The sequence below is a fragment of the Streptomyces spinosisporus genome, assembly GCF_022698145.1.
GTDB classification, from domain to species: Bacteria; Actinomycetota; Actinomycetes; order Streptomycetales; family Streptomycetaceae; genus Streptomyces; species Streptomyces spinosisporus.
This window is the reverse complement of record NZ_JALDAX010000011.1, coordinates 1-57,377: the sequence shown is the minus strand read 5'-3', so window position 1 is coordinate 57,377 and position 57,377 is coordinate 1. Positions and strand designations below refer to the sequence as shown.

The window sequence follows — 57,377 nt, the reverse complement described above, 5'->3', positions numbered from 1 at the left end:
GGTCAGGTGGTACCGGCCCGTGCGACGGGCTGCTCCTCCGTGACCTCGTCGGCGGTGTAGGACAGGAAGTCGTCGACCATGCGGTGGAACAGCGTGGCCAGCTGCCGAAGCTCCTCCGGTGTCCATGCGGACAGCGCGAGTTGCATGCCGCGGGCACCCACGTCCCGGACGCGTGCGATGGCCTGCTGACCGGCCTCGGTCAGCTGGATGCGCTGGGCCCGGCGGTCGTCGGGGTCGGGGACGCGGGTGACATAGCCGGACCTCTGCAGCTGCTGCACGGTGCGGGTGACATGGGAGGCCTCCACACCCAACCGGTTGGCCAGCTCCCCCGGGCGCAGCGGATCCGAATCGGCCACCTGGCGCAGCAGCGCCACGGCCGCGCGGTCCAGCGGCACGCCGGCCAGCGCCATCCGCCGTTCGTGCTGCCGTGCGCGCGTGCTGAGATACGTGATGCGGGTGAGCGCCCGCTCGATCTCGATGACCTCGTCCGAGGCAGGGGGGTCGGGGAGTTCGGGGAGCGGTGGTGTGGGCATACGGCCCAGTTTACCATATCGTTGCGTAACTCAAGTAAATGACCGCGCCCCTACGGTCCCGGTCACCTGGGTCGAGCGGTGGGGGTTCCGGTCGTCACGGGTGCCAGCCACAGGCCGACGACCGCGTCCGCCAGGCCGGTCGCGGCGTCGTCCCAGTTGGAGCGCGCCGTGGCCCGGTTCTCGGCGATCGCCCGCTCGCGTTCGGCGGGCATGTGCACGATCAGGTGGCGGGCCATCTCGCCGCGTTCCGCGCGGACTTCGGCCGGCAGATCGGGCAGGCACCGGTTGAGTCCGTCGACGCACTGCTGCAGGGACGGCGAGGCGAAGGACTCCTCGACCATGATCTGGTGGAGCGCCGGGTCGGTCATCAACTGCGCGCAGAACCGCGCGAACCAGGTGGGACCGCCCAGGGTGCCGAGGTGCTCGGGCAGCGGGCGAACCAGGCAGTCCACCCAGTCCCGTACGTCGGAGGAGTCACCGATCCGGGCCAGCAGGCGGCTCCGGATCTCCTCGGTGTGCCCTGCGTGACGGCGGACGATCGCCCGGACCAGGTCGGCCTTGGTGCCGAAGTGATAGCCGACGACAGTGTTGTTGCCCTGGCCGGCGGCCTCGGCGACCTGGCGGTTGGACACCGCGTTCACCCCGCGCTCGGCGAACAGCCGCTCGGCCGCGGTCAGGATCAGCTCCCGGGTCGCCCCGGCCCGCTCCGTCCGTCCCGTCCTGCCGGCCATGCTCACCACCACACCGGGACTTCGTTCAGCCCTGCGACGGTCAGCCCCTCGAACCGTCGCGGGTCCGCCGAGGGTACGGCGGGTGCCAGCGACGGAAGCCTACGCAACCGCACGTCGGGGGCGGTCTTCAGCTCCGCGCGGGGGCATGCCCACCGCGCCCGAACGGCTCGGCAGGCACGGACCTGCACAGCTCGCGGTGACCCTCACGCGCCGGCCGGACGAGCCGCCCATGCGTCGCCGACGAGACGCGGCACTCACCCGCAAGGACCCGCCCCACCCGGTCCGCGGACGGGGTGGTCGAACGGCCGTCCGCCCGCGTCTGACCCGTACCTTCCCCGAGGATGGGCACTCACGCGGCGCGGCACACCGGCCTCTCCCGCCCGACGTTCCTGTCGATCATCGCTCACCATGGATTCCGGACGGGAATCCTGGAACGAGAAGAACGGACACCATGACCATCCGCGTGCTGCTCGCCGACGACCAGGCCCTCGTGCGGGCCGCCCTGCGGATTCTGCTCGACTCCTGCGACGACATGGAGCTGGTCGCCGAGGCCACCTGTGGCGGCGAGGCCGTCGCCCTCGCGCGCGTGCACCGCCCCGACGTCGTGATGATGGACATCCGGGTGCCCGGTACCGACGGCGTGGCCGCCACCTCCGAGATCTGCGCCGACCCCGGCGCGCCGGGCACGCGCGTACTGATCCTCACCACGCGCGAGATCGACGCGCGCGTGGCCGAGGCGCTGCGGGCGGGGGCGAGCGGCTTCCTGGACAAGGACGTGACGGCGGACGTGCTGCTCGACGGCATCCGGACGGTCGCCTCGGGGGACTCCCTGCTCTCCCCGCTCGCCACGCGCGCGCTGATCAGCCGCTTCCTGGCCGTCCCCGCACCTGACACACCGCTGATCACGTCCGGGGACCTCGCGGCGTTCACGGACCGCGACCGCGAGGTGGTCACCTGGGTCGCGGAGGGCCGCTCCAACGCGGAGATCGCCGAGCGACTCGACGTCAGCGCCGTCTCGGTGCGTACACAGGTCCGCCGTGTGATGACGGAGCTGGGCGTCCGTGACCGCGCCCAACTCGTCGTCCTCGCCCATCAGTCGGGCCTGGTGCGGACCCAGGCACCCGCGAACTGCTGACGGCCGACTGCGACTGCACAGTCGTGACGGTCCACTGCGACTGCACAGTCGTGACGGCCCACTGCGACTGCTCAGTCGTGACGGTCCACTGCGACTGCACAGTCGTGACGGCCCACTGCGACCGCTCAGTCGGCGGACAGCTTGTCCAGCCACTGCTCCAGCAGCGCGGACTCGGCCGCCGTGAACCTCGGGGCCTGCTCGGCCCGCAGCCGGGCGGCGAGCGTCGCGGCGGCCACCGGGACGGCGTTGTCGGGCCCGCTCGGCTCCGCGGTATCGGCCGGACGGGTCAGCGAGTCCAGTACGGCGTCGCGCAGCCGCTCGGAGAACTGCGGGTCCGGATACTGCTCCGGCCGGGTCAGCATCGACAGGGCCGCTCCGACGTTGGCGGACATGATCATCTGCGTCGCGAGCGCCGGCGGAACGGTCAACCGCCCTGCGGCGGCGCAGCGTTCGAGAATCCCGTGCAGCAGCGCGTGTGCCTCCTGGGCCGCCGCGGGCGGGACCGTCAGCTCGGGCGAGTGCATCAGGCGGTAGTGATGGGGGTGCTCCAGCGCGAAGCGCATGTGGTTGTCCCAGCCGCTTCTGAGGTCGGCGACCGGGTCGTCGCTGGGCCTGGCCGCCCGCTTGGACGCGAGGTACTCCTCGAAGCCCCGGTCGACCACGGCGGCCAGCAGGCCCGCCTTGTCGCCGAAGAGCCGGTAGAGCATCGGCGCCCCCACCCCGGCCGCCTCGCACACCGCGCGCGTCGAGACATCCGCGGCCGACGCCTTGGCCAGCAGGTTCGTGGCCGCCTCCAGGATCTTTTCCCTCGCATCCATGGGTCCACGGTACGCCATTCGTAGCGGCGATACGAATCGGGGTGTACCAACGCTACGAACCTGTGTTACCGTCGATACGAAGACGCCGTAGCAACGCTAACAGCGAAGGAAGCAGCCATGACCACGCAGCCCCACACGGACCGGCGCGTCGCGATCGTGACCGGTGGATCACGAGGCATCGGCCGGCAGGTCGCGCAGCGGCTCGCCGCCGACGGATTCGCCGTCGTCATCGGGTACGCCGGCAACAAGGACGCGGCCGACGAGGCCGTCGGCGCCATCGAGAAGGCCGGCGGCACCGCGTTCGCCGTCCGCGCGGACGTCGGCGACGAGACCGAGATCGCGTCCCTCTTCGACCAGGCGGAGGCGGCATACGGCGGTGTGGACGCGGTGGTGCACGCGGCCGGCCGGATGCCCCTGTCCCCCGTCGCGGAGCTCGACCTCGGCGAGCTGGACGCCCTGTACCGCACCAACATCCGCGGCACGTTCGTCGTCGACCAGCAGGCCGCCCGCCGGCTGCGCTCCGGCGGAGCACTCGTCAACTTCTCCAGCTCGGTGGTGGGCCTCGCCTTCCCCGGTTACGGCGCCTACGCCGCGAGCAAGGGGGCCGTCGAGGCCCTGACCCTGATCCTCGCGCGCGAACTGCGCGGCCGCGACGTGACCGTGAACGCCGTCGCGCCCGGCCCCACGGCCACTGCGCTCTTCCTCGACGGCAAGGATGATGAGACCGTCGCCCGCCTGGCCGCACAGCCGCCGCTGGAGCGCCTGGGGACGCCGGACGACATCGCCAACGTCGTGGCCTTCCTGGCCGGCCCCGAGGGCCACTGGGTCAACGGACAGGTCCTGCGGGCCAACGGCGGCATCATCTGACGGCGCGCCGTCCTCGGAACAACTGCGGGACATCGAGAGGAACAGCCATGAACGACAGCAAGGTCATTCTCGTCACCGGCGCCTCCAGCGGTTTCGGCGCCCTCACCGTCCGCGCGCTCGCCGAGCGCGGCCACACGGTCTACGCGGGCATGCGCGCCCTCGACACACGCAACGCCCGCGCCGCCGCCGACCTCGCCGCACACGCCGACGAGCACAAGGTGGACCTGCGCGCCGTCGAGCTGGACGTGACCCGGCAGGACAGCGCGGACGCCGCGGTCGCCCGCGTGGTGGACGAACAGGGACGCCTCGACGTCCTGGTGCACAACGCCGGGCACATGGTGCTGGGTCCGGCCGAGGCCTTCACCCCCGAGCAGCTGGCGGACGTCTACGACACCAATGTCCTCGGCACCCAGCGCGTCAACCGGGCGGCCCTGCCCCAGCTGCGCCGCCAGGGACAGGGGCACCTCGTGTGGATCGGCTCCTCCAGCACACGCGGCGGCACCCCGCCCTTCCTCGCCCCGTACTTCGCGGCGAAGGCCGCCATGGACGCCCTCGCGGTGAGCTATGCCGCCGAGCTCATACGGTTCGGGATCGACACCTCGATCGTCGTGCCGGGCGCCTTCACCTCGGGCACGAGCCACTTCGCCCACGCCGGGACCCCGGCCGACACCGACCGTGCCGCGGAGTACGACACGCGGTACAAGACGCTGATGGCCGATGTCAACGAGCGACTGGCGGGCCTCATGCCGCCGGACGCGGACGTCTCCGAGGTGGCGGACGCCGTCGTCAGGACCGTCGAACTGCCGCACGGCAAGCGGCCGTTCCGGGTCCATGTGGACCCGAGCCAGGACGGCAGCGAGGTCGTCTCCGCGGTGGCCGACCGGATCCGGGTGGAGTTCTTCCGCCGGGTGGGGCTCGAGGACCTGCTGATGCCGGCGGCCAGCCTGTAGGCAGCGCCGTTCAGGGGAAACCGGCGGGCGGGGCGAATGGCGGGAGGCGGCGGCGTCGACATCTGACCCCGTGACGCTCCCTCTGATCCGCCCCATGCTCGCCACACCCGGGTCGCTGCCTCCGGCCGCGCAGGACGCCCGCTGGGCCTATGAGACCAAGCAGGACGGGCAGCGCGTGGTGGTCTACGCCGAAGGGGACGGCGGTCTCCTGCTGCGGGCCCGGTCCGGGGAGAACATCACCGCCGCATACCCCGAGCTGCAGTCGCTGGCCGCGATGCTCGGGACGGCGCCCGCCGTGCTGGACGGCGAGGTGCTGGCGCTGGACGAACAGGGCCGCGCCGACTTCCAGTTGCTGCAGTCCCGCATGGGGCTCGCGCACGCTCCGGCCAGGGCGGCGCGCCAGGCCGCGAAGGTGCCCGTCCACCTGATCCTGTTCGATGTGATGCATCTGACGGGGCAGCGCCTGACCGGACTTCCCTACACCCGGCGGCGCCGGCTGCTGGAGGAGCTCGGCCTCGACGGTCCGTTCTGGTCCACGCCCTCCGCCCTCGTCGGGCACGGCGAGCAGGCCCTGCGGGCCACCCGGGAGCACGGTCTGGAGGGCCTGGTCTGCAAGCGGCTGGACTCGGTGTACGAGCCGGGGGTGCGTTCGCGGGCCTGGGTCAAGATCCGCAACATGCGGAGCGAAGACGTGATCGTGGGCGGCTGGCTGCCCGGCAAGGGGCGGCTGTCGGGACTTCCCGGCGCCGTGCTCGTCGGGCAGCGGAGGGACGGCCGGCTGCGGTACGTGGGCGGAGTGGGCACCGGGTGGAGCGAGGCCGAGCGGATCCGTCTCGCCGAGTTGCTGCGGGCGTCGGAGACGGCCGAGTGCCCCTTCCACCCGGTCCCGGCGGCGCCGGGAGCGCACTGGGTGCTGCCCAGGCTGGTCGGCGAGGTCCGCTACAGCACCCGTACCCGGGCCGGAATGCTGCGACAGCCGTCCTGGCTGCGGCTGCGGCCCGACCTCGCCCCCGAGGACGCCGCGGCCGACCTGCCGGACGACCTGCCGGACGACCTGGGCTGACGTCCCGTCATGAACCGAATATTGGGCTGCGTTTCACCACTGGTACGCCTGTGACCTCTTGGCGCGGAAGGGAAAACTCGGGATCCTGAACTCCCCTTCCCCCCACAGCCGTTGGGCTGGGCCCGGACCCCGAGGAGGACGCAGTGGCGTCACCGAAGTTCAGGACCAACCGCAGACGATTCCTGACCGGCCTGGCCGGTGCGGCCGCGCTCGTCGTCGCCGTTCCCGGCGTCGCCTTCGCCGCGCCGCCGCAGGCGCTGCCCGTCAATGCGGAGGCCGCGGAGCTCACTTACCAGCCGGCCTTCGACTACGACACGGACGGCTGCTACTCCACCCCGGCGATCGGCCCCGACGGCACCATCAACGGCGGCCTGAACCCGACCGGCGCGCTCAACGGGCAGTGCCACGACGCCTCCGACCTCGACAACACCAACAGCTACTCGCGCTACAAGTGCAACAACGGCTGGTGCGCCTACATGTACGGCCTGTACTTCGAGAAGGACCAGGCCATCGCGGGCAGCAGCATCGGCGGGCACCGCAACGACTGGGAGCACGTGGTGATCTGGGTGCAGGACAACCAGGTCAAGTACGTCTCGACGTCCAACCACGGCTCGTTCACCGTGCACGCGACGTCCGAGGTCCGCTACGAGGGCACCCACGCCAAGATCGTCTACCACAAGGACGGCATCAGCACGCACTGCTTCCGGCTGGCGAACTCCAACGACGAGCCGCCGGAGAACGACAAGCACACCTGGCAGTACCCGCCGCTGGTCGGCTGGAACGGCTACCCCGCGGGCCTGCGCGACAAGCTGAGCGCGTACGACTTCGGTAGCGCCAACTTCGGCCTGAAGGACAGCAACTTCGCCTCGCACCTCTCGTCGGCGAAGCCGTCCGGGATCGCGTTCGACCCGAACGCCTGACACCGCGACCGTTCACCGGACGGCTCGTCCCACCGGACGCCTCGTCACACCGCGACCGTTCACCCCACCGCTCGTTCCACCGCTCCCGGAGGCATGCTGGCTCCGGGAGCGGGGAAGGGCGGATCATGAGAGTCGACGTCGACGGAGTCAGGAGCCGCGGGCGGTTGTCACGGCGGAGCCTGCTGGCCGCGACAGCACTTCTCAGCCTGGCGGGTGCGGGGTCCCGGGCCCGGGGTAACGGCTACACCATGCCCGTCCTCACCTTCGCCGACCCCGTCACTCGACGCAGCCTCGGCACCCTCTACACGGCCGCGCTCACGGCCCTGGCCGACACTCACACCGTCCACGCCGACCCGGCGGTCTACGACAGGGCGGGGCTGCTCACGCACCCGCCGGGCACGATCGTGGGCGCCGGTGGCGGCTATCCCGCGCCGCAGCGGTGGACACGGGACGCGGCCGTCAACGCCTGGAGCGCGGCGAGCCTGCTGGCACCGGCGGTCGGCCGCAACACCCTGTTCTCCGTGGTCGACCGCGGCCCGCACGGACCCATCGTGCAGCAGGACGACCAGTGGTGGGACCAGGTCGTATGGATCCTCGCCGCCCGGCACCACTACCGGGTCACGGGCGACCGGGACTTCCTGGCCGAGGCCCACCGCACCGGCGCCAACACCCTTGCCGTACGCCGGGGCAGCGACTTCGACACCGACGCCGGCCTGTTCCGGGGCCCCGGCTTCATGAACGACGGCATCTCCGGCTACCCCAGCCCACCGGCCTCACCGGACGTGCGCTCCTCCTTCATCCTCGACCATCCCGGCACCGAACGGCTGATGTGCCTGTCGACCAACTGCCTCTACGTCGGCGCCCAGTCGGCCCTGGCGGACATGGCCGACAGCCTCGGGGACACGGAGCAGGCGGCATCGCTGCGCGCGGACGCGGCCCGTCTGCGAAAGGCGATCGACCGCCACCTGTGGCGCGAGGAGACGGGCACCTACGCCTACCTCCGCCACGAGGACGGCACGGTCGACACCTCCCAGGAGGGCGCCGGCCTCGCCCTCGCCCTTCTCTGCGAGGTCGCGGACCCCGCACGGGCGGGCCTGATCCTGGACCACACGCACTGGCAGCCGCACGGCGTCGTCGACGTGTGGCCGCACTTCCCGCGCTTCGACGACGCCAGGCCCGGACGGCACAACGTCATGGTGTGGCCCGTCGTCCACGGGCTGTTCGGCAACGCGGCCGCCGCCGCGGGCCGCACCGACCTGTTCGCCCGGTCCGTCGAGCGACTCGCCGGCCTCGTCGCGGGCAGCGGCATGGGCTTCCACGAGGTCTACGACTCCGTCGGCGGCGAGGTCGACGGCGGCTGGCAGGAGGGCGGCAGCGGGCGGATGGAGCACTTCGTCTCGCAGCCCGACCAGGCCTGGTCGGTCACCGCGTATCTGCGCCTGATCCACGAGGGCCTGTTCGGCCTGACGTTCACCGAGGACGCCGTAGAGCTACGGCCGTGTCTGCCCGAGCACTGGGGTCCGGTGGCCTTGCGGGGTCTGCGCTACCGGGACATGACGCTCGACATCGCTCTGAGCGGTGGCGGCAGCCGGGTGCGGTCGTGCACGGTCGACGGGCGTCCGGCGGAGCCCGTCGTGCGCGCCGACGGGACGGGGCACCACACCGTGGACCTGGTCCTCGGGGTCTAGGCCCTCAGGCGTGCCGGGCTTGGTTCCCGCGCCCGATCCCCCGCCGCCGTCCGCTGCCTAGCGTCGACTCCATGGAGACGAGCGACACGAGCGGACAACTCGAAGAAGCCCTGGAACGGGTGCACGCGACGGGACCGGAGCGCCTCGGCCGGCTCTCCAACCACGCCCCCATGGTCGTAGAGGCGCTGGCAGCACGCGGGCAGGCGGGGGCGGTGCATCGTTGGCTGGACCTGTACCGCGGCAAGCTGGAGGACTTCCCCGACCGGGTGGCACCCGTCACGGACGACAACTGGCGCTCGGCGCTGGGCGACGTACGCCGGGCCGCCGACTGGATCGACCACTTCTCCCGCACGCTCGACGAACGGCCCTGGCGGAGCGTGCTCGCCGAGTGGTGGCCGCGGCTGCTGCCCGGCATGTACGGCGGCGCCACGCATCCGGTGATACGGGTCGGCCATGCCGTACGCACACTGGAATCCGGTGAGAACGCCCCCCGCCGCGCCGAACTCGCCCATGCCCTGGGCTACTGGGCGGCGCGTCACCACACCGTCTCCGGCGTCGCCGCGCTGCCCGCCGCACCGACGGCCGCGGCCTCGCTGGACGCCGTACCCGCGATCGAAGAGGGCCACCAGGGGTTCCCGGACCGGCTGGCCGCCGTGCACCGACTTCCGTCGTGGGCGGCGGAGGTGAGCGATCCGGCGGCCGCGCGGGAGCGGCTCACCGAGCTGGTGACGGCGGCGACACACCGGTACGCCACCCATGGGCACGGCGAGCCGACCATGCTCGTCCACGCCGCGACCGCCCCCAACGCCGTGCTGCGCACGCTGGATTCACTGCCGGGCGAGCTGTGGGCGCCGAGTCTGCACGCGGCATGGACGGCGTCCGCGGCGGTCACCGCGATGTACGCGCCGGCCGGGCCCGTCAACTACGCGCCCGCGTCCCGCCCAAGCCCGGAGGACGTCGTGGAGCGGGCGCTCGCGCACGGCGACGAGCACGTCATCAAGTTCGCCGACACGGCCCTGGACATCGGTGACGAACAGGCTCTCGCGGCGGCCGTGCGGGCGATCGAGATGAGCGAGCCGCTGGTCTGACCCCGACACACGAACAGGTCTGCCGGGCCGTGCGGCCCGGCAGACCTGTGCCGTCGTGCTACGTCGTGCTGCGTCGCGCGCTACCGGCGACGTGCCGCCGGATCGTGCGTGACCGTGTCCGAACCCTTGGCCGCGGAGACCGGACCGGAACCACCGGATCCGGCGCCCGCGACGGCCGGTTCCTGCGGCCGGTCGGCGTGTCCCGGCCACCATGCCGCATGACCGATCAGCGCGGTCAGACTGGGCGTGAAGAACATCGCCATGACGAAGGCGGCGACCGCGATGCCGAAGGAGACGGCGAAGCCCATCTCCGTGAGCAGCGAGTTGCCCGCCAGCATCATCGTGGCGAAGGTCGCCGCCAGGATGAAGCCGGCCGCGGCCACGGTCGGGCCCGCGTGCCGCAGGGCCATGCCCGCCGCCTCACGCGGTTCTCGGCCCTCACGGGCCTCCTCCCGCAGCCGGGCGATCATGAGGATGTTGTAGTCCGTCCCGATGGCGACCACGAAGAGATACATGATCACCGGGAGCATGAACATCAGGCCCGAGTGCCCCTGCGCCTCCTGGAAGATCCACACCGTGGCTCCCAGGGTGGCACCGAAGCCGAGACCCACCGAGGCGATCAGATACCAGGGGGCGACCACACTGCGCAGCAGCAGCCCCAGGATCACCATGATCAGTACCGCGGCGACGGGGAAGACGGTGCGGTAGTCGTGGTTGACCGCCGTGTCGATGTCCTTGTAGATCGAGGACATGCCCCCGACGAGGGCGTCGGTGCCGTCCGGGGCGTTCGCGTGCGCGACGTCCCGCACCCGGTCCACGGAGTCGATCGCCTGGTCCGTGGAGGCCTCGTACTTGAGCGTGACGGTGAAGTCCGCGGTGGTGCCCGCCTTGTTGACCTGGGTCATACGGGCACTCGCCACGCCGTCCACCGACCGCAGCGCCGCCGCGTACGAGTCGAAGACCGACTTGTCGAGCGGCTTGCCGTCGGTGCTGGAGAGATAGACGTCGGTGGGGGCGGCCGCGCCCGCCGAGTACGCCGTCTGCATCTCGTCCTGGACGACCATCGACTCCTTGGTCTTGGGCATGGAGCCCGAGGCCAGGTCGAATGTGGCGTTGTAGCCGAAGACGCCCAGCGAGAGCGCGACCAGGACCAGTCCGGAGATCCCGGCGGTCAGGGCGGGGCGCCGCTGCACCCCGCGCCCGAGGGCGGCGAAGCGCGCGTTCTCCGGCTCGCGCTGCCAGGTCTTGGAGGGCCAGAACACCTTGGGCCCGATCAGTGAGACCACGGCCGGGATCAGGGTCAGACCCGCGATCAGGGTGACGGTGACGGCGATGGCCAGCGCGGGACCCATCTGCTTGAGGAAGCCCAGCGTGGACAGCACCAGCGCGAGGAAGGCGATGATCACCGCCCCGGCCGCCGAGGCGATCGCCTCGCCGACCCTGCCGACCGCGTTGATCATGGCCGTCTTGGGTTCGTCGCCGGCGCGCAGGCGTTCCCGGTACCGGAACATCAGGAACAGGAAGTAGTCCGTGCCCACGCCGAACAGCACGACGATCAGGATCGAGGAGATCGAGCTGTTGGCCTGCAGATCGAACAGCTTCGTGGCGTACGCGATCAGTCCGTTGGCGATCGCCGAGACCACGCCGATCAGGATCAGCGGAAGCACTGCCAGGATCGGCGCCCGGAAGATGATCAGCAGCGTCACCAGGATGATCGCGAAGGTGCCGATGCCGATCAGCGCCTCACCGCGCTTGGACGAGTCCTGCTGGTCGAGGGCCTGGGCGGCCGATCCGCCCAGCTTGGCCTCCAGATCGGTGCCCTTGGTCAGGGCTTTGACGTCGTCACGCAGCACCTTGGCCGCGTCGGCCTGTTTGGGCTGGCCGGCGTTCTTGCTGTCCATCTGGACCAGGGTCATGGTGTACCTGCCGTCCTTCGACGGCTGGCCGGGGACGACCTTCTGCACCTGGTCGATGTGCTTGTCGCCCAGTTCCTTGGTGATCCGGGCGACGTCCTTCTTGTCGGCGGCGGTCAGCTTGCCGCCGTCGGTGCGCTGGTAGAGCGCGATCGCGGACGGGGTGAAGGCGCTGGGGAAGGCCTTCTCCTGGAGATCCGCCGCTTTGATGGACTCATAACTCTTGGGTAGGAAACTGCTCTCGTCGCTGTTCGAGGGCAGGCTCGGTGCGGTGGCGACGATCGCCACCGCAGCGATCAGCCAAGCCACGATCGTCCAGACGGGATGTCGGACGACCGTGCTGCCAATACGTCGGAACATGCGGAAGGTCCTCCTGGCCAGGAAGATCACCGCAGCCCGGGGAGCGGACCCTGGCATCGGCGACCCCGACCGGCACACACCGCATGCACCGGTCGAACGGTTGTCTTGGGTCAGAATGGTAGTGACCTTGAAAAGGATCGCTCACGGTGGTCCGGAAAAACGCGTGGCGTCACGCCGGATGGCCGGGCGGGATGTCCATGGCGTCGGCCAGCCGCAGCAACGGGCCGTCGCTGCGCCCGCCCCATTCCACGGGCCTGAGGACGAAGCCGACGTGATCTCCGCCGTCGACGCGGTCCTCGACCACGCCCACGAACCAGGCCGCGGCGTCCTCCAGGACGACCGAGCCGCCGTACCCCTGTCTCCACCGCACCTCTGCCGGTACGAACTTGTCGGTGCGGTCACCGGTCCGTCCGCCGAAGTGGGCCGCCAGCCCGTGCTGCTCACGCGTCAGCAGATGGACCGCCAGACATTCGGCGGCGCGGGCTGCTCCATAGGTGTGGTTGGCCTTGGATATCCACACCACGTACCGCACGGGGTCGATGGAGCACTGGGAGGAGAAGCCGACCAGACACCCCGAGCGCTCGGTGTCCGTGGCGGCCGTGACCACACACATGTCGGGGTTGAGCCGACTCATGAAAACGTCGATGTCGTCCGCCATGTCCCCCCCAGTCGGATCTCGCTGACCTATGAGGGTAGGCCCTTGCCTCCGACGGCGTTCAGTTCGGTGAGGATGTCCTGCGGCAGTTCCAGAGCTGCGCCGCGGATGTTCTCGCGCAGGTGCTGCGCCGAGGACGTGCCGGGGATGAGGAGCATGTTGGGCGAGCGCTGCAGGAGCCAGGCCAGTGCCACCGACATGGGGGTGGAGTCCAGGCGTGCGGCGACCTTGGTCAGGGCGTCCGACTGCAGCGGTGACATACCGCCCAGCGGCCAGTACGGCACATACGCGATGCCCTGGCGTGCGGTGCTGTCGACGAGCGCGTCGTCCTGGCGGTTGGCGAGGTTGTAGAAGTTCTGCACGCACACCACGGGCGCGATCGACTGGGCCTCGGCGAGCTGCTCCGCGTCGACCGTGCTCAGGCCGAGGTGGCGGATCAGCCCCTGGTCGCGCAGTTCGGCCAGGGCGCCGAACTGTTCGGCGATGGAGCCGGGTTCGGGCGAGTCGAGGCCGCCGACGCGCAGGTTCACCACGTCGAGGGCTTCCAGGCCGAGGCGCTGCAGGTTGTCGTGGACCTGTTGCACCAGTTCGGCCGGGGTGCGGGCGTGCGGCCAGCCGCCCTGCTCGTCGCGGCGGGCGCCGACCTTGGTGACGATGTGCAGGCCGTCCGGGTACGGGTGGAGGGCCTCGCGGATGATCTCGTTGGTGATGTACGGGCCGTAGAAGTCGGCCGTGTCGATGTGCCGGATACCGAGGTCGACCGCCGTGCGCAGAACGGCGATCGCGGCGTCGCGGTCCTTCGGCGGGCCGAAGACGCCCGGACCCGCCAACTGCATGGCGCCGTAGCCGAACCGGGTGAGGGTGAGGTCGCCCGCGCGGTAGGTGCCGCCGGGGAGCTGGTTGCCAGTCATGATTCCCTTCCGCTCACCGGCTTCTCCGGGAGCTGTTTCGACCGTAGGAATCCGCGGCGGACATAGCCTGTGCCCCGGTCATCCTGGGGGTGACAGGGCCAGGCAGAGTGCCGGTGGGGCTCGTAGGATCGAGGGCATGAGCAGGCCGAATGCGCTCGGAGAGTACCTTCGGGCCCGTCGTGAGCTGACCGATCCGACCGACGCGGGGCTCCCCGTCGTCGGCGTACGCCGCACCCCCGGGCTGCGCCGTGAAGAGGTCGCCACGCTGGCCGGGATCAGCGCGGACTACTACCTCCGGCTGGAACAGGGCCGGGACCGCAATCCGTCCCCTCAGGTGCTGGAGTCGCTGGCACGGGTGTTCCGGCTGGACGCGATCGCCACGGAGCATCTGCTGAGCCTGTCCACCGCCCGCCCAGCGGCGCGCCGGCGGGCACCCCGCGAAGTGGTGCCCCCGGGGATCCTGCAGCTGCTCGACGCGATCAACCTGCCGGCGTTCGTGGAGAGCCGGATGTTCGACGTGCTCGCCGCGAACCGGCTGGCCGGTGCCGTGTCACCCAACCTCCGTCCGGGGGTGAACCGGCTGCGCACGATCTTCCTCGACCCCGCCGAGCAGGCGCTCTACCCGGACTGGGAGAAGACGGCCGGCGGACTCGTCGCGGGGTTCCGGGCCTCCGTGGGCGGTGACGTCGACGATCCGCGGATCGTGCAGCTCGTCGGCGAACTGTCCCTGGGCAGCGACAAGTTCCGGCGCCTGTGGGCCCGGCACGACGTCACGGCACTCGCCGGGGGGTCGCTGGCGCTGTGCCATCCGCAGCTCGGCCGACTCGAACTGGGCCGCGAGAAACTGCCGATCGCCGACTCGGGTGGGCAGATCTTGGCGATCTATCACGCCGAGCCGGGGTCGGAGTCGGCGCGCGCACTGGAATCGCTCCGGTCGTCGGTCCACGCCGCCACGGACAACTCGTCGGCGTCGGGCGCGGGTTAGCGCCGACGGGACGAAGGGGGCAGCCGCCTCGCGGCGCACGGCTTGCGCCCACTGCACGGGACACGGCGCAGCGCGGGCGCCTCGCCTCGGGAGACGCGGCGAGTTTTGCGACGGCCCGGGGGCTCCGGCTCTTCCGGGGGTTCTGGTCATCCGGTGCTACGGCGGTTTCGAGCTCCGACCGCCGCACCGGGGCCCGGCGCAGTTTTTCCGCCGGACAGCCGCGCGGTCACGCCGTCGGGCGGGCGAAGCCGACGCACTGCACCGGAGTTGACGCAGCCGCGACCGCTTCGCGCGACGCCGCCACCTTCGCGGCAGCCCCGGCGGGCCCCGGCCCTCAGGGGCCCCGACCTCCCCGGAGCACCAGCCGTGCCCGCATCGGGTCCGGTGCCGGTCGCGTGAGGGTGGTGTCGTTTCGCTGACACGCCCTCGCGGGGTTACGGCGTTGGCTTTTCGCGGGCCCGGCGGGCTGCGTTGGCCAGGTCCAGGTCTGTGGTTTCCGGGGCGAGGAGTTGGGAGACGAGGCCGCCGATGGCGAGGACGGCGGCGCCGATCAGGAGGACGAAGCGGGCGCCGTAGTGGTCGAGGCCCATCGGGAGGAGGAAGGTGCCGATCGCTGCCCCGACCCTGCTCATCGCGGTGGCGAAGCCGACGCCCGTGGCGCGCAGGGAGGTGGGGAAGACCTCCAATGGGTACACCGCGGTCAGGGCGCTGGAGGCGGCGTTGAGGAAGATGAAGAACAGGAATCCGCAGACGATGACGGGGGTCGAGGACGGCCACACCGCGACCAGTGCGAGACAGCCGGCGGTGATCCAGAACGGCGGGATCAGCAGCCGGCGGCGGCCGATGCGGTCCACGACGAGACAGCCGGCGGTGACACCGGCGACCGCGGTGAAGGAGTAGACGAGAAGCGCCGCCACCGCGTTGTCGCCCATGTTCAGGGCCTCGAAGACCTGCGTCCAGTACGTGCCGATGGCGAAGTACGGCAGCACGAGGGCGGCCCAGAAGACGCTGGCGAACACCGTGCTGCGGAGGTGCTCCTTGCGGAACAGAGCCCGGAATCCGGCCTGTTGGGTCGCCGTGCGCTCGTCGAGTTCGGCGGTGACGTCGATCTCGATGCCGTACTTCTCGATCAGCGCCTCGGCCTCCTCACGGCGCCCCTTGCTCAGCAGCCAGCGGGCCGACTCGGGGATGCCGCCCCGCAGCGACACGCACACCACGGCGAGGACCGCGCTGCTGGCCAGCGACCAGCGCCAGCCGCCGTCGACGTCCTCGAAGACGGCGCCGACGACCGTGGCCAGGGCGTAGCCGACGTACCAGCTGATCTCCAGGCTGGCGAGCAGACGCCCGCGCCCCTGCTTGGGGGCGTACTCCGACAGCAGCGGGGCGCCGATGGCGTACTCCCCGCCGATCGCCACACCCATCACCAGCCGGATGAGGAAGAGCTGCATCCCGTCGGTGACGAAGAACTGCAGCACCGAGCCGACCAGGAAGATCAGCATGTCGGCCAGGAACACCGGGCGCCGTCCGTAGCGGTCGGCGAGGCGGCCGAAGAGCGGGCCACCGACGAAGATGCCGATGAGCGGTGACGCGCCGACCAGGCCCTCCATCAGGGTGGAGAGATGGAGGTCGGCGGTGAGGGCGGTCATCGCCATGCCGATGCCGCCGATGACGTAGCCGTCGATGCCCTCGCCGATCTGGGTGGCGAGCTTCAGCTTGGTGTGCAGGCGGCGGCGTTCGCGCACGTGGTCGGGGGCTTGGGTGGTGCTGGGCGGTATCGCAGGCGTCGTTGCCATGTGCGGTCCTTGTCGTGAGCGGCGGGAGCGGATCGGGGCCGGTGTGAATGCGGCGTGTGGAGGGGGGTGTGGATGGGGCGTGTGGAGGGGGGTGCGGATCGGGGGGAACCGGGAGGGGTGGCGAGGACGGGACGGAACGGGGCGGCGGAGGTGGTCAGTCGGTCCAGTCCAGGGCGATGTACTGCGTCTCCAGGAAGGCCTCGATGCCCTCGCGCCCACCCTCCCTGCCGAGCCCTGACTGCTTGACGCCGCCGAACGGGGCTGCGGGGTCGGACAGCAGGCCCCGGTTGACGCCGACCATGCCGGCCTCCAGGCGTTCGGCGATGCGGAGGGCGCGGCCGACGTCGCGGGAGTAGACGTACGACGCGAGGCCGTGGACCGTGGCGTTGGCGCGGGTCAGCATCTCCTCCTCGTCGGTGAAGGTGCTGATCGGTGCGACGGGGCCGAAGACCTCCTCGTGCAGGATGCGGGCGTCGTCGGGGACGTCCACGAGGACGGTCGCGGGGTGGAAGTGGCCGGGGCCGTCCGGCACCGTGCCCTGCGCGGCGATCACCGCGCCACGGTGCACGGCGTCGTCGACGAGGGTGCGGATCTTGTCGACGGCGGCCCGGTTGATCATGGGCCCGAGGGTGACGCCCTCCTCAAGGCCGGGTCCGGTGCGTACGGCGCTCATGGCGGCGCCGAACTTCTCGGTGAACTCGGCGGCCACGTCGGCGTGGACGTAGAAGCGGTTGGCGGCGATGCAGACTTCGCCGCCGCCGCGCATCTTGGCGTCCATGGCGCCGCGTACGGCCGCGTCGACGTCGGCGTCCGCGCAGACCACGAAGGGGGCGTTGCCGCCGAGTTCCATGGTCACGTTGACGACGTTCGCCGCGGCCTGTTCCAGCAGCCGCTTTCCGGTGGCGGTGGAGCCCGTGAAGGAGAACTTGCGCACGCGCTCGTCGCCGAGCCAGGCGGAGACGACCTCGGGGGCGCGGTCGGTGGGCAGGACGTTGACGAGTCCGGCGGGTACTCCGGCCTCGGCGAGGAGCGCGGCGACCGCGAGTGCGGTGAGCGGGGTCTCGGGGGCGGGCTTGAGCAGGACGGGACAGCCGGCCGCGAGCGCGGGGGCGATCTTGCGGGTGGCCATCGCGGCGGGGAAGTTCCAGGGCGTGACGAAGGCGGTGACGCCGACGGGGTGCCTGCGCACGACATGCCGGAAGCCGCCGCCCGGGGCGTCGCCGAAGGAGGAGCCGATGCGTACGGCCTCCTCGGCGAACCAGCGGAAGAACTCGGCGGCGTAGCCGACCTCGGCCACCGCGTCGCGCAGGGCCTTGCCGTTCTCCAGCACGATGAGGCGGGCCAGGGAGTCCTGGTGGGTTCGCATCGACACGAAGGTGTCGTGCAGGATCTCCGAGCGCCGTCGCGGAGGTGTCGCGCGCCATTCGGCCGCGGCCGACTGCGCCGCCTCGATCGCCGCACGGGCGTCCTGCTCGCCCGCCGAGGAGACCTCGCGGATCAGGTCGCCGGTGGCCGGGTCGTGGAGGGAGTAGGTGCGTCCGTCGGCTGCCGGAAGCCATCGGCCACCGAGGAGTACGTCGCCGTCTCCGAGCGGGGCCTTGGCCAGGAGGTCGATACCGGCGAGGGTCATGAGCTGCTCTTTTCTCCGTTCCGGACGGGATCTCGTCCGATGCGCGGTGAATTTACGAGCGCGTCATGGGGGCGACAAGGTGACTCCGGCGGATCGCAACGCGGGTTGCTGTGAGGGCAACTCACCGATCACACCCGGGAGTACGCCGAGACCGCCACACGCAGCGCTACGGCACCCACGCGAGCCGCACCCACCCGACAGGCGTGCACCACGCTCACGCGAGCTGCGCCGGACCCTCCGCCACGCGCCGCGCTGACGCCAACCCGTGCCGGGGGCTGTCAGGCAAGCACCACACCCACGCCAACCCGCGTCCGGCTGTCCACGCTGCACCCCGCCCACGCCACCCGCGTGCGGCCCTCCAGCAAGCACCACACCCACACCACCCGCGTCCGGCCGCCCGGCAAGCACCACACCCACACCAACCACACCCGCCAGCCACCACGCACCACGTTCACGCCGAACCACACCTGGCCAGCCGCCACGCACCACCCTCACGCCAACCCGCGCTGGGCCGTCCACCATGCACCACGCTCACACCAACTCACACCAGGCCGTCCGGCAAGCATCACGCTCCCGCCAGCCCGCGCCGAGCCGTCCAGCCCGCATCACGCCCACACCAACCCGCGCCGAGCGTCCACCCCGCACCACGCTCACACCAACCCGCGCCGGACCGTCCGGCAAGCATCACGCTCCCGCCAACCCACACCCTCCCGACCGCCAGCCAAGCCCCACACCCACCCCAACCACCCCGCACCCACCGCCCTCAAGCCACCCGACACCCCACCAGCAGACCAGCCCGCACCCCTCACACGCACGCAACCCCCACCCGCTCAGCCCGCCGGCCAGGCACCCCCCGCGCTCATGTCAACCGCGCCCGAACCCCCGAAGTACGCCTCGGCTCCCAGCCCAGCAGCATCGACACGCGGGCTGCCGCTCGGGCCGTGGTGCGGCCCGCCTCGTCGAGGCGGTCGCCGAGTCTGGTCTTGGGGGCGGAGATGTTGATGGCGGCGACGACGCGGCCGCGGAAGTCCCGGATGGGGGCCGACACGCCGACCAGGCCCTCCTCGAACTCCTCGCTGACGCGCGCGTATCCCCGGCGTTTCGCGTCCTGTATGAGGGTCCACAGGTCCTGGACGGGCATCTCGCTGCTCGTGCCGAAGCGGACGTAGAGCTCGTCGGGGGTCGCGTCGGCCAGCAGTACCCGGCCCGCGGACAGCTGCCAGGCGGGCACGCCGCGCCCCTCCCAGCCGTGGACGCGGAAGGAGTGGCCGGAGACCGAGAGCAGGGTGAGCACGTCGCGGTCGCTGAGCACGCACAGGTGGCTGGTCTCCTCCAGTTCCGCCGACAGGGTGTGCATGACCGGTTCGGCGACACGGACCAGCCGGCTCTCGGAGGTGCGGGCCACCATCGAGTACAGCCGCCAGCCGAGCCGGTACTCCAGGGTGTCGGGATCGCGTTCGACGATGCCCTCGGCGGCCAGGGTTTTCAGGGCCCGGGAGACCTGGGTCTTCTCGCGGCCCACCAGCTGTGCGAGGCGTACCACGCCGAGGCCGCCCGCCTGCTGCGCCTCGTCGGAGGCGAGGGCTTCCAGGAGGTCGATGTCACGGCGGAGCCCGTGCCCGCGCGCGGCGGAGGAGGAGTCGCTCACGGCCGTCATCGTATGCCTGCCGACCGGTCGAGGAACGCCCAGGTCAAGCACCGAGTTGTCAGCAGAGCAACCGGCATTTCGATTCCCGTGACCGCCTTGCGGGCGCCTGTCGCCAGACCTAGATTCGCGACATCGGCCCGGAGGAAACTGCGCTGAATGCGAGGTTCGTCCCGGACCTCGGCGTACCCCGCGTACCCCGTGTACCCCGCGTTCCTCCCGCATCCCGCCGTACCCCACACAACCCCCTTCCCAGGTCCAGGAGTTGCGATGCCCCCCTTTGCAGCGACCGCGCTGATCGGCGAGTCCTTCGTCGGTGACGGTGCGAACGCCGCGCACACGAACGTCGTGATCGGCCGCAAGGGCGGCCCGGTCGAGACGGCCTGGGCGACCGCGCTGGCCACACCGAGCGCCGGGCACGTGCCGTTCATGACGGTCGTGCGCCCGTCGGTGCCGGTGAAGCCGCTGACGCTGTTCGTGAACAAGGCCGCCGCCTCGGGCGAACTGCACGAGCGCGCCACCTGGGGGTCCGCCCAGGCCGGGCTGGCGCAGGGCGTCCTGGACGCCGTGGCCGCGGGCCTGATCCCCGCCGACGACGCGGACGACCTGCTGATCATCGCCGCCGTGTGGGTCAACCCGGCCGTCGACGACCTCGACGTGTCCTTCCGCAACCAGCGGGAGGCCGCGCACGGCGCGATCCGGGCCGCCGTGACGGGCACGCCGTCCGTGGCCGACGCCCTGGACGCGGCGAAGGCCGGACCCGCCAACCCCTTCTACGCACCCTCGCCGGAGGCCCTGGTCCGATGAAGATCACCGACATCACGCTGGACCGCCTCCGGCTGGAGCTGGACCCGCCCTTCCGGGCGGCCTGGGACCCGGAGCCGCGCCGGCACTTCGACGCCACGATCGTCCGGGTGCACACCGACGAGGGGATCACCGGCATCGGCTCCGGCGACCTCATGGACGGCTTCGAGACCTACAAGCACCTGTTCGTCGGCGAGGACCCCCTCGACATCACCCGGCACGTCCGCGCGATCGAGACCGCCAACTTCCACGGCGCCCACTACTGGCCCCTGGAGGCGGCCCTGTGGGACGTCATCGGCAAGGTGCACGGCCGACCGGTGGCGGAGCTGTTCGGCAACGCGTCGAAGAAGCTGCCCGCCTACGCCTCCTCCGGCGAGCTCAAGTCCCCCGAGGAGCGCGTCGCGACGGCCCTGAAGGTGCGCGAGGCGGGCTTTCGCGCGCTGAAGATCCGCATCGACCGCGACCGCGTGGACGAGGGGATCGCGGCCGTGCGGGCCGTGCGCGAGGAACTCGGCGACGGCTTCGAGATCATGGTCGACCTCAACCAGTCCTGGCGGATGGCGGGCGACACCGCGCACGCCTCGGACCTGGCCAAGACCCGCAGGACCATCGCCCGGCTCGCCGAACTGGACGTGTTCTGGGTCGAGGAGCCGCTGCCGTACGCCGACCTGAACGGCTTCAAGCGGCTGCGCGCCGAGAACCCCGGCGTGCGCATCGCGGCCGGCGAGATGCACCACTCCCCCACCGAGCTGCTGCGCTATCTGGAGGAGGACGCGCTCGACATCTACCAGATGGACGTCGTGCTCGCGATCGGCATGCAGCGGGCCCGCACCCTGGCCGAGCTGGCTCACCTGAAGCACCGTCAGTTCACCCCGCACAGCTGGACCAACGGCATCGGCGTGCTCGCCAACCTGCATGTCGCGGCGGGCGTCGGCGGCGGCCCCTTCTTCGAGTTCCCCTACGACCCGCCCGGCTGGACCCCCGAACGCCGGGACTTCATGCTCGCCGAGCCGGTGCGGGTGAACGCCGACGGCTGTCTGGAAGTGCCGGACAGGCCGGGCCTCGGCGTCGAGCTGGACGAGGACGCGATCGACCGCTGGAGGATCAAGTGACGTACACCATCGAGGAGTTGCTGCAGCGGTCGCACGAGGAGTGGCAGGCCGCGGCCGACAAACTCACCTTCGACACCCGTCCGTTCGTCGACGGCGCCTTCACCGACGCCACGTCCGGCGACAGCTTCTCCAGCGTCTCGCCGCGCGACGGCAAGGTGCTCGCCGAGGTGCAGGCGGCCTCCGCCGAGGACGTCGACCGGGCCGTACGGTCCGCCCGTGCCGCCTTCGAGGACGGCCGCTGGCGCGACCTCGCGCCCAAGGAACGCAAGCGGATCCTGCTGCGCTGGGCCGAGTTGATCCTCCGGCACGCCGAGGAGCTGGCCCTGCTCGACACCCTGGAGATGGGCAAGCCCATCACGGAGTCGGTGCGGGTGGACGTGGCCAAGACCGCCGAGACCATCGCCTGGTACGCGGAGGCGATCGACAAGTCGTATGACGAGATCGCGCCGACGCCCGGTGACGCGCTCGCGCTGATCACCCGGGAGCCGCTCGGTGTCATCGGCGTCGTCGTGCCCTGGAACTACGCGCTGCTGATCGCCAGTTGGAAGCTCGGCCCGGCGCTCGCCACCGGCAACAGCGTCGTGCTGAAGCCCGCAGAGCAGACCTCACTCGCCGCGCTGCGGCTGGCCGCGCTGGCCACCGAGGCGGGGCTGCCGGACGGCGTCCTGAACGTGGTCCCGGGCCGGGGCGAGGTCGCGGGGCAGGCGCTGGGCCGCCATCCCGAGGTCGACAAGATCGCCTTCACGGGTTCGGCGGAGGTCGCCCGGCTCTTCCAGGTCTACGCGGGCGAGTCCAACGGCAAGCAGGTCGCCGTCGAGGCGGGCGGCAAGTCGCCCCAACTGGTGCTGGCCGACGCCGACATCGAGGCCGCCGCGTCCGCCGTGGCCTGGGGCATCTTCTACAACGCCGGGCAGACCTGCAACGCGGGCTCCCGTGTCGTCGTGCACTCCTCGGTCAAGGACCAACTGCTGGACGCCGTACGGCGGATCACCGCCGACACCTTCCGCGTCGGCGACCCGCTGGACCCGGCCACCGTGATGGGCCCGATCGTCGACGAGACCCAACTCGCCAAGATCCTGGGCTACATCGAGCGCGGCCGGCAGGACGGCGCGACCGTGCTCTTCGGCGGCGAGCGCGTCCTCGCCTCCACCGGCGGCAGCTTCGTCGAACCCACCGTCCTGGACGGCGTGGACAACACCTCCGTCGTCGGCCAGGAGGAGATCTTCGGCCCGGTCCTCGCCGTGGTGTCCTACGACGGCGACGTCGACGAGGGCGTACGGCTCGCGAACCAGAGCGACTTCGGGCTGGTCGCCTCCGTGTGGACGCGGGACGTGACCGTCGCCCACCGCACGGCGAAGCGGCTGCGGGCTGGCACCGTCTGGATCAACACCTTCGACGCCAGCGACGTCATCACGCCGTTCGGCGGCTTCAAGGCGACCGGCGCGGGCCGCGACAAGTCCCTGCACGCGCTGGACGCGTACACCGCGCTGAAGACCACCTGGATCAACCTGGGCTGAACGGCCCTGCCCCCTTAGAGCACCGCCCCGCACTACACCCCCTGCACCACACGCCCTGCACCACCCGCCCGTACCACACCGCCACCTAGCGAGGACTTTGATGAGGATCGGTTTCATCGGCCTGGGCAACATGGGACGTCACATGGCCCGCCACCTGATCCACGCGGGACACCTGGTCACCGTGCACGACACCCGGCCCGAGGCCGGCGTGGAACATCTCGCGCTCGGCGCCCGCTGGGCCGACTCCCCCGCCGAGTGCGCCAGGGACGCGGAGTTCCTGATCACCATGCTGCCCAACCCGCGGATCGTCGAGGACGTCCTGCTGCGCGGCGGGGCGGCCGAGGCGCTGCCGGAGGGCGCCCTGTGGATCGACATGTCGACGTCCACGCCGGCCGCGGCCGACCGGGTGGCGTCCGATGTGCTGGACGCCCGCGCCGTGCGCCGTCTCGACGCCCCGGTCAGCGGCATGGCCCACGGCGCCGACGCGGGGATGCTGCAGATCTTCGTCGGCGGAGCGGACGACGACTTCCGCATCGCGCTGCCCGTCTTCGAGGCGATGGGCGACCCGGACCGGATCCTGCACGTGGGGCCGCTCGGCGCGGGCTACACGGTCAAGCTCATGATCAACCTGCTCTGGTTCACCCATCTCGTCGCCTCCTCGGAGGTCCTGGCGATGGGTGTCAAGGCGGGCGTCGACCTGGGGGTGCTGCGCAGCGCGCTGCTGGCGAGCCCGGCCGCCTCCTCCTTCATCGAGCGCGACCTCATGAGCGTGCTCACCGACGGTGACTACGACGACTCCTTCGCCATGGCCCTCGCCTGCAAGGACCTCGGCCTCGCCGTCGACCTGGGCCGCGACGTCGGTGTCTCCACCGAGCTGTCGGCACTGGTCGAGCAGATCTACCGCCGGTCCAAGGCCCAACACGGCGATCTCGCGGGTGAGATGAGCCCGATCCGCCTCTACGAGGCGCTCGCGGGACGGGAGTTCCGCCTGCCCAACCCGACCGTGGCGTTCGACGACGCGACCGTCACGGTCTGACGCCCGACCTTTCAGGAGCCGCACCCATGAACTCCCTTACTCCTCTGAGCATCGACGGCATCTGCCGCGTCGAGTTCGGACCCGGCCGCATCGACCGGCTCCCCGCACTGATCGCGGCGACCGGGCACACACGGGCGTTCGTCGTCACCGACCGCGGGCTGCGCGCGGCGGGCGTCGCCGAACGCGTCCTGAAAACCCTGGACTCCGCGGGCATCGAGTACGCGGTGTACGACGAGGTGGCGCCCAACCCGTCCACCGGCAACGTCGACGCGGGCGCGGCGCGGGCCCGCGCGTTCGGTCCGGCCGCGGTCGTCGCGCTCGGCGGCGGCTCGGTGCTGGACGCGGCGAAGGGCATCTCGCTGCTCGTCGGCAATCCGGATGCGGTGGCCGCCGACGCCGACCATCTGTGGGACGGCGCGGACGGGTTGCCGTTGGTCGCGATCCCCACCACCTCCGGCACCGGGGCCGAGACCAACGGCTTCGGAGTCATCGAGGACGCCGCAGCCCACCGCAAGGTCTACATCGGGCACCCGTCGGTCCGCCCCCAAGTAGCCCTGCTGGACCCCGAGTTGACGCTCGGTCTGCCTGCCGCTGCCACCGCCGCCACCGGCATCGACGCCCTGGTGCACGGTATCGAGTCGCTCGCCTCGCGCGGCGCGAACCCGTTCTCCGTCGCCTACGCCACGCAGGCCGTGACCCTGGTCAGCCGCGCGCTGCCGGCCGCGTACCGGGACGGCTCGGACCTCGACGCCCGCGCCGAACTGATGATGGGCGCGCATCTGGCCGGCCAGGCCCTCACGCTCTCCGGCCTGGGCCTCGTGCACGGCATCGGCCACGCCCTGACGGCGCACACCGGCACACCGCACGGGGTCGCCCTGGCGGCCGTACTGGAAGAGGTCATGGAGTTCAGCGCGCCCGCGGCCCGGGACGCGTACGAGCAGGCGGGACGGGCCATGCGCCTCGACCCGCCCGCCGACGGCGACTGGGCGCGGGCCACCGTGGCCGCCGTACGGGAGATTTCCGCGGCGTTGGACATCAAGCGTCCGCTGCGCGAGCTGGGCGCCGACCGTCCGATGCTGTCCTCCGTGGCGGCGGGTGCGGTCGCGGACGCGGTGACCAAGAACGCTCCGCGGATTCCAGAGACGGCCGAGGTGCTGGAGATTCTGGAGCGGACGTACTGAGGCGCGCGGGCGTCGACATGCGGCAGCCGGGCGGTGACGAACTCCTCGTCACCGCCCGGCTGTTGGGCCGCCGCCTCGCGGACCCGGCGCCATGACCGGTGGTCGTTGGACAAAATTGCCTGGCGCGACGACCACCGGGCGGCGGAGACTTCTTGCATGGCTGACATGGGGTCGTTCCGGGACGCGGTCACGGCCTGGGCAGCCGGTGGCCCCGGCGAACCCGCGCGCGAGCTGGCGGGGCGCCTTCCCGTCCGGAGGGTCGTGCTGCTCGAAGGGCCCAGCGACGTCGCGGCGGTCGACGCGCTCGCCGAGCGCCGCGGCCGGAATCTGGCGGCCGAGGGAGTCTGCGTGCTGCCCATGGGCGGAGCGATGAGCGTCGGCCGCTTCGCCGCCCTCCTCGGGCCGACCGGCCTCGACCTCCCCCTGACCGGACTGTGCGACGAACGCGAGCGTCCCTACTACGCCCGGGCCCTGGACGGGGCGGGCGCCACACAGCACGGGTTCTTCGTCTGCGCCGCGGATCTGGAGGACGAGCTCATCCGCGCGCTGGGGGTGCCGCGGGTCAAGGAACTCGTCGAGGAGGAGGGCGACTTGCGCGCCCTGCAGACCTTCCTGCGCCAGCCCGCCCAGCAGGGGCGCGCCGCGCAGCAGCAGCTGCGCCGCTTCCTCGGCACGAAGAAGGGCCGCAAGATCCACTACGGCCGCGTCCTGGTGGAGGCGCTCGACGCCGACCGCGTACCCGCTCCGCTGGAGGGCCTGCTCTCCGGCGTCTGAGCCGGACCGGCGTCGATCGGCCGTCTCGGGCACGGCGGACGTACGGCTGTGCACGGCTGCGACCCGTGCGAGCCCCGGCGTGTCCGGAACCCTCCGACGGGAACTCGGGGGTCATGAACACTGAGACAGGAATCCAGGGCTCGTACTGGCTGCAGACCGCGCCACCGCCCGCACCCGCTCCCCCGCCGTCCGGTGACCTCAGCGTCGACGTGGCCGTGGTGGGCGGTGGCATCGCGGGGCTGAGCGCGGCCTGGGAGCTGGCCCGCGAGGGCCGCGAGGTGGCGGTGCTGGAGGCCGACCGCCTCGCCGCCGGGGTGACCGGCCGCACGAGTGCCAAGCTGACGGCTCTGCACACCCTGATCTACGACCGGCTGCGCCGTACGCGCGGTCCGGAGGGGGCGCGGCTGTACGCGCAGTCGCAGGCCGCCGCGATCCGGCACGCCGCCCAGGTCGTGGACGAGCTCTGCATCGAGTGCGACTGGGAGGAGGCTGCGGCGTACACCTACGCCGAGGACCCGGGGCGCGTGGCGGAGCTGCGGGCCGAGGCGGAGGCCGCGCGCGAGGCCGGGCTGCCGGCCGAGTTCGTCACCGAGACCGACCTGCCCTTCCCCGTCGCCGGCGCGGTCCGTGTCGCGGACCAGGCGCAGTTCCATCCGCGCAAGTACCTGCTGGCCCTCGCGGACGATCTGCGCCGTCGCGGCAGCACGGTGTACGAGGGCACCCGAGTCGTCGGCCTCACCGAGGGTGAACCGTGCGTCCTGACGACCGACGCGGGTGTGTCGGTGCGTGCCGGTGAGGTCATCGTCGCCACGCACTACCCGATCTTCGACCGGGCGCTGCTGTTCACCCGGCTCTCCCCCCGCCGCGAGCTGGTCGTGGCCGGGCCCGTCGGGGAGGACGTGGCCCCGCGCGGCATGTACATCACGCCGGAGCAGTCCACCCGGTCCGTGCGCAGTGCGCCGTACCGCGACGGCACCCGCCTGCTCATCGTCACCGGCGAGCACTTCACCCCCGGCACCGCCGACGTCGAGGAACGTTTCGACCGGCTGTCAGCCTGGGCGTCCGACCGCTTCCGCGGGTTCACGCCCACTCACCGCTGGGCCACGCAGGACAACGACTCCACCGATACCGTCCCGCTCGTCGGGCCGCTCCACCCCGGCAGCCGTCACACCTATGTCGCCACCGGGTTCGGCGGCTGGGGACTGAGCGGCGGCATCATGGCGGGCCGTCTGCTCAGCGACCTCGTCAACGACAGCCCGGTCCCGTGGGACGGCCTCTACGATCCCCGCCGTATGGCTTCGGTGGCCCGGGAGGGCACGTCGTTCCTGAAGCATCAGGCGCAGGTGGCCCAGCACTTCGTCGGCGACCGGCTGTCAGCCGTGAAAAGCGACTCGCCGGACGACATCGCCCCCGGTGACGGTGCCGTGGTCCGGGTGGGCGGGCGGCAGTGCGCCGTGCACCGGGACGAGAGCGGCCGGCTCCAGGCGGTCTCGGCCCGCTGCACCCACCTCGGCTGCCTCGTGGCGTTCAACCGTGCCGAACAGGCCTGGGAGTGCCCCTGCCACGGCTCCCGCTTCGCCCCCGACGGCAGCATCCTCCAGGGCCCCGCGGTGCGGCCGCTGGAGCAGCGCGACCTCTGAGCGCTAACCCTCGCTCCGGGCGGGCACGCAGCTCGCCGGCCGGGCGCGCAGCGCGGTCAACCGGCTTCCTGCGCCGTCCCGTTGACGTGAATGATGAGCAGGGCGACGTCGTCCGCGGGATCGGAGGCACGGTCGATCAGTGTGTCGGCCATGGCGTCCGGGTCCGCGGGGTCGGTGCGCGAGACCAGGTCGGCGAGGTCGGCGATGGCCTCACCCAGATCGACTCCGGGGCGTTCGACCAGTCCGTCCGTGTACAGGACGAGCGCGCTGCCGGGCCTGAGGGGGAACTCGACGGCCTTGTAGTCGGCCTCGCGGTCGATGCCGAGGAGCAGTCCGGGCGGGGCGCTGAGCACCTCGGTGCGGCCGTCGGGATCGCGCAGCAGGGCGGGCGGGTGCCCAGCGCTGGCCAGGCACGCGGCATGCCGGGCGAGATCCAGGTCCGCGTACAGGCAGCTGGCGAAGCGGCCGGCGTCCAGGTCGACCAGGAGGCGGTTGGTGCTGCGCAGGACGTCTCCCGGGGACGCCCCGGCGGCGGCGTGCCCGTGCACGGCGGTACGGACCTGGCCCATCAGGGCCGCCGCGTCGATGTCGTGTCCCTGTACGTCGCCGATCGCGGCGGCGACGGTGGTCTCGTTCAGCCGGATGAGGTCGTAGAAGTCGCCGCCCACCTGGAGGCCGTGCCCGGCCGACCGGTAGCGGGCGGTGACGCCCAGCCCGGGGACGGCGGGCAGGTGCCGGGGCAGCAGCGCGGCCTGGAGCTGGTGCGCGACGGCGTACTGGGTGTCGTAGAGGCGGCCCCGTTCGAGTGCCTGGCCGACGAGACCGGCCAGCGCCGTGAGCGCCGCGCGCTCGGGCGGCGGGAAGCGCCGCTCCCGGTCGTAGGCGAGGACGAGCGAGCCGACGGCGCGGCCGGAGGCGATCAGCGGCAGGAAGGCCCAGGACGCCTTGTCGTCCCGTTGCACGGCACCGGGATACGACCGCTGCAGTTCGTAGAAGCTCGAGAAGAAGTGCGGGCTACCGCTGTCCATGACGCGCACGGCGGGGGTGTCGGCCGTCAGGGGCAGATCGTCGAAGTGCTTCACCACCTCGGGCCCGTAGCCGCGGTGGCCGAGGATTCTCAGTCTGCCGTCCCGCGGCGCGCTCACGGCCATCGCCGTCGCGCCGAGCGCAGGCATCAGCTGGTCGGCAGCCTGGTCCACCACGTCCTCGACGCCCACGGCCTCGGTGAACGTGGCGGCCAGATGCATCAGGTGGTACAGGAAACCGGCCCGGCTCGGCCCGCCACCGGCGGCGGGTTCGGTGCTCTCGGCCGGTTCGGACCTCTCGGCCGGTTCGGCGCTCTCGTCGGACCCGGCGATGCCGTCGGACACGGTCATCTCGTCGAATGCGGCGGAGGCGCTCGCGAGGCCCGGGGAGGGCTCGTCGCGCGGATCGTCGCGGGTGATGCGCACGCTCATGCCGGAGGAGTCCGGGTACAGCGCGAAGAGCAGCCCGTGGTCCGGTGGGCGCACCGCCCTGAAGGTGGTGGGCCGCTGACTGACCACTGCCGAGCGGTAGTGGTCCTCGATGTCGGGCACGTCCATCCAGGGCAGCGCCTCCCAGGGCAGGGCGCCCACCAGGGTGGTGGCATCGGTGCCCAGCAGTCGCGCGGCCTCGGGGGTCACGAAGGTGAACCGGCCGGTGTCGTCCAGCGCGCACGCCCCTCCCGGCAGCCGGGCGATGAACGCGGCCGGCTCGCTGCCCTCGGCGGGCACCGCTCTGGCGCGCGACGGGTGCGGCAGCAGACGCGGTTCGCCTCCCGGGCGCGGGCCCGCGCGGTCCGGCGCGTGGTGCAGCAGCCGCCCCAGTCGCCTGCACCCGGCGTCGACGACCGCACGCTCGCCGGCACTGAACTGCGCCGGGTGACTGGCGGGCCACAGGAGCACCAGCCCGCCCACGACGGCGTCCCCGACGGTCAGGGGCGCCGCTGCCAGGGCGAAGGCGTAGGGCAGGACGAGGGAGGTGCGCGGGTAACGGCGTGCCATCTCCTCCATGTCGCCGATCCAGACCGGCCTGCCGGAACGTACGGCGTCCGCCACCGGAACGGGGTCGGCCAGGCCCACCCGGGTCCACGGAACGGCCATCTCACGCGGAGTCCCGGTCAGCGCCACCAGCCACAGAGCGTCACCGCCCTCGGGCAGGACGTAGAGCATGCCCCTGGACGCGCCGCAGTCCCGGACGACGTCCAGGAGCACCGCGTCGACCGGCTCACATGCGTCGTCCGTCGTGACCTCGCTCCGGCTCACCGCTCCTCCTGACAGGACAGTGCTTGACCTGATCGACGGGTTCCCCGGGGTTCCGTCACGAAGCGCGGCAAGAGCCACGCCCCCGTCGTCCGGCTCGTCGGTGCATCGGGCATCGCAGCTCGTTACACGGTCCGGCCCGGCGGGTACCCGGCGAACCGGTCGGCAGGGAGGCACGTGGAGATGTACCGATCCGGAGACACGACCGGACTCGCGCTCGTCGTGATCGACATGATCAACACGTACGACCACGAGGACGCGGAGCTGCTCGTGCCGTCCGCGCGGCGGATCGTGCCCGTCGTGGCGGACCTGATCGGCCGGGCACGCGCTGCGGAGACACCGGTGATCTACGCCAACGACAACTTCGGGGCGTGGCGCTCGCACCACGGCGAACTCGTGGACGCCGCGCTGGCCACCCAGCACGCCGACCTCGTCGAACCGATACGGCCCGACGAGGACTCGCTGTTCGTGGTCAAGGCCCGGCATTCCGTCTTCTACGAGACGCCCCTGACCTACCTCCTGTGGCACCTGGGCGTCGGCCACGTGGTGCTGAGCGGGCAGGTCACCGAGCAGTGCATCCTCTACTCCGCCCTGGACGCGCACATCCGCCACCTGGAGGTCACGGTGCCGCGGGACGCCGTCGCCTCGATCCATCCCCAACTCGGCTCGGCCGCACTGGAGATGATGGAGCGCAACATGGGCGCCCGGATCGTCACGGCCGAGGAAATCGACCTCACCGGCTCGTGAGGTGACCGGACCCCGATTCCGATCACGATGCTTGGCCGCGGCGCTCGTGGGAACCCTGCCCCCTTTGACGGAGGACAGCGATCGCGGAGCAGAACCGACATGGCACGAGCGTCGGACACGGCACGGGCCGTGACCACGACACTGCACGGCGCGGCACAGGCCGTACCGACGAAACTGCACGGCGCGGCACAGGCCGTACGGCGGGCGTGGGAGCAGCCCGGCCGGGAGCGGGATCTCGCGGCGCAGGCACTCAAGGCCGCCTTCGCGGCCTGGCTGTCGTGGGCGGTCGTCGGCTGGTGGCTGCACGCGCCGATGGCGTTCGTGGCGCCCTGGGTGGCGATCCTGCTCGTGGAGTCGACGGTCTACCAGTCCGTGGCCCATGCTCTGCAGCAGCTGGCGGCGATCGCCGCGGGAACGGTCATGGCGACCGTTCTGGTGCTGCTGATGCACAACAGGATCGGTGCCATGGGCCTCGTCCTCCCCGTCGTCGTGCTGCTCAGCTCGTGGTGGCGCCTCGGACGGCAGGGGATCTACACGGCCACCGGCGCCCTGTTCGTGCTCACCGACACGCACTTCGGCTGGGCTGCCTCGGCGGCCCGGATCGGGGAGGCCGCGTTCGGAGCGACGGTGGGCATCGCGGTCAACGCGCTGATCCGGCCGCCCGTCTACCTGCGCAACGCCCGGGCCTCGCTTCAGGAGGCCGCCCGGAAGACGGCGGAGCTCCTGGAGAAGCCGGCCGGTCGGCTGGTCGACGGGCAGTGGGACGAGGACGAGGCTAAGGCGTGGCATCAGCAGGCCCTGCACATCCAGCGCCTGGTGGAGGAGTGCAGGTCGGCCGTCGGCTGGAGCCGGGAGAGCCTGTGGGGCAACGTACGCCGCCGGAACCTCGCACCGTCATCTCCGGCCGGAGACGACGAGGACGCGCTGGTGGTGCTGGAGTACGCGGCCGTGCACACGACGGAACTCACCCGCACTCTGGTCGAGGCGGCCGCCGAGGACCGGCAGTCACACTGGGCGGGGCTGCCCCTGATCCACGGTTACGCCGACTTCCTGGCCCAGGCGGCCCAGGTGATGCGGCTGTCCGGGCAGAGCGGCGAAGGGCGGGACCACGACGAGTCGCTGCGGCAGGCCGCCCGGGAGATGCGCTCGACCGTGGACGGTCTGCACCGGCAGATGCTCGACTCCGTGCCCGGTGAGCCGGAGGAGGCCTCGGCGTACGGTGCCCTCATCCTGCAGGCCCAGCGGCTGGCCTGGCATCTCGATGCGTCGGCGCGCGAGGACTCGGCGCACGGGCCGGCCTGACCGGGCCGCGCGCACACGGCCGCGAGGAGATCCGCACCGTTTTGCACGCGGGTGTGCGGGAACCCGCCAGACACGACACCGAGACCCGGGCGCCGTGCAGGAACGGCGCTCCTCGGCCCCCGCGGGCCGGGGTCTTTCGCAGCAGAGAGAAGTGACAGCGCCGTGAGCACGCTCACCGTGAAGAAGGAAGTCCTGCACGTGTCCGAGACCGGGTGGGCGAAGGCCGCCCGCCAACTGCGCGGGAAGGGCATTCGCACCTGCGTGGCCCCCGTCGAGGAGCGCGGCCCCTCCTCCACGGCGCACACGAGCGCCGACTGGAACATCGTCAGGGGCGAGGACTGACGGGCGAGGGTGTCTGCTGACGGCGCTCGAAGGGGCGGGGATACCGCTCGACGGGGTACCGCTCGACGGGGCGAGGAGACCGCTCGACGGTGCGATAAGACCCCTCGACGGGCCGGGAGCACAGCTCCACGGCGCGACGGGACCGCCCGACGAAGCAGGGGGACCCGCCATGCGGCCTGAGGTCCCCGAGCCGCAGTCCGACAGCGACGACCCGACCGCCGCGCCGCAGAAGGCCGACGCGAGCTGCCCGCCCTGGGCGCTGCGCGACTACGCCGTCCTCGCCGACGGTGAACGCGGCGCGCTGGTGGATCCCCGGGGCAGGATCGTCTGGCTGTGCGCGCCGGCCTGGCAGAGCGACGCGGTGTTCTCCGCACTGATCGGAGGCCGCGGCCACTTCGCGGTGGAGCCCGCGGACCACTGGAACGTCTGGGGCGGCTCCTACGAGGAAGGCACTCTCGTCCGGGTCAGCCGGTGGGTGACACCGGACTGCGTGATCGAGTGCCGCGACGCACTCGCCATGCCCGCCTCGCCGGACCGGGTGCTGCTGATGCGGCGCATGCGGGTGCGCCGAGGTGCGACGCGGCTGCGGACCAGCCTTGATCCCCGCCCCGGCTTCGGCGCGCACCGCATGCGCGACCCCCGCCTGCGGGACGGGGTGTGGAGCGCCGAGGCCGAAGGACTCCATGTGCGGCTCGTGGGGGCGCCCGCGGCTTCCTGGGATCCGGAGTTCGGGCTTCGCGGGGAGTTCCGACTGGGCGAGGGCGAGCAGCGTGATCTCGTGCTGGAGATCGCGACGGCGCGGCAGACCCGTCGGCTCGACGCCGGGGAACTGTGGCAGGCGACCGAGCATGCGTGGCGCGCCGCCGTCCCGGACTGCTCGGCCCTCGCCGCACCCCGGGACGCCCGGCACGCGTATGCCGTGCTGCGCGGCCTGACCAGCTCCGCGGGCGGCATGGTCGCCGCCGCCACGACCTCCCTGCCGGAGCGGGCGAACACCGGGCGCAACTACGACTACCGCTTCGCGTGGCTCCGCGACCAGTGCTACGCCGGGCTGGCGATGGCCGCGCACGGCCCGCACGAACTCCTCGACAGCGCCGTGCGCTTCACCGCCGAGCGGATCCTCGCCGACGGCGACAGGACGCGACCCGTCTACACCGTCTCCGGGGACCCGGTGCCCGAGGAGCGGACCCTGCGGCTGCCCGGCTACCCGGGCGGCAGCGACCGGATCGGCAACCGCGCGGGACGCCAGTTCCAGCTCGACACCTTCGGCGAGGCGCTCCAGCTCTTCGCCGCCGCGGCCGACCACGACCGTCTCACCGGGGACGCGCAGAGTGCTGCGGCGGTCGCCGTGGACGCGGTGGAGCGCAACTGGACCCGGGACGACGCGGGACTGTGGGAGCTGGAGAACCGGTGGTGGACGCATTCGCGGCTGTGCGTGGTCGGCGGGCTGCGCCGGATCGCCGGGGTACTCCCCCGCCGCGACGGGCGGCGCTGCACCGAACTCGCCGACGCCGTCCTCGCCGAGACGCGCCGCCGCTGTCTGCACCCGGACGGCCACTGGCGCCGGACGTCGGACGACGACGGCCCCGAGGCGGCGCTGCTCGTGGCCATGGCGCGCGGCTGCCCCGCCCCGGACGACCCCAGCAGTGCGATCACCCGCGACCGTATCGAGGAACAGCTGTCCCAGGACGGCTATCTCTACCGCTTCGACCAGCCGGACGCACCGCTCGGCGAGGCCGAGGGCGCCTTTCTGCTGTGCGGGTTCGCCATGGCACTCGCGACGCACCGGCTCGGGGACCGCACGGGCGCGTTCCGCTGGTTCGAGAGGACCCGCGCGGCATGCGGCCCGTCCGGACTGTTCGCCGAGGAGTACGACGTACGCCAACGCCAGCTGCGCGGCAACCTGCCCCAGGCCTTCGTCCACGCGCTTCTGCTGGAGTGTGCCGTACGCCTCCAGCGCTCTTGAAGCGGGAGCGTGTTGTACTGAAGGGGTACTTCTTCAACAGCCCCACCCATCACCGGCCTCGACTGGAGTCGGCATGTGGAAGCGCAGGAAGAAGAGCGCCGGACCCAGGGGGCCCCTCGCCCTGGAGCTGTGCGACCTGTGCGGTCGCACGTTCCCCGAGCAGGAGGCGGTACGAGGCCATGTGCCGGACTCCTCCGCCGCGGGGCCCGGTGACGGCTGGTCCGACGGGCTGCGCCGGGTCACCGCGTGCAGCGAGAGCCACCTGGACATCGTCCGGGAGCGCTACCGCCACCGGCCGTACATCCAGGAAGAGCTGTGGGCCGCGAAGATCACCCGCGTCCTGACCAGCGGTCCGCCCTTCCTCGCGCTGGAGCAGCTGGCCTGCCGGACCGGCCTGCACGAACCGGAGATACGCCGCGCGATCGCCTGGCACAACGCCCACAGGCCCCCGGTGCAGGAACCGTAGGGCTGCCGAGACCGTGCGCTTCCTGACCGGGACAGGTTCTCCTCAGCGTGTCGGCCGACAGGTTCTGGGCACTGGGAGACGATGAACGTCCCCGGCAGCCGGAGACGGGGGCAAGGGGCAGGGCCGGACGGAGCCACGGAGCGGATCGGCGATGACGAGTGACGGCGAGCGCCGGGACGCGGCGGCAGGGCTCATCGCGTCGTCCGCGGGTCCGGACGCCGACGTACGGCGGCTGATTCCGCGGACCGACGCCCTGTTGTGCGAACCGCGCCTCGCCGAGGCGGCGCGTCGGCTCGGCGCTCCCGTGGTCAAGGCGGCGGTCCGTGAGGCGCAGCAGCGGGCGCGGGCCGGGCGGCTCGCGCCCCAGGACGTGGCGGACGAAGCGGTCGCGTTGCTGCCGGACACCGCATCCGGGCTGCAGCCCGTGATCAACGCCACCGGCGTCCTTCTGCACACCAATCTCGGCCGGGCCCCGCTCTCGGACGCGGCCCGGCGCGCGGTTGCCGAGGCCGCCGGGCCGACCGACGTGGAACTGGATCTCGCCACGGGCGTACGGGCCCGGCGTGGGCGTACGGCGCTGCACGCGCTGCGGGAGCGGGTGCCGGACGCGCAGGCCGTGCACCTGGTCAACAACGGCGCCGCCGCACTGGTCCTCGCCGCCACCGCCCTCGCGGCCGGCAAGGAGATCGTCGTCAGCCGCGGCGAGATGGTGGAGATCGGGGACGGTTTCCGGCTGCCGGATCTGCTCGTCTCCACGGGCGCCCGGCTGCGTGAGGTCGGCACGACCAACCGCACGACGGCCGAGGACTACGCGGCGGCGGTCGGGCCGGACACGGGGTTCGTGCTGAAGGTGCACCCGTCGAACTTCCGCATCACCGGTTTCACGCGCTCCGCGGACATCACCGAACTCGCCGGACTGGGCGTTCCGGTCGTCGTCGACATCGGCTCCGGGCTGCTCGCCCCGCAGCCGCTGCTGCCCGACGAGCCGGACGCCGCGTCACAGCTGCGGGCCGGGGCCTCGCTGGTCACGGCGAGCGGCGACAAGCTGCTGGGCGGGCCGCAGTGCGGGCTGCTGCTCGGCGAGGAGCGCCTGGTGCGCGCCCTGTCCCGGCATCCGCTCGCCCGCGCCCTGCGCGTGGACAAGCTGACGCTCGCCGCCCTGGAGGCCACCCTGACCGGCCCACCCACCCCGACCGCCGAGGCACTGACCGCCGACCCGGCCGCCCTCCGCGCCCGCGCCGACCGGCTCGCCGCCTCGCTCAGCGCGGACGGTGTCGACGTCCGGGTGGTCGAGAGCGCCGCGACCGTGGGCGGGGGCGGCGCTCCCGGCGTGACTCTGCCGAGTGTCGCACTGTCCCTGCCGGAGAGGTACGCCGCCGCGCTGCGCACCGGGCGCGTCCCGGTCGTCGGCCGGCTGGAGGCGGGGCGCTGTCTGCTGGATCTGCGCGCGGTGCCGCCGCGGGACGACGAACGGCTGCACGGCGCCGTGCGCGCGGTGACGGAGAGCTAGGGGGCAGGTGTCATGCGGGTGCTGGCCACGGCCGGGCACGTCGACCACGGGAAGTCCGCCCTGGTCCGGGCGCTGACCGGCATGGAACCGGACCGCTATGAGGAGGAGCGGCGCAGGGGGCTCACGCTCGACCTGGGTTTCGTGTGGACACGGCTCGGCGCCGACGGCGAGCACCTGGCCTTCGTGGATGTGCCGGGACATGAGAAGTTCGTGGCGACGATGCTGGCCGGGGCCGGTCCCGTGCCGGCGGTGCTCTTCGTCGTGGCCGCCGACCAGGGCTGGCAGCCCCAGTCCGAGGAACACCTGGCGATCCTGGACGCGTTGGGCGTGCGGCACGCCGTCCTCGCGGTGACCCGCAGCGATCTGGCGGACCCCGGGCCCACGACGGCCGACGCGGTCGCACGCATGGCCGCCACCACGCTCGGTACCGTCCCGGCCGTCGCGGTCAGCTCGGTGACCGGCACCGGGCTCGACGAACTGCGCGCCCGGCTGGCCCAGTTGGCGGATGCCCTGCCGGTCCCGCCCGCGGACGCCGACGTACGGCTGTGGCTGGACCGGGCGTTCACGGTGCGCGGCCACGGCACCGTCGTCACCGGCACGCTCGGGGCCGGCACGCTGCGCGTCGGGGACCGGCTGATGACGGGCGACGGCAGGTCGATGCTGAGGGTGCGCGGATTGCAGGCCCTGCACGAGGACCGGTCGGCGGTGAGCGGTGTCGCACGGGTGGCGGTCAACGTGCACGGAAGCGGCGCCGACGAACTGCGGCGCGGGGACGTCCTGTTGACGCCGGACCGCTGGCTGCGCACCGGCAGCGTGGACGTCCGGGTCGTCGGCGAACCCGTAGCCGACCTGCCCCGGAACGTGACCCTGCACCTGGGCACCGCGGCCGTCCCGGTGACCGTGCGGCCGCTGGGCGAGGACACCGCCCGGCTGACGCTCGGCCGGGAACTGCCGCTGCGCGTCGGCGATCGCGCGGTGCTGCGGGAACCGGGCGGCCGGCGGATGCCCTGTGCCGCCTTCGTGCTGGACGTGCGGCCGCCGCGGCTGGCCCGCCGGGGCGCGGGACGCGCGCGAGCGGCGGAGCTCGCGACCATGACCGGTGCTCCGGACGGGGTCGAGGAGGTACGGCGGCACGGGCTGATCCGGCGCACGGACCTGCTCGCGATGGGTGTCCCGGCACCGTCGGCGCCCGTCGCCGGGGACTGGCTCGCCGACCCGGCGCACTGGGCCCGGCTGGGCGAGCGCCTGGTCGAAGAGGTCGAACGGCACGCCGCTGAGCACGACTTGGAGCCCGGACTGCCGACGGAGGCCGCCCGCCGGCTGCTGGACCTGCCCGACCGGGTGCTGGTCGACGCGCTCGCCTCGGCCGCGCCGCGACTCACCGTGCGCCAGGGCCGGTTGTACGCCGACGACGGCCTCGCCACGTCCCTGCCGCCCGCCGTGCGTACGGCCGTGGAAGCCGTGCGCGAGGAGCTGGCGACCGCGCCGTTCCGCGCCCCGGACGCCGGCCGGCTCGCCGAGCTGGGTCTCACCCGCAAGGCGGTGGCCGCGGCGCAGGCGGCGGGCGCACTGCTGCGGATCGCCGACGGGATCGTGCTGCTGCCGGACGCCGCGGCACGGGCCGCCGCCGTACTGGCCCGGCTGCCGCAGCCGTTCACCGCGAGTGAGGCCCGCAAGGCCCTGGACACCACCCGCCGGGTGGCCGTGCCGCTGCTGGAGCACTTGGACGCACAGGGTTTCACCGAGCGCGTGGACGACCTGCGACGGCGCTGCCGGGACGTTTCGGGGAGCGGAGGCGGACGGGAATCGAACCCGCCTGCCCGAGATCCTCGGGCACCTCGGTTTTGAAGACCGGGAGGGCCACCAGGCACCCACACGCCTCCACCGACCGACAGGCTAGTTCCCCAGGAGACCGGTATGACACCGACGACCCGCCAGGCGCCCGTACGGCTCACCCAGTTCGCACACGGCGGCGGCTGCGCCTGCAAGATCCCGCCCGGCGAGCTGGAGGACGTCGTCAGCGGCCTCACGCCCTCGGGTCCTGCCACCGACAGCCCACTGCTGGTCGGTCTCGCCACGGGCGACGACGCGGCCGTGGTGGCGCTGCCCGGGCAGCAGGGCACGGCGGTGGTGTCGACCGCCGACTTCTTCACCCCGGTCGTCGACGACCCCTACGACTGGGGGCGGATCGCCGCCGCCAACGCCCTGTCCGACGTGTACGCGATGGGGGGCCGCCCGATCGTCGCCGTCAACCTCCTGGCCTGGCCCCGCGACCGGCTGCCGTTCGAGCTGGCCCGCGAGGTGCTGCGCGGCGGACTGGACGTCGCCACGGAGGCGGGGTGCCATGTCGGCGGCGGGCACAGTGTGGACGACCCCGAGCCCAAGTACGGCATGGCCGTCACCGGACTCGCCGACCCGGCACGGCTGCTGCGCAACGACACCGGGCGGGCCGGGTTGCCGCTGTCCCTGACCAAGCCGCTCGGCCTCGGCGTGCTCAACAACCGGCACAAGGCGACCGGCGAGCGGTTCGAGCAGGCGATCGCCACGATGACCGCCCTGAACCGGGACGCGAGCGTCGCCGCCCTGGCCGCCGGGGCGACCTGCGCCACCGATGTCACCGGCTTCGGTCTGCTCGGCCATCTGCACAAGCTGGCCCGCGCCTCCGGCGTGAGCGCGGTGATCGACGCGGCCGCCGTGCCCTTGCTGGAGGGTGCGCGGGAGGCGGTCCGTGACGGGTACGTCAGCGGCGGCACCCGGCGCAACCTGGAGTGGGTGGCGCCGTACACCGACTTCGGGACCACGGACGCCGACACCCGGCTGCTGCTGGCCGACGCCCAGACCTCCGGGGGGCTGCTGGTCGCCGGGGAGGTGCCAGGGGCGCCGGTCATCGGTGAACTGGTGCCGCTCGGCGCGCATTCGATCGTGCTCAGGTGATCACGGCTCCGTGCCCGTGTTCTCGTCGATGCCCGCCCGCGCGCGGTACTCCCGCACCAGCCGCACCGACGCCGGGCCCCGTGGCCGGCGTCCGGGGCGGATGTCGACGGCGAACGCCTTGGCCTCCTGGATATGGGTGTTGGGGTCGAGGGACAGATGCAGCAGCTCGTTGGCGGCGTCGCCCGTGCTGTAGCCGTTCGGGCCCCAGTGGTAGGGCAGTCCGACCTGGTGCAGGGTGCGCCCCTGCACGGTCAGCGGGGCCATCCGGTCGGTGACGAGCACCCGTGCCTCCACGACGCCCCGCGCACTGACGATCGTCGCCCAGCCGGTGTGCTCCAGACCGCGCTCGGCGGCCAGCTCGGGCGAGATCTCGCAGAAGAACTCCGGCTGCAGCTCGGCGAGATAGGGCAGCCAGCGGGACATGCCGCCCGCCGTGTGGTGCTCGGTGAGCCGGTAGGTGGTGGCCACGTACGGGAAGACGTCCGAGCCGGGCTCGGTGCCGCTCGGCTGGTAGCGGTTGTCGGGGTGTCGTGCCAGCAACTGCCGTACGGGATTGCGCTGTTGGGGGTAGAGCAGGTTGTCGAACGGCGAGTCCTGCGGCTCGTAGTGGGTCGGCAGCGGCCCGTCGGTGAGTCCGGAGGGCACATACAGCCATGCCTTGCCGTCGGCCTGCATGATGAACGGGTCGGTGCCCGACAGTGCTTCCGCGGCCGTCGCGTCCGGGGGCGGCTCGTAGTCGGGGGCCTTGGTGGGCTTGAAGTCGGGGACGTCGTGGCCGACCCACTTCCCCTCGTCCGCGTCCCACCACACCAGCGCCTTGCGCTCGCTCCACGGTTTGCCGTCGGGGTCGGCGGAGGCGCGGTTGTACAGGATGCGCCGGTTGGCGGGCCACGCCCACGCCCATTCGCCCGCGACCCAGTTCTGCTCCGTGCCGGGCCTGCGGCGGGCGGACTGGTTGACGCCGTCGGCGTACACCCCGCAGTAGATCCAGCACCCGCACGCGGTGGAGCCGTCGGCCTGCAGCTGCTCGTAGGAGGACAGTGGACTGCCGTCTGCGGCACGGCCGTTGATCTCGGCGAGGACGGACTCGGCGTCCGGCTCGGCGAGTTCGCCCTTGAGCGGGTAGTCCCACGTCACGTCGAGCACGGGCGCATCCATGGGGTCGGTGGAACCGGCGAGCTTCTCGCGGATGATCCGTCCGAGGTGGTACGTGAACCACAGATCGCTGCGGGCCTGTCCGGGCGGCTCGACGGCCTTGTGGTGCCACTGGAGCATACGCTGGGTGTTGGTGAAACTGCCGTCCTTCTCGGTGTGCGCGGCAGCCGGCAGGAAGAAGACCTCGGTGCCGATGTCCTCCGTGCGCATCTCGCCCGTCTCGATCTCGGGGCCGTCCTTCCACCAGGTGGCGGTCTCGATCAGGGAGAAGTCGCGTACGACCATCCAGTCCAGGTTGGCCATGCCCAGCCGCATCAGCTTGGCGTTGGCGTTGCCCACGGCCGGGTTCTCACCGAACACGAAGTAGCCCTTGCAGACGCCCTCCAGCTGGGCCATCGCCGTCTCGTAGGCGGAGTGGGAGCCGGTGAGGCGAGGCAGGTAGTCGAAGCAAAAGTCGTTCTCGGCTGTGGCGGCGTCGCCCCAGTAGGCCTTGAGCAGGCTCACGAGGTAGGTGCGCATGTTGCCCCAGTAGCCCTTGCGCGCGGCCTCCCCCTGCACGAACTCGTCCAGGCCCTCGCCCTTGTGGGCGTGCGGCATCGGGATGTAGCCGGGCAGCAGGTTGAACAGGGTGGGGATGTCCGTCGAGCCCTGGATGGAGGCGTGTCCGCGCAGCGCGAGGATGCCGCCGCCCGGCCGGCCCATGTTCCCGAGCAGGCTCTGGAGCACCGAGGCCGCGCGGATGTACTGCACGCCGACCGTGTGCTGGGTCCAGCCGACCGCGTAGGCGAAGGCGGTCGTGCGCTCCCGTCCCGAGTTGTCGGTGACCAGCTCGCACACCTGGCGGAAGAGGTCCTGCGGCACCCCGCAGATCTGCTCCACCGCCTCCGGGGTGTAGCGGGCGTAGTGGCGTTTGAGGACCTGGAAGACACAGCGCGGATGGGTCAGGGTGTCGTCCCGCTCGGGTTCGCCCTCGCCGATGTCGGCGCCGCCGGAGCCGTGGGCCTCGCCGCGCGCGGCCTCGGTCTCCGAACCCCCGCCGGTGGTGCGCTTGTCGTACTCCAGGTCGCGTTCACCGGAGGCCGCCTGGACCTCCATGCCTTCGTACTGCCAACTGGCGTTGTCGTAGCGGCGGTTGTCGGGGTCGAGGCCGGAGAAGACGCCGTCGAGGTCCTCGGTGTCGCGGAAGTCCTCGCGCAGGATCATGGGGGCGTTGGTGTACGCCACCACGTAGTCGCGGAAGTACTTCTCGTTCTGCAGCACGTGGTTGATGATTCCGCCGAGGAAGGCGATGTCACTGCCCGCGCGCAGCGGGACGTGCACGTCGGCGAGCGCGCTGGTGCGGGTGAAGCGCGGGTCGACGTGGATCACCTTCGCGCCCCGGGCCTTGGCCTCCATCACCCACTGGAACCCGACGGGGTGGCACTCGGCCATGTTCGAGCCCTGGATGACGATGCAGTCGGAGTGCTGCAGATCCTGCTGGAAGGTGGTCGCGCCGCCGCGTCCGAACGAGGTTCCCAGACCGGGAACGGTGGAGGAGTGTCAAACGCGCGCCTGGTTCTCGATCTGGATCGCCCCGAGCGCGGTGAACAACTTCTTGATCAGGTAGTTCTCTTCGTTGTCGAGCGTGGCACCGCCCAGGCTGGCGATGCCGAGGGTGCGCCGGGTGCGGGCCTCGTCGACCTCCCACTGCCAGCCCGCGCGCCGGGCCGCGACGACCCGGTCCGCGATCATGTCCATCGCGGTGTCGAGGTCCAGCCGCTCCCACTCGGTGCCGTACGGGCGCCGGTAGAGGACCTCGTGCTCACGGGCGTCGCCCGTCGTCAGCTGCAGGCTCGCCGAGCCCTTGGGGCACAGGCGGCCGCGGGAGATCGGGGAGTCGGGGTCGCCCTCGATCTGGGTGACCTTGCCGTCCTCGACGTAGACGTTCTGGCCGCAGCCGACCGCGCAGTACGGGCAGACCGACTTCACCACGTGGTCCGCGCTCGCGACGCGGGGGGTCAACCGCTCGCTGCGCCCGCTCTTCGCGGCGGCCCCGCGGCCCAGCGGGTCCGTGCCCGTGAGCTGGCGGTAGACCGGCCAGGAGTCGATCCATGTGCGCACGCCCATGGCTCCGGGCCCTCCTTTCGCCTGCCGACGTTCCGCCGGGGCGGAGTACCCCGGGCACCTCTGCCGAAACAGGGCGCGGCTCCCGTGCCCCGACCGGCCCTACGCCTCCTGCCCGCCCTGCCTCGCCCGCAACCGCTCCCGCTGCGGTACGACCGTGTACTTCGGGTCCTCCGCGGAGGCGACCCCGGCGTGGAAGAGGCCGAACCGCAGGGCCGCGGACCCGGTGAGCAGGGCCGCGCCGGCCACTGTCGCGAGCGCCCTCCCCCGCTGACGACCCGAGAGTGCCGCGAGGACGGCGCCGCCTGCCGTGAGGGCTTCCGCGGTGCGCAGCATCACGTGCGGGCGGCCCTTCTCCAGCGGCTCGGCGGCCAGCCCCATCCGCCGTTTCATCAGCTGGAAGGTGCCCAGTTCCAGGGCGGCTCCGAGCACGGCCATACGGCGTGCGGGTCCCGTCTGGGCGGTGGGTGCGGCGGCCAGGGCCAGTCCCGCCGCCGCGGTGGCGCCCGAACCGGCGAAGACGTACGGCATCTGCCGGTGGCCCTCGTGCCAGGAGGGCACCGCCGTGTCCGAGATCAGGACGGCCGTGTATGTCACGACGGCGGGGCCGAGGACGGCGGCGCCCGCGGTGGCGGCCGATCCGACGAGCCGGTAGCGGCCCGCCACGTCGCTCGCCGCGGCGGCCAGGGTCAGCGGGGCGTAGCCCGACAGCAGCCAGGAGCCCACGCTCATGGGCGACGTCGGCTTGAAGACCCGCAGCATGTTCATGAACCGGGCCGGGCGTCCCAGGTCGTGGACGAGCGCGGCCAGCGAGAGCGAGATGGCGCCCGCAGCGCCCAACTTGGCCGCTCGGGCCAGCACGGGCCGCCCGGTCGCCTGTGCGCCGGCGGCCAGCAGCGAGGAGCTGCCCGCGAGACCGCCGAGGTAGAGGTAGCCCGCGATGTCGAGGGCTTTCCAGGTGGGCTTCTTCAGGATGGGCCTGCCGTAGTACGAGGAGAACTCCGCGTCCGGCACCATGGACCGCTCGCCCCGGCCCCCGCGACGCCGCCTGCGGCGCCCCGCGGCCTCTCCGGTGACGGCGTCCCGTCCGGGTCGCTCGCCCTCGACGCCCTTGCGCGTCACGTCGGATCCGCTCATCGCCGTCCCCTGCCCGCGCTCCTGACGAAACTGGTGACGGCAAGCGCGGCGAGCGAGGCGGCGGCCAGCGCCGCGTGCCGCCACATGTCCGGCAGGTCCCGGGTGGTGACGACCGGGTCGGGTGGCAGGCCGTAAACCTCGGGTTCGTCCAGGAGCAGGAAGAACGCGCCGTCGCCGCCGACCCCGTCGGTGGGGTCCTCGCCGTACAGCCGGGCGTCGGCCACCCCGGCGGCCCGCAGCCGGGCCACCCGGTCCTCGGCGCGCTCCCGCAGCTCGTCCAGGGGGCCGAACTGGATGGAGTCGGTGGGGCACGCCTTGGCGCAGGCCGGTTCCTGGCCGACGCCGAGGCGGTCGTAGCACAGGGTGCACTTCCAGACCCGTCCGTCGTCCTTGCGCTGGTCGATCACGCCGTACGGGCAGGCGGGCACGCAGTAGCCGCAGCCGTTGCAGATGTCCTCCTGGACGACGACGGTGCCGAACTCGGTGCGGAACAGCGCACCGGTGGGGCACACGTCCAGACAGGCCGCGTGCGTGCAGTGCTTGCACACGTCCGAGGACATCAGCCAGCGCAGCTCGGTGCGTCCGTCGGGGGCCAGTGGGGAGATCTGCCCCGCGGGGGCAGAACCGGTGCCCAACCGGCCGGCGGCGTCGAACACGTCGACGTCCTCGTGGGACACACCGGGCTCCTGCCCTCCGAGCGGTTTGCGCTGCTCGATGAAGGCGACATGGCGCCAGGTGTCGGCACCGAGCCCCTGTGTGTTGTCGTACGACATGCCGGTCAGCAGCAGACCGTCCTCCGGGACGGCGTTCCACTCCTTGCAGGCCACCTCGCACGCCTTGCAGCCGATGCAGACGGAGGTGTCGGTGAAGAAGCCCATGCGGGGCGGGGAGTCGGGATAGCCGGCGGCGCCCGCCACGTCGTGCTGCGGTCCGTACAGCTGGTTGCCGTGTCCCCCGTCCGGCCGCGCCCGGAGCCCGTCTCCGGAGCCGCTGTCGGTCATGGCCCGACCTCCTCGTTGCGGGTGCCCTGCCCGCCGGGGCGGCAGGCAGCCGCGCGCCGGGCCCGCCCCGGGTGCCCGGGACGGGCCCGGCCGAAACCGGCGCGGGGGCGACTCACTCCGTCCCGCGGTCCAGCAGATCCTTCACGCCCTGAGCGGTCAGGGCCAGCTCCTCCGGGGTGCCCGCGTCGATCACGAGCGCCAGTGTTTCGGACGGCCAGCCGTGGGCGAGCGCGCCGAGCTGGATCAGCCGATGCTCCGTGATCTTCGGGAACGCCTGGTGCATACGGGCCTGCGAGGTGAACACCGGCACCAGTTCGGTGCCGTCCGGCTGCTCGTAGACGGGCAGACTCACCGTCTCAGGGGACTGGTCCGCGGCGGAGCCGGTGGGGACCAGGACCTCGCTGTCGGCCAGGGTGTCCAGTTCTGCGTCATGGGCATCGCCCGCGGCCACCGCACGCAGCGCCATCTGTACGGCGGAGGCGGCACCGTTGGGGTAGTACTCGGTCACGGTTGGTCCCTCCGTAGGGTCGAACACGCCCGGGGACGGCGCACCGTCCCGCTCGGCACTGCTCGGGTACCCGTACTCCTCGCCGCCATGTCCTGCCCCACCCGCCGCAGCGACATCGCGGCCGGGCCCCTGCCGACACCTGCCCGGCGGGGCCGCCCTATCCGCCCGCCACCAGCCCGTCCCCCAGAGCCGTCCGCTCGTACAGCACGAAGTAGCCCTGGCGCCGCGAGACGAGCAGCCCCGCGGTGCGCAGCGCCGTCAGATGGGACGACACCGTGGACGGGGCCAGACCGTGCCGGGCGGCGAGTTCCGTGGTGGCGGCGGGGAGGGTCAAGTCGCTGAGCAGGGCCGCCCGCTGGGCCCCGAGGAGGCGGGCGAGGGCCTCGGAGGGACGCGGCGCGGGGGTGCTGTGCAGACGGCCCATGCCGCGGGCGGGGTAGATGACGGTCGGCTGCCAGGGGCGCGCGAAGCCGCTGATCACATCGGGCCAGGCGAACACGCTGGGCATGAGCAGGATGCCGCGCCCGTCGGGGCGCTGCGCCTCCGCGTGGTCGCCGGTCCTGTGCAGGACGAGCCGCCGGCCGGTCCAGCCGATCGCGGGGTGCAGGCCGCCGAGCAGCGCGTCGAGACCGCCGTCGGCCGCCTGCCGTGAGCGGTGGGCGATGTCGGCCGCCAGGACGGCGCGGTGGCGGGGCCAGTCCGGGGCGAGCAGGGTGTGCCAGGCCAGTTCGGTGAGGTCGGCCAGGCGGCGGACGGTCCTGGCGGGGTCGTCGAGCGCGGCGCGGCCCTGCGGCGATGCGGCGAGTCCCGGTGTGCAGGCGAGCGAGCGGGCCATCTCCTCGCGGGCCAGTTCGGGGTCGGTGGCGCGCATGCGGGCCAGTTCGTCGTCGATGGAGAGGTACGGCTCGTCCGGGGGCGGGCCGAGGAAGTCCGGGGTGTAGCCGCCAGGGTGTGGCACGAACAGCCACAGGTCCGACAGGTCGAGCCCGGTGAGCGTACGGCCGAGACGGCGCAGCCAGGCGCGGTGGTAGCCGTGCCGGGCGGGCCGGCGCAGCATGCGCAGCGCCTCGTGGGTCTGGCACAGCGGCGAGATCGCGAACCGGCAGCGGGTCAGGTCGGCGGCGCCGAGATGCAGGGTCAGCGGCACAGGGACCTCCGTGAACGCGCCCGATCGGATCCGTGCGAGGCGGGCCGTCCCGGAACCGATTCGGCCTGCGTCGAAACAGTAGAGGCCCTGCCAGGCGCCGAGCACGCTGGCCCCCGGCCTTCCCGGCCTCTCCCGCCTTGTTCCCGACACCCCGGAGGATCCCTGGATGGGCAGCGTACGTCCGGCCGCATGGCGCCGTGGCGCCGTCGTCGCGGCGCTGATGCTGGCGGCGTTCACCTTCAACACGGCCGAGAACCTGCCGCTGGGGCTGCTGTCGCTGATGGCGGCCGACCTGCGTGTTCCGCTCGGGGCGGTGGGAGCGCTGGTCACCGGATACGGGCTGACGGTGGCGGTGGTGTCGCTGCCGGCCGCCCGGCTCACCCGGTCCGTGCCGCGCCGGTATCTGCTCGCCGCGCTGCTGGGTCTGCTGGCGGCGGCCAGCTGGATCTCGGCGCTGCAGGGCGTGTCGTACGGGATGCTGCTGACGGCGCGTCTGGTCACCGCGCTGGCGCAGGCGTCGTTCTGGGTGCTGATGGGGCCGGTCGCGGCGGGGCTGTTCCCGCCCGAACGGCGCGGCCGCGTCATGGGATTGCTGTCCCTCGGCGGTTCGCTGGCCACCGTGCTGGGCGTGCCGGCCGGGACCTGGCTGGGCGGTCACGGCGGCTGGCAGGTGCCCTTCGCGGTGCTCGGCGCCCTCGCGCTCGTCTCCCTCGTGGTGATCGGCGCCCTGCTGCCGACCTCGCATCCCGAGGAGAGTCACGCCGCCTACGGTGCCGAACCGGACCGGCGCCGGTTCCTGGTCGTCGTCGCGACCACCGGTCTGTCGGTGACGGGGGTGTTCGCGGGATACACCTACGTCGTCGCCCTGCTCCAGGACGTCGGCGGGTTCGGCGCGGACGCGGTGAGCGGTGTGCTGTTCGCGTTCGGTGCGGCCGCGCTGGCCGGTGTCGCGGTCACGGGTCCGCTGCTCGACCGGTTCCCGCGCGCCACGCTCACCGTGCCGGTGATGACGCAGGCGGCGGCCCTGCTCGGTCTGTACGCGGGCGCGAGCAGCCAGGTGGCGTCGGTCGCGCTGCTGATGCTGCTCGGCGCCTCGGTCGCTCCGGTGTTCATGGCGACGCAGAGTCAGGTGCTGCGGGTGGCGCCCGGTCGTACGGAGTCGGCGCTCGCCGCCAACGGCGCCGCCTTCAACGCGGGCGTGGCGGCCGGGGCGCTCCTCGGCGGATGTCTGCTGCCGGTCGTCGATGTGCGCGGAACGTTCCTGGTGGGCGGGCTGCTCACGCTGGGCGCGCTCACGGTGTTGCTGTGGCCCGAGGGCCGCGTGGCCGGAAAGGCCATCGGTTCTACCCGTGGCGCCTGATCGTCAAACGGACGTGATCCGGGTCCCGAAGATGCCGTATGGCAGGGACACCCCCTCCAGGGGGTCTATCGTGTCCGCATGTCCGTCCCCGAACTGATCCGTATCGTCTCCCGCGACTCGCCCATGGCGCTCGCCCAAGTGGAGCGTGTCCGCGCCGCGTTGGCGGTTCTGCAGCCAGGTGTGCGCACCGAGGTCGTACCGGTGAAGACGACCGGTGACAAGTGGATGGGCGATCTGTCCAAGGTGGAGGGCAAGGGGGCGTTCACGAAGGAGGTGGACGCCGCGCTGCTGGCGGGCGAGGCCGATCTCGCGGTGCACTGCGTCAAGGACGTGCCCGCCGACCGGCCGCTTCCGGCGGGCACGACGTTCGCCGCCTTCCTCAAGCGGGACGACATCCGCGACGCCCTCATCCACCCGGGCGGCCTCACCCTGGACCAGCTTCCGGAGGGCACCCGGATCGGCACCTCGTCGGTGCGGCGCGTCGCGCAGCTCGCGGCCACCCATCCGCATCTGGAGTGCGTGCCGTTCCGCGGGAACGCCAACCGGCGGCTGGCGAAGCTGGCGGCCGGCGAGGCCGACGCGCTGCTGCTCGCGGTGTCGGGGCTCGAACGCATCGGCCGCCAGGACGTGATCACCGAGATCCTCTCCCCCGAGACGATGATGCCGCCCATCGGCGCGGGCATCCTCGCCCTGCAGTGCCGGGAGGGCGACAGCGAGCTCATCGACGCGGTCAGCGGGCTCGGCGACCCGGACACCCATCGGGAGGCGACCGCCGAGCGCATGTTCCTGCATGTGCTGCAGGGGCACTGCAACAGCCCGATCTCCGGGTACGCGCGCGTGGAGCACGGCGGCGAACTGTCCCTGCGGGCCTGTGTGTTCACCCCCGACGGCAAGACCAGGCTCAACGCCCACGAGTGGGCCGGCCGCCTCGACCCCGCCACGCTGGGCACGTCGGTCGCGGTGGCGCTGCTGCGCCAGGGAGCACGCGAGATCATCGACGGCATCCCGCACTGAGGACGCGTCACGCCTGGGGAGCATGTCCCGCACTGAGCCGGATCCGGCTCAGGCGGTGCCCTCTTCCGCCTGGTCCCGCAGGAACTTGCTGACCTGATGGGCCAGGCGGTCCCGCACTCCCCCCGTGGGGGCGACGGGCTCGTCGTGCAGTCCGATGCCGCCCGCCCACAGCCGGCGCTCGGCCCATTCGTCGTCGGCCCGCAGCTGGACCTGGACGTCGATCTGGCTCAGCGAGGCTTCCGGACCGGCCGCGTAGAGCACGGCGGTGGCCCGGCGCAGCGGATAGACGTCGAAGCCCTCGATGAACTGCGAGTTGCGCCAGTCGATGAACGCGGCCTCGCCGTCGGGTCCGAGCCGTACGTCGATCTGGCCGTCCTCGAGGTGGACGGTGGTGTGCCGGCTGCCGCGGTTCTCGACGGTCACCCGGACGCTGAAGTACGTGAGCCCCTCGGCCGCGTCGTCCCGTCCGCGGGGCGGCTCGGACGCCTCCAACCGGTGGACGCGGACACGCAGGCCGTCGTGCTCGTCGTACTCCTGCCAGTCCCCGACCACGTTCGGCTCGTACACAGTCCACCTCTTCGACCTCAGAGAGCTGCTTCCTATCTGTGCGCTCAGTGCACTGTCAAATGAGCAGAATGCGCTGTGGCCAGCGCATTCACCCCCTTTGATCACTGATCAAGCCGTGCGCAGGAAGAACGGTCCGAACAAGCCATACACACCCGCATGCGCGCGTGTGGCACATCACGTTCCGGAGCGCTCGGTCAGCGGGCCAGCCGGCCGAGGAGCGAGGAGGCCGCGGTGATGCCGATCAGGGCGGCCACGAGGAGCACCCCGAAGTCGAGCGCCACGTGCGCGTGCGCGCCGATCAGCAGCCCGCGCAGCGCGTCCACCTCGTAGCTCAAGGGGTTGATCTTGCTGATCGCCTGCAGCCAGCCGGGCATGACGGAGATCGGGTACAGGGCGTTGGAGCCGAAGAACAGCGGCATGGTGATGGCCTGGCCGATGCCCATGAGGCGGTCGCGGCTGATGACGATGCCGGCGATGGTCATCGACAGACAGGAGAAGAACGCGGAACCGAGGACGACGATCCCCGCCACGCCGAGCAGTTTCAGCGGGTTCCAGGTCAGCGCGACGCCGAGCAGGGCGGCGATCACGACGACGACCAGGGCCTGGATCAGTGACTTCAGTCCGGCGGCGAAGGCCTTGCCGGTGATCAGGGCCGAGCGCGGAGTCGGCGTGACCAGCAGCTTGTTGAGGATGCCGGCGTCGCGCTCCCAGATGATCTGGATGCCGTAGAAGATGGCGATGAACATCGCGGACTGGGCGATGATGCCGGGTGCCATGTAGTCGATGTAGGGGATGCCGCCGGTGGGTATCGCGCGAATGCGGGTGAAGGTCTGCCCGAAGATCAGCAGCCACAGGGCGGGCTGGATCGCCCGCGTGTAGACCTCGGTGCGGTCGTGGCGCAGCTTCTGCAGCTCGACGGTGCACATCGCCCCGACGCGGGCGGGCAGCAGCCGCCAGCCCGCGCGGGGCCGGGGCGGCCGCAGCAGCAGATCGATGCCTTCGACGCGCTCAGCCGACACGGTTGGCAGTACGGCGGGTGCTTCGGACATCGCGGAAATCTCCTGACTTGTCGTCGAGACCGCTGCCCGCCACGTCCCGGAAGACGTCCTCCAGCGTGGGCAGCGGGGCCGAGGCCGGGGCACCTTCGGCGCGCCGGCGCTCACCGAGCCCCTGCCTCAGTTCGGTGGGGGTGCCGAGGGCCCGCACACGGCCGCGGTGCATCAGACCGACCCGGTCGCAGTACTGGTCGGCCTCGTCCATGTAGTGGGTGGTCACGAGCACGGTCATGCCGGTGGCCTCGCGGACGGCGTTGATGTGTTCCCACACGCCGGTGCGGGCGATCGGGTCGAGGCCGATGGTCGGCTCGTCGAGGATCAGCAGGCGCGGTGCGCTGACCAGCGCCTGGGCGAGTTCGAGGCGGCGGATCATGCCGCCGGAGTAGGTCTTGGCGAGCCGGTCGGCGGCGTCGGTGAGGTCGACGGCGGCCAGCGCCTGGCCGACGCGCTCGGCCCGCTCGCCGCGGGAGACGTCGAAGACCCGGGCGAACAGTGCGACGTTCTCCCGGCCGGTGAGGCCGGCGTCGGCGGACAGCTGCTGCGGCACATAGCCCAGCAGGCGCCGTACGCCCATACGGTCCTTGGCCGCGTCGCTGCCGAAGACCCGGACCATTCCTGCCGGTACCGGCAGGAGGGTGGTGATGCAGCGGATCGCGGTCGTCTTCCCGGCGCCGTTGGGGCCGAGGAGCCCGAAGACCTCGCCCGGGCGCACGGAGAGGTCGAGTCCGTCGACGGCGTTCGTCTCGCCGAAGGAGTAGGCGAGGCCCGTGCAGGTCACGGCCTCGGGCTGGTCGGGGTCGCTGTCCCGTGTCATGACTGATCGGCCTCCTCGTGCAGGTTGTCGGCCAGCTTGCGCAGGGCCGGGATCGCCGCGCCGAGCGCCTCGCGGTCCTTGTCGTCGAGCCGGGACAGCCCGCCCCGTACGAGCTCGGAACGGCGTCTGCGCCACTCGTCGAGCCGGGCCTCGGCCGCGGGGGTCGGCTTCAGCCGGGCGGCCCGCCGGTCGGCCGGGTCGGTCTCGCGCAGCAGATAGCCCTGCCGCGACAGCTGGTTGACCAGCGTCGAGACGGAGTTCCCGGCCAGATGCAGTTCCTTGGCGGCGTCCGAGATCCCGATGCCGGGCCGGCTCACGACCAGGCGCAGCAGTTCGACCTCGGCACCGCGCAGTTGCGGGGTGATCTCGGGGCGCAGTCGGCGTCGGAGCAGCCGGTGGACGCCGACGAGGGCGTCGATCAGCTCGTCCGGGAAGGGTTCGGGTTCCACACCCGGAGGTTACCTCTGTAGCAGAGGTAACTAACCCAAGAGACGGTCAAGCACCCGACGAGCGCCATCCCGAGGTCCGTTCTAGTTTGAAAGGACCGTCCAGCACCGCCTCTGGGAGGTGCGCACCATGCTGGTCACCAGCGGCAGAACCAACCCCCACCCGCACGACGACGCCCCCGACACCGCCGACGCCTTCTCGCGCCTGGCGCGGCTGCCCGACGGTCCGCAGCGCAGAAAGCTCAGGGACGAGCTGGTCGAGGCCTGGCTGCCCATGGCCGAGCGGATCGCCGTCCGGTTCAAGGGACGGGGAGAATCCCTGGAGGACCTCTACCAGGTGGCGGCCCTCGGTCTGGTCAAGGCCGTCGACCACTACGACCCGTCCCGCGGCCACGCCTTCGAGGCGTACGCCGTGCCGACCGTCACCGGCGAGATCAAACGGCACTTCCGCGACCACATGTGGACGCTGCACGTTCCGCGCCGGGTCCAGGACCTGCGCAACAGGGTGCGGCAGTCCGTCAAGGAACTGTCCCAGACCACTCCGGGACGTGGACCCACGGTCGGCGAGATCGCCCGGCACGCGCAGCTGAGCGAGAGCGAGGTGCGCACGGGGATGGAGGCCCTCGAGTGCTTCTCCGCGCTGTCGCTCGACGCCGAGATGCCCGGCTCCGACGGCTACTCCCTCACCGACGCGATCGGCGGCTCCGACCCGGCCTACGACATCGTCGTCGACCGGGTCGCGGTGGGGCCCTGCATCCGGGCCCTGCCCGAACGCGAGCGCACCATCCTCTACCTCCGCTTCTTCCGGGGCATGACCCAGAGCCGGATCGCGCAGCACCTCGGCATCTCCCAGATGCATGTCTCCCGGCTGCTCAGCGGCTGTTTCGCCCAGCTGCGTGAGGAGCTGCTGGCGGAGAACCGCTGAGCGGCCGGGCCGCCCGGTCCCGGCCGGGGCGCCCGTTTCGGCCCCATGCGAGGGGTACTCGACAGGCGCCCGCAGCGGTTCCGGTCGGACACTGGGTACGAGACCGGTGGCCGCCGGAGGACGAGACCAGGACGCGACTGTCATGAACCACGATTTCTCACGCCCTCGCGAAAAGACCCATGTCGTCTCCTCGCACTCCGTGTCCGGGGCACCCTGCTGGGTGAGCCTGACCAGCCGTGACGTCGACGCCACCGAGCGGTTCTACGAGGCCGTCCTCGGCTGGGAATGGCGCCCCGCCAAGCTGGGCGACCGCTTCCGGATGGCGCTGGTGAACGGAACGCCCGTGGCCGGGATCGCGGGGGTCGCCTCCATGTGGCAGGTGGCGGTGGCGTGGACGCCGTACTTCGCCGTGGCCAGTGCGGACCACGCGGTGGCCCGGGCACAGGAGCGGGGCGGGACGGCCGCGGTCGGCCCGATCTCCTTCCCGCCCGGACGGGCGGCGCTGCTGGCCGACCGGGACGGCGCCACCTTCGGCATCTGGGAGGGGCTGCTCGTCGCCGACTGGGAGAAGTGGCGGCTGGCGGCCCCGACCTTCATCAGGCTGCACACCCGCGACGCCTTCGACGCGGCGATCTTCTACGGCGAGGTGCTGGACTGGGCGTCCGGACGGCCCGGCTCCTGCGAGGTCCGCTACGAGGGGGGCGAGGTCGTCCTGCGCAGTCAGGGCACCGTCGTGGCACGCATCGAGTCCGGGGCCCTGGGTGCGGCCCCGGACCCCACCATCCGGCCCCACTGGCAGATCCACTTCGTGGTCGAGGACGTCGCGGCCTGCGTGCGGGCGGCCGAACGGCACGGCGGCAGCGTGCTGACGAAGGGCAGCGACGAGGCCGTCCTGCGCGATGCCGACGGCGCCCAGTTCACGGTGACCTCGCACCGCGCGCCCTAGCGTTCCGAGCGGCCCTTACGGCCTCGTGCGCCGCGTGTGCCCCGGGACGTCGGCGTGGAGGGGCGGGACAGGAGCACCAGGCTGCGCCGTTCGACCAGGACCGAGGTGTTCGCCTTGTGCTCGGACTCGTCCGGAGGGCCCTGGGGTTCGGCGGTGTCGATCAGGGTCGTCCAGCGTTCGCCGTAGGTGACGTCCGGCAGGCGGAACTCCATCGGCTCCCAGTAGCTGTTGAGCAGCAGCAGGAACGAGTCGTCCACCACGGGCCGGCCCTCAGGGTCGGGCTCGGCGATCGCGTCGCCGTTGAGGAAGACGGCGACGGAGTGCGCGTCCGGGCGCTGCCAGTCCTCGTCCGTCATCTCCCGTCCGTCCGGCGCCAGCCACATCAGGTCGGGCAGCGGCCGGCCGGCGCGCGTCGCGGTCTCGCCGGCGAAGAACCGGCGGCGGCGCAGCACGGGGTGCGCGGCCCGCAGCCCGATCACGTGCCGCACGAAGTCCGCGAGTTCACGCTGCTCCCCGGTCAGGTGCCAGTCGATCCAGGACACTTCGTTGTCCTGGCAGTAGGCGTTGTTGTTGCCGCCCTGGCTGCGGCCCAGTTCGTCACCGTGGCTCAGCATCGGAATGCCCTGCGACAGCAGCAGCGTGGCAAGGAAATTGCGCTGCTGGCGGGCCCTCAGCTCCAGCACGGCAGGGTCGTCCGTGTCGCCCTCGGCGCCGCAGTTCCAGGAACGGTTGGCGCTCTCGCCGTCCCGGTTGCCCTCGCCGTTGGCCTCGTTGTGCTTGTCGTTGTACGACACCAGGTCGCGCAGCGTGAACCCGTCGTGCGCGGTGACGAAGTTGACGCTGGCGCGGGGGCGGCGCCGGCTGTGCTGGTAGAGGTCGGCGGACCCGGTCAGCCGGGAGGCGAACTCACCCAGCGTGTGCTGCTCGGCACGCCAGAAGTCCCGTACCGCATCACGGTACTTGCCGTTCCACTCCGACCACAGCTGCGGGAAGTTGCCCACCTGGTAGCCGCCTTCCCCCACGTCCCACGGCTCCGCGATCAGCTTGACCCTGCTGATCACCGGGTCCTGCTGGATCAGGTCGAAGAACGCCGACAGCCGGTCCACCTCGTGGAACTGCCGTGCCAGCGTGGCCGCGAGGTCGAAGCGGAAGCCGTCGACGTGCATCTCGGTGACCCAGTACCGCAGCGAGTCCATGATCAGCTGCAGGACGTAGGGGTGCCGCATCAGCAGGCTGTTGCCGGTGCCGGTGGTGTCGTAGTAGTGCCCCCAGTCGCCGTCCACCAGGCGGTAGTAGGAGGCGTTGTCGATACCGCGGAAGGAGAGCGTCGGGCCCTTCTCGTTGCCCTCGGCCGTGTGGTTGTAGACGACGTCGAGGATCACTTCGAGCCCGGCCGCGTGCAGCGCCTTGACCATCGACTTGAACTCGTCGACCTGCCGGCCGCGGGTGCCCCGGGCCGCGTAGGCGTTGTGCGGGGCGAAGAAGCCGATGGTGTTGTAGCCCCAGTAGTTGGACAGGCCACGGCCCTGCAGCACGCCGTCCTGCACATACTGGTGGACCGGCATCAGCTCCACCGCCGTCACGCCGAGGCCGGTCAGATGCTCCAGGACCGCGGGGTGCGCGAGGCCGGCGTAGGTGCCGCGCAGCCGGGGCGGGACGTCGGGGTGGGTGCGGGTCATGCCCCGCACGTGGGCCTCGTAGATGACGCTCTCCGCGTACGGCCTGAGGGGTGGCCGGTCGTCGCCCCAGTCGAAGGCGGGATCGGTGACGACGCCGAGCATGGTGTGCCCGGCGCTGTCGGAGCGCGAGGGCCCGTTCGGCGAACGCTCGAAGAGCGAGGCGTGGTTGTCCACCTGCCCGTCCACCGCGCGGGTGTACGGGTCGAGGAGCAGCTTCTTCGGATTGCAGCGGTGGCCCAGGTCCGGGTGCCAGGGGCCGTGCACCCGGTAGCCGTAGCGCTGTCCGGGCCGGACGCCCGGCAGATAGCAGTGCCAGACGAAGCCGTCGACCTCGGTCACCGGGATGCGGCACTCGCCGCCCTTGTCGTCGAGGAGGACGAGCTCGACCTGTTCGGCGACCTCGCTGAAGAGGGCGAAGTTGGTGCCCTTCCCGTCGAAGGAGGCACCCAACGGGTAGGGGTGCCCGCTCCTGACGGGCACCCCTGCCGTGTGGCGTCGCTTCGCCGTCACCGGGCATCCTCCAGCACGCCGTCCGTCTCGTGTACGCAGCCGGACAGCACCGCGGTCCGCGTCTCGCGGGGCACCTGGAGCACCTCGCGCAGCCGCGGCTCGGGAGCCACGGGCACCAGCGGCACACGCCCGCCGGCCCGGGCCCGCTGCGAGAACCAGATGACCTTGCTGCCGGTGGCCGTGGCACAGCAGCCCCAGCCGTCGCTCATCGCGGCGATCCGGCGCAGGCAGCCGCGCAGGTCCTGGTCGGGACGCAGTTCGCTGTCGTTCTCCCCCACGGCCGTGATCAGATGCTGCCCGTTCCACCACATCTCGATCGACGTGCTCTTGTCCCTGGCGTGCCGGTCGATGGCCTTCAGCAGCAGCTCGGCCGCGCCGCACACGGGCTCGACCAGTGTCTGGAGGTCCCAGAGCCGCAGGTATGCGGCCAGGATGCGCCGAACCTGCCCGACCCGCTCCGGGCTGACCTCGACGTCGAGGTGGTAGTAACAGGGCGCTGCGGTCTTCATCGTCGTTGGCTCCTCACCCGCGAAGCTCCCGCTTGTCCTCGCCCCTGCGGGACGAGCCCCGTATGCACAGCGTGAGCGGTGATCGCTTCTGAGTCACCTCAAGAGTGGGAGCACTACGCCATTCGTGCAACACGAGCGGTCTCGTGGTGATCGATGGGCCCACTGGGGTAGTTGAAGATCCAACAAGACGCTGAGTCGTCGTCCGTGCACCATGTGTGAAGACCTCGATGCCCGTAACGGATCCGCGCGTGCTCACGCGCGGGCGCCGCCCGACGGTCGGGAGACGCGCGATCGAGCCCCGGAAAGTGAAGGGCGTCATGCTGCTACCTGCCAAGGCCGAGGTGGCCCGGCAATTGCGGCGGTACCGGGCGTGGGAACGCGTCATGCTCGCGTCCCCCGCCGACCGCGCGGTGCGGGCCACCTTCGAGGACTCGGGCTACACCCTGTGTGTCCTGATGGGCAAACGCTGTGCCCGCGAGGCGGCGGACGCCGCCGAGCGATATCTGCGCTCAACCCTCGGCACGTATCTCCGGGAACAGGACGAGCGGACCCAGCCCGACGTCTCGGCACGCCGCGCTCCTCCGGAGGTGCATCGGCGGCTTGCCGGGGACCGGTGACCACGGCGGCGCACCCGAAGCGGGAGGCAACCCCTCCGGCGCAGTTCACTACCCCGACCGGGCCGACTGGCCCGGTTTTCCAGCACGGTGGAGGTGAGATCCATGAGCTCGATTTCGGCCATCGGCCGCATTCCGGTACGCGACATCCAGCCGACGGTGGAGTGCGGAAGGTTCCCGGCCAAGGCGGTCGCGGGCGAGACGTTCCAGGTCACCGCGACCGTGTTCCGCGAGGGCCACGACGCGGTCGCGGCCAATGTCGTCCTGACCGGCCCGGAGGGCCAGCACGGCCCATGGACACCCATGCGGGAGCTGTCGCCCGGCTCCGACCGCTGGGGCGCCGACGTCACCCCGCTCTCCGAGGGCCGCTGGACCTTCCGGGTGGAGGCCTGGAGCGACCCCGTAACGACCTGGCGGCGGACCGCCCGCATCAAGATCCCGGCGGGCATCGACACCGGTCTGGTCCTGGAGGAGGGCGGCGACCTGCACGAGCGGCTGGCGGCCGGGGTTCCCGAGGGGCCGGGTCGCGACGCCGTGCTGGCGGCGGTGACCGTACTGCGCGACGACTCGCTGCCGGTCGCCACCCGAT

The 57,377-nt window shown here is 72.0% G+C and carries 49 protein-coding genes, 1 tRNA gene and 1 pseudogene; 29 read left to right on the top strand and 22 right to left on the bottom strand.

Going from position 1 to position 57,377, the window contains the following annotated elements:
• Positions 1-2 precede the first annotated feature (2 nt).
• The gene (locus MQN93_RS26660) at positions 3-533 is read right to left on the bottom strand and encodes a MarR family winged helix-turn-helix transcriptional regulator (protein ID WP_242711552.1); all 531 of its coding nucleotides are present in this window, start codon (positions 531-533) and stop codon (positions 3-5) included.
• 62 nt (positions 534-595) lie between these two features.
• Complete coding sequence (locus tag MQN93_RS26655; RefSeq protein ID WP_242711551.1) at positions 596-1,264, bottom strand: TetR/AcrR family transcriptional regulator; 669 nt, start codon at positions 1,262-1,264, stop codon at positions 596-598.
• Between the two features lie 451 nt (positions 1,265-1,715).
• On the opposite strand from MQN93_RS26655, the gene MQN93_RS26650 reads away from it, so the two are divergent.
• Complete coding sequence (locus MQN93_RS26650; protein ID WP_016433103.1) at positions 1,716-2,399, top strand: response regulator transcription factor; 684 nt, start codon at positions 1,716-1,718, stop codon at positions 2,397-2,399.
• A gap of 125 nt (positions 2,400-2,524) precedes the next feature.
• On the opposite strand, the gene MQN93_RS26645 is transcribed toward MQN93_RS26650, so the two are convergent.
• A complete protein-coding gene (locus MQN93_RS26645) occupies positions 2,525-3,217 on the bottom strand; it encodes a TetR/AcrR family transcriptional regulator (protein ID WP_242711550.1) in 693 nt (230 codons plus the stop codon).
• 117 nt (positions 3,218-3,334) lie between these two features.
• Between MQN93_RS26645 and MQN93_RS26640 the strand changes: the two genes are divergently transcribed.
• The 6 genes from MQN93_RS26640 (at position 3,335) to MQN93_RS26615 (ending at position 9,793) form a co-directional block, all read left to right on the top strand.
• The gene (locus tag MQN93_RS26640; RefSeq protein ID WP_242711549.1) at positions 3,335-4,084 is read left to right on the top strand and encodes an SDR family oxidoreductase; all 750 of its coding nucleotides are present in this window, start codon (positions 3,335-3,337) and stop codon (positions 4,082-4,084) included.
• A gap of 47 nt (positions 4,085-4,131) precedes the next feature.
• Complete coding sequence (locus MQN93_RS26635; protein ID WP_016433106.1) at positions 4,132-5,034, top strand: SDR family oxidoreductase; 903 nt, start codon at positions 4,132-4,134, stop codon at positions 5,032-5,034.
• Positions 5,035-5,104: 70 nt separating this feature from the next.
• The gene (gene ligD, locus MQN93_RS26630) at positions 5,105-6,097 is read left to right on the top strand and encodes a non-homologous end-joining DNA ligase (RefSeq protein WP_242711548.1); all 993 of its coding nucleotides are present in this window, start codon (positions 5,105-5,107) and stop codon (positions 6,095-6,097) included.
• A 143-nt stretch (positions 6,098-6,240) separates the two neighbouring features.
• Positions 6,241-7,017, top strand: a complete 777-nt coding sequence (locus MQN93_RS26625; protein WP_016433108.1) for an NPP1 family protein — start codon at positions 6,241-6,243, stop codon at positions 7,015-7,017.
• Between the two features lie 248 nt (positions 7,018-7,265).
• Positions 7,266-8,705, top strand: a complete 1,440-nt coding sequence (locus MQN93_RS26620) for an MGH1-like glycoside hydrolase domain-containing protein (RefSeq protein ID WP_242711547.1) — start codon at positions 7,266-7,268, stop codon at positions 8,703-8,705.
• Positions 8,706-8,776: 71 nt separating this feature from the next.
• Positions 8,777-9,793 carry a questin oxidase family protein gene (locus MQN93_RS26615; protein ID WP_242711546.1) on the top strand — a complete coding sequence of 339 codons (1,017 nt, stop codon included), beginning with the start codon at positions 8,777-8,779 and terminating at the stop codon, positions 9,791-9,793.
• An 80-nt stretch (positions 9,794-9,873) separates the two neighbouring features.
• Here MQN93_RS26615 and MQN93_RS26610 read toward each other — a convergent pair whose 3' ends face one another.
• The 3 genes from MQN93_RS26610 to MQN93_RS26600 all read right to left on the bottom strand — a co-directional run bounded on the left by MQN93_RS26610 (position 9,874) and on the right by MQN93_RS26600 (position 13,632).
• Positions 9,874-12,066 carry an MMPL family transporter gene (locus MQN93_RS26610; protein WP_016433111.1) on the bottom strand — a complete coding sequence of 731 codons (2,193 nt, stop codon included), beginning with the start codon at positions 12,064-12,066 and terminating at the stop codon, positions 9,874-9,876.
• 169 nt (positions 12,067-12,235) lie between these two features.
• A complete protein-coding gene (locus tag MQN93_RS26605; protein WP_242711545.1) occupies positions 12,236-12,724 on the bottom strand; it encodes a flavin reductase family protein in 489 nt (162 codons plus the stop codon).
• A gap of 26 nt (positions 12,725-12,750) precedes the next feature.
• Positions 12,751-13,632 (bottom strand): oxidoreductase, encoded by an 882-nt coding sequence (locus tag MQN93_RS26600; RefSeq protein WP_242711544.1) that lies wholly within the window; start codon positions 13,630-13,632, stop codon positions 12,751-12,753.
• Between the two features lie 136 nt (positions 13,633-13,768).
• Between MQN93_RS26600 and MQN93_RS26595 the strand changes: the two genes are divergently transcribed.
• Positions 13,769-14,617, top strand: a complete 849-nt coding sequence (locus MQN93_RS26595) for a helix-turn-helix transcriptional regulator (protein ID WP_242711543.1) — start codon at positions 13,769-13,771, stop codon at positions 14,615-14,617.
• Between the two features lie 434 nt (positions 14,618-15,051).
• Here the strand turns inward: MQN93_RS26595 and MQN93_RS26590 are convergent, their stop codons facing one another.
• The 3 genes from MQN93_RS26590 to MQN93_RS26580 form a co-directional block, all read right to left on the bottom strand.
• Positions 15,052-16,410 (bottom strand): MFS transporter, encoded by a 1,359-nt coding sequence (locus tag MQN93_RS26590; protein ID WP_242711542.1) that lies wholly within the window; start codon positions 16,408-16,410, stop codon positions 15,052-15,054.
• Between the two features lie 154 nt (positions 16,411-16,564).
• A complete protein-coding gene (locus MQN93_RS26585) occupies positions 16,565-18,040 on the bottom strand; it encodes an NAD-dependent succinate-semialdehyde dehydrogenase (protein ID WP_016433116.1) in 1,476 nt (491 codons plus the stop codon).
• A gap of 859 nt (positions 18,041-18,899) precedes the next feature.
• Positions 18,900-19,697 (bottom strand): IclR family transcriptional regulator, encoded by a 798-nt coding sequence (locus tag MQN93_RS26580; protein ID WP_242711541.1) that lies wholly within the window; start codon positions 19,695-19,697, stop codon positions 18,900-18,902.
• Positions 19,698-19,955: 258 nt separating this feature from the next.
• Here MQN93_RS26580 and fae point away from each other — a divergent pair, with 258 nt between their 5' ends.
• The 7 genes from fae to MQN93_RS26545 all read left to right on the top strand — a co-directional run bounded on the left by fae (position 19,956) and on the right by MQN93_RS26545 (position 27,749).
• Positions 19,956-20,492, top strand: a complete 537-nt coding sequence (gene fae, locus MQN93_RS26575; protein ID WP_242711540.1) for a formaldehyde-activating enzyme — start codon at positions 19,956-19,958, stop codon at positions 20,490-20,492.
• Positions 20,489-21,601, top strand: a complete 1,113-nt coding sequence (locus MQN93_RS26570) for a mandelate racemase/muconate lactonizing enzyme family protein (protein WP_242711539.1) — start codon at positions 20,489-20,491, stop codon at positions 21,599-21,601. Before fae ends, MQN93_RS26570 begins: the two co-directional genes overlap by 4 nt.
• Positions 21,598-23,118, top strand: a complete 1,521-nt coding sequence (locus MQN93_RS26565) for an aldehyde dehydrogenase (RefSeq protein WP_016433120.1) — start codon at positions 21,598-21,600, stop codon at positions 23,116-23,118. The genes MQN93_RS26570 and MQN93_RS26565 overlap by 4 nt, the downstream gene beginning before the upstream one ends.
• A gap of 100 nt (positions 23,119-23,218) precedes the next feature.
• Positions 23,219-24,154, top strand: a complete 936-nt coding sequence (locus MQN93_RS26560; protein WP_242711538.1) for an NAD(P)-dependent oxidoreductase — start codon at positions 23,219-23,221, stop codon at positions 24,152-24,154.
• Positions 24,155-24,180: 26 nt separating this feature from the next.
• Entirely contained in the window at positions 24,181-25,335 is a 1,155-nt protein-coding gene (locus MQN93_RS26555) for an iron-containing alcohol dehydrogenase family protein (protein ID WP_242711537.1), read from the top strand.
• A gap of 156 nt (positions 25,336-25,491) precedes the next feature.
• Positions 25,492-26,109: a TOPRIM nucleotidyl transferase/hydrolase domain-containing protein gene (locus MQN93_RS26550; RefSeq protein WP_016433123.1), complete on the top strand. Its 618-nt coding sequence runs from the start codon at positions 25,492-25,494 to the stop codon at positions 26,107-26,109.
• Positions 26,110-26,222: 113 nt separating this feature from the next.
• Positions 26,223-27,749, top strand: coding sequence for an FAD-dependent oxidoreductase (locus tag MQN93_RS26545; protein WP_242711536.1), 1,527 nt, complete (start codon positions 26,223-26,225; stop codon positions 27,747-27,749).
• Positions 27,750-27,805: 56 nt separating this feature from the next.
• On the opposite strand, the gene MQN93_RS26540 is transcribed toward MQN93_RS26545, so the two are convergent.
• Complete coding sequence (locus MQN93_RS26540; RefSeq protein WP_242711535.1) at positions 27,806-30,034, bottom strand: SpoIIE family protein phosphatase; 2,229 nt, start codon at positions 30,032-30,034, stop codon at positions 27,806-27,808.
• A 180-nt stretch (positions 30,035-30,214) separates the two neighbouring features.
• Between MQN93_RS26540 and MQN93_RS26535 the strand changes: the two genes are divergently transcribed.
• The 7 genes and pseudogenes from MQN93_RS26535 to MQN93_RS26505 form a co-directional block, all read left to right on the top strand.
• Positions 30,215-30,778, top strand: a complete 564-nt coding sequence (locus tag MQN93_RS26535) for a cysteine hydrolase family protein (RefSeq protein ID WP_242711534.1) — start codon at positions 30,215-30,217, stop codon at positions 30,776-30,778.
• Between the two features lie 99 nt (positions 30,779-30,877).
• A complete protein-coding gene (locus MQN93_RS26530) occupies positions 30,878-32,080 on the top strand; it encodes an FUSC family protein (RefSeq protein WP_242711533.1) in 1,203 nt (400 codons plus the stop codon).
• A gap of 162 nt (positions 32,081-32,242) precedes the next feature.
• Positions 32,243-32,422 (top strand): hypothetical protein, encoded by a 180-nt coding sequence (locus MQN93_RS26525; protein WP_037781353.1) that lies wholly within the window; start codon positions 32,243-32,245, stop codon positions 32,420-32,422.
• Between the two features lie 169 nt (positions 32,423-32,591).
• On the top strand, positions 32,592-34,388 hold the full coding sequence (locus MQN93_RS26520) for a glycoside hydrolase family 15 protein (RefSeq protein ID WP_242711532.1): 1,797 nt from the start codon (positions 32,592-32,594) through the stop codon (positions 34,386-34,388).
• A gap of 73 nt (positions 34,389-34,461) precedes the next feature.
• Positions 34,462-34,854, top strand: coding sequence for a hypothetical protein (locus MQN93_RS26515; protein ID WP_242711531.1), 393 nt, complete (start codon positions 34,462-34,464; stop codon positions 34,852-34,854).
• A gap of 151 nt (positions 34,855-35,005) precedes the next feature.
• The gene (selA, locus tag MQN93_RS26510) at positions 35,006-36,364 is read left to right on the top strand and encodes an L-seryl-tRNA(Sec) selenium transferase (RefSeq protein ID WP_242711530.1); all 1,359 of its coding nucleotides are present in this window, start codon (positions 35,006-35,008) and stop codon (positions 36,362-36,364) included.
• A 12-nt stretch (positions 36,365-36,376) separates the two neighbouring features.
• Positions 36,377-38,119: pseudogene (locus MQN93_RS26505) on the top strand (SelB domain-containing protein); the annotation flags it as partial.
• 35 nt (positions 38,120-38,154) lie between these two features.
• On the opposite strand, the gene MQN93_RS26500 reads toward MQN93_RS26505, so the two are convergent.
• A tRNA-Sec gene (locus MQN93_RS26500) sits at positions 38,155-38,247 on the bottom strand.
• 34 nt (positions 38,248-38,281) lie between these two features.
• Between MQN93_RS26500 and selD the strand changes: the two genes are divergently transcribed.
• Positions 38,282-39,298 carry a selenide, water dikinase SelD gene (selD, locus tag MQN93_RS26495; RefSeq protein ID WP_242711529.1) on the top strand — a complete coding sequence of 339 codons (1,017 nt, stop codon included), beginning with the start codon at positions 38,282-38,284 and terminating at the stop codon, positions 39,296-39,298.
• Here the strand turns inward: selD and fdh are convergent, their stop codons facing one another.
• The 5 genes from fdh to MQN93_RS26470 form a co-directional block, all read right to left on the bottom strand.
• Entirely contained in the window at positions 39,299-42,559 is a 3,261-nt protein-coding gene (gene fdh, locus MQN93_RS26490; protein WP_242711528.1) for a formate dehydrogenase, read from the bottom strand.
• Positions 42,560-42,658: 99 nt separating this feature from the next.
• Complete coding sequence (gene nrfD, locus MQN93_RS26485) at positions 42,659-43,693, bottom strand: NrfD/PsrC family molybdoenzyme membrane anchor subunit (RefSeq protein WP_242711527.1); 1,035 nt, start codon at positions 43,691-43,693, stop codon at positions 42,659-42,661.
• Positions 43,690-44,694 carry a 4Fe-4S dicluster domain-containing protein gene (locus tag MQN93_RS26480; RefSeq protein ID WP_242711526.1) on the bottom strand — a complete coding sequence of 335 codons (1,005 nt, stop codon included), beginning with the start codon at positions 44,692-44,694 and terminating at the stop codon, positions 43,690-43,692. The genes nrfD and MQN93_RS26480 overlap by 4 nt, the downstream gene beginning before the upstream one ends.
• Positions 44,695-44,806: 112 nt before the next feature.
• Positions 44,807-45,202, bottom strand: coding sequence for an SseB family protein (locus tag MQN93_RS26475; RefSeq protein WP_242711525.1), 396 nt, complete (start codon positions 45,200-45,202; stop codon positions 44,807-44,809).
• Between the two features lie 157 nt (positions 45,203-45,359).
• The gene (locus MQN93_RS26470; RefSeq protein ID WP_242711524.1) at positions 45,360-46,349 is read right to left on the bottom strand and encodes an ArsR/SmtB family transcription factor; all 990 of its coding nucleotides are present in this window, start codon (positions 46,347-46,349) and stop codon (positions 45,360-45,362) included.
• 166 nt (positions 46,350-46,515) lie between these two features.
• On the opposite strand from MQN93_RS26470, the gene MQN93_RS26465 reads away from it, so the two are divergent.
• On the top strand, positions 46,516-47,709 hold the full coding sequence (locus MQN93_RS26465; protein WP_242711523.1) for an MFS transporter: 1,194 nt from the start codon (positions 46,516-46,518) through the stop codon (positions 47,707-47,709).
• A gap of 78 nt (positions 47,710-47,787) precedes the next feature.
• Positions 47,788-48,723, top strand: a complete 936-nt coding sequence (gene hemC, locus MQN93_RS26460; protein WP_242711522.1) for a hydroxymethylbilane synthase — start codon at positions 47,788-47,790, stop codon at positions 48,721-48,723.
• A 48-nt stretch (positions 48,724-48,771) separates the two neighbouring features.
• On the opposite strand, the gene MQN93_RS26455 is transcribed toward hemC, so the two are convergent.
• From MQN93_RS26455 to MQN93_RS26440, 4 genes are all read right to left on the bottom strand, one after another.
• On the bottom strand, positions 48,772-49,290 hold the full coding sequence (locus MQN93_RS26455) for a hypothetical protein (RefSeq protein ID WP_016433142.1): 519 nt from the start codon (positions 49,288-49,290) through the stop codon (positions 48,772-48,774).
• Positions 49,291-49,484: 194 nt separating this feature from the next.
• Positions 49,485-50,339 carry an ABC transporter permease gene (locus MQN93_RS26450; protein WP_016433143.1) on the bottom strand — a complete coding sequence of 285 codons (855 nt, stop codon included), beginning with the start codon at positions 50,337-50,339 and terminating at the stop codon, positions 49,485-49,487.
• A complete protein-coding gene (locus MQN93_RS26445; protein ID WP_242711521.1) occupies positions 50,299-51,159 on the bottom strand; it encodes an ATP-binding cassette domain-containing protein in 861 nt (286 codons plus the stop codon). Before MQN93_RS26445 ends, MQN93_RS26450 begins: the two co-directional genes overlap by 41 nt.
• A complete protein-coding gene (locus MQN93_RS26440) occupies positions 51,156-51,608 on the bottom strand; it encodes a MarR family winged helix-turn-helix transcriptional regulator (RefSeq protein ID WP_242711520.1) in 453 nt (150 codons plus the stop codon). The genes MQN93_RS26445 and MQN93_RS26440 overlap by 4 nt, the downstream gene beginning before the upstream one ends.
• A 127-nt stretch (positions 51,609-51,735) precedes the next feature.
• Here MQN93_RS26440 and MQN93_RS26435 point away from each other — a divergent pair, with 127 nt between their 5' ends.
• Together MQN93_RS26435 and MQN93_RS26430 are read left to right on the top strand one after the other, a co-directional pair.
• Positions 51,736-52,530, top strand: coding sequence for a SigB/SigF/SigG family RNA polymerase sigma factor (locus MQN93_RS26435; RefSeq protein WP_016433146.1), 795 nt, complete (start codon positions 51,736-51,738; stop codon positions 52,528-52,530).
• Between the two features lie 142 nt (positions 52,531-52,672).
• On the top strand, positions 52,673-53,476 hold the full coding sequence (locus tag MQN93_RS26430; protein WP_016433147.1) for a VOC family protein: 804 nt from the start codon (positions 52,673-52,675) through the stop codon (positions 53,474-53,476).
• On the opposite strand, the gene glgX is transcribed toward MQN93_RS26430, so the two are convergent.
• Together glgX and MQN93_RS26420 are read right to left on the bottom strand one after the other, a co-directional pair.
• The gene (gene glgX, locus MQN93_RS26425) at positions 53,473-55,665 is read right to left on the bottom strand and encodes a glycogen debranching protein GlgX (RefSeq protein WP_242711519.1); all 2,193 of its coding nucleotides are present in this window, start codon (positions 55,663-55,665) and stop codon (positions 53,473-53,475) included. The two genes, MQN93_RS26430 and glgX, sit on opposite strands and share 4 nt — an antisense overlap.
• The gene (locus MQN93_RS26420; protein WP_242711518.1) at positions 55,662-56,174 is read right to left on the bottom strand and encodes a pep a2; all 513 of its coding nucleotides are present in this window, start codon (positions 56,172-56,174) and stop codon (positions 55,662-55,664) included. The genes glgX and MQN93_RS26420 overlap by 4 nt, the downstream gene beginning before the upstream one ends.
• 317 nt (positions 56,175-56,491) lie before the next feature.
• On the opposite strand from MQN93_RS26420, the gene MQN93_RS26415 reads away from it, so the two are divergent.
• Positions 56,492-56,791 (top strand): DUF5133 domain-containing protein, encoded by a 300-nt coding sequence (locus MQN93_RS26415; protein WP_242711517.1) that lies wholly within the window; start codon positions 56,492-56,494, stop codon positions 56,789-56,791.
• A gap of 102 nt (positions 56,792-56,893) precedes the next feature.
• On the top strand, positions 56,894-57,377 hold a 484-nt coding region (locus MQN93_RS26410), incomplete at its 3' end, for a maltotransferase domain-containing protein (RefSeq protein WP_242711516.1).

Bases quoted from the DNA above. Each gene is read 5' to 3' on its own strand.
- MQN93_RS26480 (WP_242711526.1), bottom strand. From the start codon at position 44,694: ATGACCGACAGCGGCTCCGGAGACGGGCTCCGGGCGCGGCCGGACGGG.
- MQN93_RS26445 (WP_242711521.1), bottom strand. From the start codon at position 51,159: ATGACACGGGACAGCGACCCCGACCAGCCCGAGGCCGTGACCTGCACG.
- MQN93_RS26415 (WP_242711517.1), top strand. From the start codon at position 56,492: ATGCTGCTACCTGCCAAGGCCGAGGTGGCCCGGCAATTGCGGCGGTAC.
- MQN93_RS26580 (WP_242711541.1), bottom strand. From the start codon at position 19,697: ATGACGGCCGTGAGCGACTCCTCCTCCGCCGCGCGCGGGCACGGGCTC.
- nrfD (WP_242711527.1), bottom strand. From the start codon at position 43,693: ATGAGCGGATCCGACGTGACGCGCAAGGGCGTCGAGGGCGAGCGACCC.
- MQN93_RS26620 (WP_242711547.1), top strand. From the start codon at position 7,266: ATGCCCGTCCTCACCTTCGCCGACCCCGTCACTCGACGCAGCCTCGGC.
- MQN93_RS26555 (WP_242711537.1), top strand. From the start codon at position 24,181: ATGAACTCCCTTACTCCTCTGAGCATCGACGGCATCTGCCGCGTCGAG.
- MQN93_RS26435 (WP_016433146.1), top strand. From the start codon at position 51,736: ATGCTGGTCACCAGCGGCAGAACCAACCCCCACCCGCACGACGACGCC.
- MQN93_RS26610 (WP_016433111.1), bottom strand. From the start codon at position 12,066: ATGTTCCGACGTATTGGCAGCACGGTCGTCCGACATCCCGTCTGGACG.
- MQN93_RS26605 (WP_242711545.1), bottom strand. From the start codon at position 12,724: ATGGCGGACGACATCGACGTTTTCATGAGTCGGCTCAACCCCGACATG.
- MQN93_RS26570 (WP_242711539.1), top strand. From the start codon at position 20,489: ATGAAGATCACCGACATCACGCTGGACCGCCTCCGGCTGGAGCTGGAC.
- MQN93_RS26430 (WP_016433147.1), top strand. From the start codon at position 52,673: ATGAACCACGATTTCTCACGCCCTCGCGAAAAGACCCATGTCGTCTCC.
- MQN93_RS26465 (WP_242711523.1), top strand. From the start codon at position 46,516: ATGGGCAGCGTACGTCCGGCCGCATGGCGCCGTGGCGCCGTCGTCGCG.
- MQN93_RS26660 (WP_242711552.1), bottom strand. From the start codon at position 533: ATGCCCACACCACCGCTCCCCGAACTCCCCGACCCCCCTGCCTCGGAC.
- MQN93_RS26585 (WP_016433116.1), bottom strand. From the start codon at position 18,040: ATGACCCTCGCCGGTATCGACCTCCTGGCCAAGGCCCCGCTCGGAGAC.
- selA (WP_242711530.1), top strand. From the start codon at position 35,006: ATGACGAGTGACGGCGAGCGCCGGGACGCGGCGGCAGGGCTCATCGCG.
- MQN93_RS26535 (WP_242711534.1), top strand. From the start codon at position 30,215: ATGTACCGATCCGGAGACACGACCGGACTCGCGCTCGTCGTGATCGAC.
- MQN93_RS26655 (WP_242711551.1), bottom strand. From the start codon at position 1,264: ATGGCCGGCAGGACGGGACGGACGGAGCGGGCCGGGGCGACCCGGGAG.
- MQN93_RS26530 (WP_242711533.1), top strand. From the start codon at position 30,878: ATGGCACGAGCGTCGGACACGGCACGGGCCGTGACCACGACACTGCAC.
- MQN93_RS26545 (WP_242711536.1), top strand. From the start codon at position 26,223: ATGAACACTGAGACAGGAATCCAGGGCTCGTACTGGCTGCAGACCGCG.
- MQN93_RS26650 (WP_016433103.1), top strand. From the start codon at position 1,716: ATGACCATCCGCGTGCTGCTCGCCGACGACCAGGCCCTCGTGCGGGCC.
- fae (WP_242711540.1), top strand. From the start codon at position 19,956: ATGCCCCCCTTTGCAGCGACCGCGCTGATCGGCGAGTCCTTCGTCGGT.
- selD (WP_242711529.1), top strand. From the start codon at position 38,282: ATGACACCGACGACCCGCCAGGCGCCCGTACGGCTCACCCAGTTCGCA.
- MQN93_RS26640 (WP_242711549.1), top strand. From the start codon at position 3,335: ATGACCACGCAGCCCCACACGGACCGGCGCGTCGCGATCGTGACCGGT.
- MQN93_RS26550 (WP_016433123.1), top strand. From the start codon at position 25,492: ATGGCTGACATGGGGTCGTTCCGGGACGCGGTCACGGCCTGGGCAGCC.
- MQN93_RS26595 (WP_242711543.1), top strand. From the start codon at position 13,769: ATGAGCAGGCCGAATGCGCTCGGAGAGTACCTTCGGGCCCGTCGTGAG.
- MQN93_RS26600 (WP_242711544.1), bottom strand. From the start codon at position 13,632: ATGACTGGCAACCAGCTCCCCGGCGGCACCTACCGCGCGGGCGACCTC.
- MQN93_RS26635 (WP_016433106.1), top strand. From the start codon at position 4,132: ATGAACGACAGCAAGGTCATTCTCGTCACCGGCGCCTCCAGCGGTTTC.
- MQN93_RS26450 (WP_016433143.1), bottom strand. From the start codon at position 50,339: ATGTCCGAAGCACCCGCCGTACTGCCAACCGTGTCGGCTGAGCGCGTC.
- MQN93_RS26515 (WP_242711531.1), top strand. From the start codon at position 34,462: ATGTGGAAGCGCAGGAAGAAGAGCGCCGGACCCAGGGGGCCCCTCGCC.
- hemC (WP_242711522.1), top strand. From the start codon at position 47,788: ATGTCCGTCCCCGAACTGATCCGTATCGTCTCCCGCGACTCGCCCATG.
- MQN93_RS26615 (WP_242711546.1), top strand. From the start codon at position 8,777: ATGGAGACGAGCGACACGAGCGGACAACTCGAAGAAGCCCTGGAACGG.
- MQN93_RS26560 (WP_242711538.1), top strand. From the start codon at position 23,219: ATGAGGATCGGTTTCATCGGCCTGGGCAACATGGGACGTCACATGGCC.
- MQN93_RS26420 (WP_242711518.1), bottom strand. From the start codon at position 56,174: ATGAAGACCGCAGCGCCCTGTTACTACCACCTCGACGTCGAGGTCAGC.
- MQN93_RS26520 (WP_242711532.1), top strand. From the start codon at position 32,592: ATGCGGCCTGAGGTCCCCGAGCCGCAGTCCGACAGCGACGACCCGACC.
- MQN93_RS26590 (WP_242711542.1), bottom strand. From the start codon at position 16,410: ATGGCAACGACGCCTGCGATACCGCCCAGCACCACCCAAGCCCCCGAC.
- MQN93_RS26645 (WP_242711550.1), bottom strand. From the start codon at position 3,217: ATGGATGCGAGGGAAAAGATCCTGGAGGCGGCCACGAACCTGCTGGCC.